The sequence below is a fragment of the Actinoplanes siamensis genome (assembly GCF_016862395.1).
GTDB lineage: Bacteria > Actinomycetota > Actinomycetes > Mycobacteriales > Micromonosporaceae > Actinoplanes > Actinoplanes siamensis.
This window is the reverse complement of sequence record NZ_BOMW01000006.1, coordinates 284,885-341,525: the sequence shown is the minus strand read 5'-3', so window position 1 is coordinate 341,525 and position 56,641 is coordinate 284,885. Positions and strand designations below refer to the sequence as shown.

Annotated in this window: 51 protein-coding genes, 1 tRNA gene and 3 pseudogenes (2 of these 55 cut by a window edge); 29 read left to right on the top strand and 26 right to left on the bottom strand. The window is 70.3% G+C overall.

The window, feature by feature from the left end; genetic code table 11:
- From lepB to dpgA, 12 genes and pseudogenes are all read right to left on the bottom strand, one after another.
- Positions 1–345 carry the 5' portion of a signal peptidase I gene (gene lepB, locus Asi03nite_RS03300; RefSeq protein WP_203676853.1) on the bottom strand. It extends 279 nt beyond the left edge of the window, so only the first 345 of its 624 coding nucleotides appear in the window; its start codon is at positions 343–345; its stop codon lies beyond the left edge, outside the window.
- Positions 346–503: 158 nt separating this feature from the next.
- Positions 504–956 (bottom strand): annotated as a pseudogene (locus tag Asi03nite_RS03295) (class I tRNA ligase family protein); the annotation flags it as partial.
- Between the two features lie 290 nt (positions 957–1,246).
- Positions 1,247–3,076: an asparagine synthase (glutamine-hydrolyzing) gene (gene asnB, locus Asi03nite_RS03290; protein WP_203676852.1), complete on the bottom strand. Its 1,830-nt coding sequence runs from the start codon at positions 3,074–3,076 to the stop codon at positions 1,247–1,249.
- 3 nt (positions 3,077–3,079) lie between these two features.
- Complete coding sequence (locus tag Asi03nite_RS03285) at positions 3,080–4,357, bottom strand: MFS transporter (RefSeq protein WP_203676851.1); 1,278 nt, start codon at positions 4,355–4,357, stop codon at positions 3,080–3,082.
- Positions 4,354–5,640, bottom strand: a complete 1,287-nt coding sequence (locus Asi03nite_RS03280; RefSeq protein ID WP_203676850.1) for a hypothetical protein — start codon at positions 5,638–5,640, stop codon at positions 4,354–4,356. Before Asi03nite_RS03280 ends, Asi03nite_RS03285 begins: the two co-directional genes overlap by 4 nt.
- The gene (locus Asi03nite_RS03275; RefSeq protein ID WP_203676849.1) at positions 5,637–6,671 is read right to left on the bottom strand and encodes a GNAT family N-acetyltransferase; all 1,035 of its coding nucleotides are present in this window, start codon (positions 6,669–6,671) and stop codon (positions 5,637–5,639) included. The genes Asi03nite_RS03280 and Asi03nite_RS03275 overlap by 4 nt, the downstream gene beginning before the upstream one ends.
- 166 nt (positions 6,672–6,837) lie before the next feature.
- Positions 6,838–7,029: a ferredoxin gene (locus tag Asi03nite_RS03270; RefSeq protein WP_239102333.1), complete on the bottom strand. Its 192-nt coding sequence runs from the start codon at positions 7,027–7,029 to the stop codon at positions 6,838–6,840.
- 17 nt (positions 7,030–7,046) lie between these two features.
- The gene (locus Asi03nite_RS03265; RefSeq protein ID WP_203676848.1) at positions 7,047–8,231 is read right to left on the bottom strand and encodes a cytochrome P450; all 1,185 of its coding nucleotides are present in this window, start codon (positions 8,229–8,231) and stop codon (positions 7,047–7,049) included.
- Entirely contained in the window at positions 8,228–9,532 is a 1,305-nt protein-coding gene (locus Asi03nite_RS03260) for an aminotransferase-like domain-containing protein (protein ID WP_239102332.1), read from the bottom strand. The genes Asi03nite_RS03265 and Asi03nite_RS03260 overlap by 4 nt, the downstream gene beginning before the upstream one ends.
- Complete coding sequence (gene dpgC / locus Asi03nite_RS03255) at positions 9,505–10,845, bottom strand: (3,5-dihydroxyphenyl)acetyl-CoA 1,2-dioxygenase DpgC (protein WP_203676847.1); 1,341 nt, start codon at positions 10,843–10,845, stop codon at positions 9,505–9,507. The genes Asi03nite_RS03260 and dpgC overlap by 28 nt, the downstream gene beginning before the upstream one ends.
- A complete protein-coding gene (gene dpgB / locus Asi03nite_RS03250) occupies positions 10,842–11,540 on the bottom strand; it encodes an enoyl-CoA-hydratase DpgB (protein ID WP_203676846.1) in 699 nt (232 codons plus the stop codon). Before dpgB ends, dpgC begins: the two co-directional genes overlap by 4 nt.
- Before the next feature lie 19 nt (positions 11,541–11,559).
- Positions 11,560–12,621, bottom strand: a complete 1,062-nt coding sequence (gene dpgA, locus Asi03nite_RS03245) for a 3,5-dihydroxyphenylacetyl-CoA synthase DpgA (protein WP_239102352.1) — start codon at positions 12,619–12,621, stop codon at positions 11,560–11,562.
- Between the two features lie 58 nt (positions 12,622–12,679).
- On the opposite strand from dpgA, the gene dpgD reads away from it, so the two are divergent.
- Positions 12,680–13,477 (top strand): enoyl-CoA-hydratase DpgD, encoded by a 798-nt coding sequence (dpgD, locus tag Asi03nite_RS03240; protein ID WP_203676844.1) that lies wholly within the window; start codon positions 12,680–12,682, stop codon positions 13,475–13,477.
- A gap of 8 nt (positions 13,478–13,485) precedes the next feature.
- On the opposite strand, the gene Asi03nite_RS03235 is transcribed toward dpgD, so the two are convergent.
- Positions 13,486–14,646 (bottom strand): glycine amidinotransferase, encoded by a 1,161-nt coding sequence (locus tag Asi03nite_RS03235; protein WP_203676903.1) that lies wholly within the window; start codon positions 14,644–14,646, stop codon positions 13,486–13,488.
- A gap of 843 nt (positions 14,647–15,489) precedes the next feature.
- Between Asi03nite_RS03235 and Asi03nite_RS03230 the strand changes: the two genes are divergently transcribed.
- The 6 genes and pseudogenes from Asi03nite_RS03230 to Asi03nite_RS38850 all read left to right on the top strand — a co-directional run.
- Positions 15,490–16,476 (top strand): methyltransferase, encoded by a 987-nt coding sequence (locus tag Asi03nite_RS03230; protein ID WP_203676843.1) that lies wholly within the window; start codon positions 15,490–15,492, stop codon positions 16,474–16,476.
- A gap of 38 nt (positions 16,477–16,514) precedes the next feature.
- Positions 16,515–17,852, top strand: a complete 1,338-nt coding sequence (locus tag Asi03nite_RS03225; protein WP_203676842.1) for a DUF6002 family protein — start codon at positions 16,515–16,517, stop codon at positions 17,850–17,852.
- 30 nt (positions 17,853–17,882) lie between these two features.
- Entirely contained in the window at positions 17,883–19,034 is a 1,152-nt protein-coding gene (locus Asi03nite_RS03220) for a glycine amidinotransferase (RefSeq protein WP_275409308.1), read from the top strand.
- A gap of 8 nt (positions 19,035–19,042) precedes the next feature.
- The gene (locus tag Asi03nite_RS03215) at positions 19,043–19,546 is read left to right on the top strand and encodes a thiamine pyrophosphate-binding protein (RefSeq protein WP_203676841.1); all 504 of its coding nucleotides are present in this window, start codon (positions 19,043–19,045) and stop codon (positions 19,544–19,546) included.
- Complete coding sequence (locus Asi03nite_RS03210; protein ID WP_203676840.1) at positions 19,543–20,112, top strand: thiamine pyrophosphate-dependent enzyme; 570 nt, start codon at positions 19,543–19,545, stop codon at positions 20,110–20,112. The genes Asi03nite_RS03215 and Asi03nite_RS03210 overlap by 4 nt, the downstream gene beginning before the upstream one ends.
- 290 nt (positions 20,113–20,402) lie before the next feature.
- Positions 20,403–20,612: pseudogene (locus tag Asi03nite_RS38850) on the top strand (histidine phosphatase family protein); the annotation flags it as partial.
- A gap of 96 nt (positions 20,613–20,708) precedes the next feature.
- Here the strand turns inward: Asi03nite_RS38850 and Asi03nite_RS38845 are convergent.
- Positions 20,709–20,993, bottom strand: a pseudogene (locus Asi03nite_RS38845) (transposase); the annotation flags it as partial.
- A gap of 900 nt (positions 20,994–21,893) precedes the next feature.
- Between Asi03nite_RS38845 and Asi03nite_RS03200 the strand changes: the two are divergent.
- Positions 21,894–22,283 (top strand): hypothetical protein, encoded by a 390-nt coding sequence (locus Asi03nite_RS03200; RefSeq protein ID WP_203676838.1) that lies wholly within the window; start codon positions 21,894–21,896, stop codon positions 22,281–22,283.
- A gap of 243 nt (positions 22,284–22,526) precedes the next feature.
- Here the strand turns inward: Asi03nite_RS03200 and Asi03nite_RS03195 are convergent.
- The 3 genes from Asi03nite_RS03195 to Asi03nite_RS03185 form a co-directional block, all read right to left on the bottom strand.
- Positions 22,527–22,598: transfer RNA gene (locus tag Asi03nite_RS03195), tRNA-Arg, on the bottom strand.
- A 99-nt stretch (positions 22,599–22,697) separates the two neighbouring features.
- Positions 22,698–23,357, bottom strand: coding sequence for a DUF305 domain-containing protein (locus tag Asi03nite_RS03190; RefSeq protein ID WP_203676837.1), 660 nt, complete (start codon positions 23,355–23,357; stop codon positions 22,698–22,700).
- Positions 23,357–24,151, bottom strand: a complete 795-nt coding sequence (locus tag Asi03nite_RS03185) for a thioredoxin-like domain-containing protein (protein ID WP_203676836.1) — start codon at positions 24,149–24,151, stop codon at positions 23,357–23,359. The genes Asi03nite_RS03190 and Asi03nite_RS03185 overlap by 1 nt, the downstream gene beginning before the upstream one ends.
- Positions 24,152–24,237: 86 nt before the next feature.
- Here Asi03nite_RS03185 and argS point away from each other — a divergent pair, with 86 nt between their 5' ends.
- The 5 genes from argS (at position 24,238) to thrC (ending at position 30,096) form a co-directional block, all read left to right on the top strand.
- On the top strand, positions 24,238–25,899 hold the full coding sequence (gene argS / locus Asi03nite_RS03180; protein ID WP_203676835.1) for an arginine--tRNA ligase: 1,662 nt from the start codon (positions 24,238–24,240) through the stop codon (positions 25,897–25,899).
- Positions 25,900–25,902: 3 nt separating this feature from the next.
- Entirely contained in the window at positions 25,903–27,288 is a 1,386-nt protein-coding gene (gene lysA / locus Asi03nite_RS03175; protein WP_203676834.1) for a diaminopimelate decarboxylase, read from the top strand.
- Positions 27,285–28,598 carry a homoserine dehydrogenase gene (locus Asi03nite_RS03170; RefSeq protein ID WP_203676833.1) on the top strand — a complete coding sequence of 438 codons (1,314 nt, stop codon included), beginning with the start codon at positions 27,285–27,287 and terminating at the stop codon, positions 28,596–28,598. Before lysA ends, Asi03nite_RS03170 begins: the two co-directional genes overlap by 4 nt.
- On the top strand, positions 28,598–28,969 hold the full coding sequence (locus Asi03nite_RS03165; RefSeq protein WP_203676832.1) for a VOC family protein: 372 nt from the start codon (positions 28,598–28,600) through the stop codon (positions 28,967–28,969). The genes Asi03nite_RS03170 and Asi03nite_RS03165 overlap by 1 nt, the downstream gene beginning before the upstream one ends.
- 77 nt (positions 28,970–29,046) lie before the next feature.
- Positions 29,047–30,096, top strand: coding sequence for a threonine synthase (thrC, locus tag Asi03nite_RS03160; protein WP_203676831.1), 1,050 nt, complete (start codon positions 29,047–29,049; stop codon positions 30,094–30,096).
- Here thrC and Asi03nite_RS03155 read toward each other — a convergent pair.
- The gene (locus tag Asi03nite_RS03155; RefSeq protein ID WP_239102325.1) at positions 30,082–30,492 is read right to left on the bottom strand and encodes a MarR family transcriptional regulator; all 411 of its coding nucleotides are present in this window, start codon (positions 30,490–30,492) and stop codon (positions 30,082–30,084) included. The two genes, thrC and Asi03nite_RS03155, sit on opposite strands and share 15 nt — an antisense overlap.
- 173 nt (positions 30,493–30,665) lie before the next feature.
- Between Asi03nite_RS03155 and Asi03nite_RS03150 the strand changes: the two genes are divergently transcribed.
- The 5 genes from Asi03nite_RS03150 to Asi03nite_RS03130 all read left to right on the top strand — a co-directional run bounded on the left by Asi03nite_RS03150 (position 30,666) and on the right by Asi03nite_RS03130 (position 39,884).
- Complete coding sequence (locus Asi03nite_RS03150; protein WP_203676829.1) at positions 30,666–33,926, top strand: efflux RND transporter permease subunit; 3,261 nt, start codon at positions 30,666–30,668, stop codon at positions 33,924–33,926.
- A gap of 98 nt (positions 33,927–34,024) precedes the next feature.
- Positions 34,025–35,275 carry an MFS transporter gene (locus Asi03nite_RS03145; protein WP_203676828.1) on the top strand — a complete coding sequence of 417 codons (1,251 nt, stop codon included), beginning with the start codon at positions 34,025–34,027 and terminating at the stop codon, positions 35,273–35,275.
- A gap of 25 nt (positions 35,276–35,300) precedes the next feature.
- Entirely contained in the window at positions 35,301–36,245 is a 945-nt protein-coding gene (gene thrB, locus Asi03nite_RS03140) for a homoserine kinase (protein WP_203676827.1), read from the top strand.
- 296 nt (positions 36,246–36,541) lie between these two features.
- Positions 36,542–38,584: a transcription termination factor Rho gene (rho, locus tag Asi03nite_RS03135; RefSeq protein ID WP_203676826.1), complete on the top strand. Its 2,043-nt coding sequence runs from the start codon at positions 36,542–36,544 to the stop codon at positions 38,582–38,584.
- 133 nt (positions 38,585–38,717) lie between these two features.
- Positions 38,718–39,884, top strand: coding sequence for a nitric oxide synthase oxygenase (locus Asi03nite_RS03130; RefSeq protein WP_203676825.1), 1,167 nt, complete (start codon positions 38,718–38,720; stop codon positions 39,882–39,884).
- 211 nt (positions 39,885–40,095) lie between these two features.
- Here Asi03nite_RS03130 and Asi03nite_RS03125 read toward each other — a convergent pair whose 3' ends face one another.
- The 3 genes from Asi03nite_RS03125 to Asi03nite_RS03115 are packed head-to-tail and all read right to left on the bottom strand — an operon-like array spanning position 40,096 to position 42,686.
- Positions 40,096–40,716, bottom strand: coding sequence for an RNA ligase family protein (locus Asi03nite_RS03125; protein WP_203676824.1), 621 nt, complete (start codon positions 40,714–40,716; stop codon positions 40,096–40,098).
- 12 nt (positions 40,717–40,728) lie between these two features.
- Positions 40,729–41,625 carry a phosphatase domain-containing protein gene (locus Asi03nite_RS03120; RefSeq protein WP_203676823.1) on the bottom strand — a complete coding sequence of 299 codons (897 nt, stop codon included), beginning with the start codon at positions 41,623–41,625 and terminating at the stop codon, positions 40,729–40,731.
- A complete protein-coding gene (locus Asi03nite_RS03115) occupies positions 41,622–42,686 on the bottom strand; it encodes an RNA ligase (protein WP_203676822.1) in 1,065 nt (354 codons plus the stop codon). The genes Asi03nite_RS03120 and Asi03nite_RS03115 overlap by 4 nt, the downstream gene beginning before the upstream one ends.
- Positions 42,687–42,883: 197 nt before the next feature.
- Between Asi03nite_RS03115 and rpmE the strand changes: the two genes are divergently transcribed.
- Both rpmE and prfA read left to right on the top strand, forming a co-directional pair.
- The gene (rpmE, locus tag Asi03nite_RS03110; RefSeq protein WP_133874661.1) at positions 42,884–43,108 is read left to right on the top strand and encodes a 50S ribosomal protein L31; all 225 of its coding nucleotides are present in this window, start codon (positions 42,884–42,886) and stop codon (positions 43,106–43,108) included.
- A gap of 79 nt (positions 43,109–43,187) precedes the next feature.
- The gene (prfA, locus tag Asi03nite_RS03105) at positions 43,188–44,279 is read left to right on the top strand and encodes a peptide chain release factor 1 (RefSeq protein ID WP_203676821.1); all 1,092 of its coding nucleotides are present in this window, start codon (positions 43,188–43,190) and stop codon (positions 44,277–44,279) included.
- Here the strand turns inward: prfA and Asi03nite_RS03100 are convergent.
- From Asi03nite_RS03100 to Asi03nite_RS03090, 3 genes are read right to left on the bottom strand one after another with little or no spacing between them, the layout of a single operon-like run.
- Positions 44,263–45,558: a PQQ-binding-like beta-propeller repeat protein gene (locus tag Asi03nite_RS03100; RefSeq protein WP_203676820.1), complete on the bottom strand. Its 1,296-nt coding sequence runs from the start codon at positions 45,556–45,558 to the stop codon at positions 44,263–44,265. The two genes, prfA and Asi03nite_RS03100, sit on opposite strands and share 17 nt — an antisense overlap.
- 13 nt (positions 45,559–45,571) lie before the next feature.
- Positions 45,572–46,828: an outer membrane protein assembly factor BamB family protein gene (locus Asi03nite_RS03095; RefSeq protein WP_203676819.1), complete on the bottom strand. Its 1,257-nt coding sequence runs from the start codon at positions 46,826–46,828 to the stop codon at positions 45,572–45,574.
- Positions 46,829–46,853: 25 nt separating this feature from the next.
- A complete protein-coding gene (locus Asi03nite_RS03090; RefSeq protein ID WP_203676818.1) occupies positions 46,854–48,350 on the bottom strand; it encodes a GGDEF domain-containing protein in 1,497 nt (498 codons plus the stop codon).
- An 82-nt stretch (positions 48,351–48,432) separates the two neighbouring features.
- Between Asi03nite_RS03090 and prmC the strand changes: the two genes are divergently transcribed.
- Genes prmC through Asi03nite_RS03070 form a run of 4 tightly spaced genes read left to right on the top strand, consistent with a single transcriptional unit; the run spans position 48,433 to position 51,528 of the window.
- Positions 48,433–49,305 carry a peptide chain release factor N(5)-glutamine methyltransferase gene (gene prmC / locus Asi03nite_RS03085; protein WP_203676817.1) on the top strand — a complete coding sequence of 291 codons (873 nt, stop codon included), beginning with the start codon at positions 48,433–48,435 and terminating at the stop codon, positions 49,303–49,305.
- A gap of 24 nt (positions 49,306–49,329) precedes the next feature.
- Positions 49,330–49,974 carry an L-threonylcarbamoyladenylate synthase gene (locus Asi03nite_RS03080; RefSeq protein WP_203676901.1) on the top strand — a complete coding sequence of 215 codons (645 nt, stop codon included), beginning with the start codon at positions 49,330–49,332 and terminating at the stop codon, positions 49,972–49,974.
- A 1-nt stretch (position 49,975) separates the two neighbouring features.
- Positions 49,976–50,572 (top strand): arsenate reductase/protein-tyrosine-phosphatase family protein, encoded by a 597-nt coding sequence (locus Asi03nite_RS03075; protein WP_203676816.1) that lies wholly within the window; start codon positions 49,976–49,978, stop codon positions 50,570–50,572.
- A complete protein-coding gene (locus Asi03nite_RS03070; RefSeq protein WP_203676815.1) occupies positions 50,569–51,528 on the top strand; it encodes an L-threonylcarbamoyladenylate synthase in 960 nt (319 codons plus the stop codon). The genes Asi03nite_RS03075 and Asi03nite_RS03070 overlap by 4 nt, the downstream gene beginning before the upstream one ends.
- 42 nt (positions 51,529–51,570) lie before the next feature.
- Here Asi03nite_RS03070 and Asi03nite_RS03065 read toward each other — a convergent pair whose 3' ends face one another.
- Both Asi03nite_RS03065 and Asi03nite_RS03060 read right to left on the bottom strand, forming a co-directional pair.
- Complete coding sequence (locus Asi03nite_RS03065) at positions 51,571–51,963, bottom strand: RidA family protein (RefSeq protein ID WP_203676814.1); 393 nt, start codon at positions 51,961–51,963, stop codon at positions 51,571–51,573.
- 66 nt (positions 51,964–52,029) lie between these two features.
- Positions 52,030–53,484: an SDR family oxidoreductase gene (locus Asi03nite_RS03060; protein WP_203676813.1), complete on the bottom strand. Its 1,455-nt coding sequence runs from the start codon at positions 53,482–53,484 to the stop codon at positions 52,030–52,032.
- 82 nt (positions 53,485–53,566) lie between these two features.
- On the opposite strand from Asi03nite_RS03060, the gene glyA reads away from it, so the two are divergent.
- The 5 genes from glyA to Asi03nite_RS03035 form a co-directional block, all read left to right on the top strand.
- On the top strand, positions 53,567–54,856 hold the full coding sequence (glyA, locus tag Asi03nite_RS03055) for a serine hydroxymethyltransferase (protein ID WP_203676812.1): 1,290 nt from the start codon (positions 53,567–53,569) through the stop codon (positions 54,854–54,856).
- Entirely contained in the window at positions 54,853–55,308 is a 456-nt protein-coding gene (locus tag Asi03nite_RS03050; RefSeq protein ID WP_203676811.1) for a hypothetical protein, read from the top strand. The genes glyA and Asi03nite_RS03050 overlap by 4 nt, the downstream gene beginning before the upstream one ends.
- 281 nt (positions 55,309–55,589) lie before the next feature.
- Positions 55,590–55,751 (top strand): AtpZ/AtpI family protein, encoded by a 162-nt coding sequence (locus Asi03nite_RS03045; RefSeq protein ID WP_239102324.1) that lies wholly within the window; start codon positions 55,590–55,592, stop codon positions 55,749–55,751.
- 12 nt (positions 55,752–55,763) lie between these two features.
- Positions 55,764–56,555, top strand: a complete 792-nt coding sequence (gene atpB / locus Asi03nite_RS03040; RefSeq protein ID WP_373872079.1) for a F0F1 ATP synthase subunit A — start codon at positions 55,764–55,766, stop codon at positions 56,553–56,555.
- Positions 56,556–56,635: 80 nt separating this feature from the next.
- Positions 56,636–56,641, top strand: partial view of an ATP synthase F0 subunit C gene (locus Asi03nite_RS03035; RefSeq protein ID WP_203676809.1) — the start only. 219 nt of this gene lie beyond the right edge of the window; only the first 6 of its 225 coding nucleotides appear in the window; the start codon lies at positions 56,636–56,638; its stop codon lies off the right edge, out of view.

Here is a 56,641-nt window from a genome sequence, read left to right as displayed (position 1 = left end):
CGGGTCGCAGCAGATCACGTGATCGCCGCCCACGCCGATGATGCGCTTGATGTACTCCTGCTCGCCGGGCCCGGCCCCCCACGACGCCGGCGGCTCGAAGACCACCACCTCGCCGCGGTGCGGGTCCCGGAACCGGTAGAGCACCTTGTTCACCAGCACCTTGTCATTGAGCAGCAGAGTGTTCTCCATCGACCCGGACGGGATGTAGAACGTCTGCAGCAGGTACGCCCGCACGCCGGCGGCGACGACCACCCCCACCACGATGAGGACCAGGAGCTCGAAGCCCTTGGAACGGTAAAAGGGACGACCAGTGATCTTGTCCTCGGACACGGCCGGAGCGTACATCAATCGTCACAGCCCGGCAGGAAACAGCGGGAGGGAATAGCTCTGCGGGACGCGGAGCGGAAGGCCGGGGCCGACCGCGGGACAGCGGAGCGGCGACCCGGGGCGACCGCGCGGAGCGCAGCGGCGACCCCGGGACAGCCGCGGGCGACCGTGCTGGATCAGGTGAGCTCGACCGACGCGCTGAGCGGGCCGTCGGCCGCCGAGACGCTCACCTCCCGGATCGCCCCGGCCGCCAGCACGTCCCGGCCGACCAGCTCGAAGGCCTCCGCCGGACCGCTCAGCACCAGACGCGCCACCTCGCTGCGCATCGACTGCCTCGCCTCCGACTTGGCCTTGCGGACCAGCCCCAGCACGGTGCCGGCCAGCGTCAGCAGGCCGTCCGGGAGGGTCGGGTCCAACGCCGGCGCGAACTCGCCCGCCGCCGGCCACGGGGCCCGGTGCACCGAGCCCTCCCGCCACCAGGACCAGGCTTCCTCGGTGACGAACGGGAGCATCGGCGCGAACAACCGCAGCAGCGTGTGCAGGGCGATCGCCAGCGCGGCGTGCGCGGACCGGGTGGCCGGGTCGGCCGCGTCCCGGTACGCCCGCTCCTTGACCAGCTCCAGGTAGTCCGCCCCAGCCGCCTGCTCGACTGGGCGAAGAACAAGAGGCTGGGCTTCGTCCGGTTGTGGTGGGTGAACCGGGACACCGGCGCCTGCGGCAACGGCACGATGGCCCGGACCGCAGCGGCATCGCGCAGACCACCTACCAGTTCACCGGCCAGTTCCACGATTTCGCGGATTGACGCGGCCGGCACGCGCGCGCCAATCGCGCGTGCCGGCCGCGGACGACCCGCGGCGCCTCGCCGACCACGCCGCCCCGGGCGCGCTTCCCACCCGTAGTCGCGCCAGGCGTGGCGTGGTCAGCCCCGGATGACCTCGATGTCGTACGCGCGCATCCACGCGTCGATCTCCAGCAGGGGCAGCACCAGGTGCGCCGCATTGACATGCGTCATGGTGCGGTTGCCGGACCCGATCAGCGTGTGCACGCGGTCGGCGTCGACGAGCCCGTACAACGGCGAGGTCTCGTCGACGACGAGCTTGTTCACCGCGTTCAGCACCGTGGCGTCGTGCGCGGGATCGTGCATCGCCGGATAGGCGCTCTTCCTCCGCCGCAGGATCTCCGCCGGCACGAGGTCGCCGACGGCCATCCGCAGCAGGCTCTTCTCCCGGCCGTCCGCGTTCTTCATCGACCACGGGGTGTTCCACACGTACTGGAGCAGACGATGGTCGCAGAACGGGACACGCACCTCCAAGCCAGAGGCCATGCTCAGCCGATCCTTACGCTCCAGCAACACCGCCAGCGGACCCTGCAGACTCAGGTACAGAGCCTCTCGCCGGCGCGCCTGCGCCGGATCCTCGCCCGGCAGGCGGGGGACGGCCGCACGAAGCTGCGCGTAGTGGTCGCGTTCCACGTCGCCGGGACGAATCCGCTTGATCACGTCGGCGGACAGGCAGTCCCACAACCGGGGGGCGTTGCCCAGCCACGGGAAGGTGTCCGCGTTCAGCGCCGCGGCGTCGTGGAACCACGGGTATCCGCCGAAGACCTCATCGGCCGCCTCACCGGAGAGCAGGACACGAGCGTCGCTTCTCTCCCGCACGCCGGCGAAGAGCAGGTACATCGAGGCGTCGAACTGTCCGCTGATCGGCGCGTCCATGGCCTGCATCGCGCGCGAGCGCGCCGCCGCGACGGCCGGGGCCGACAGCGCGATCGTGGAATGGCGCGTGCCGATCCGCTCGGCGGCGAGCGACGCGTAGGGCGCGTCCCGTTCCGGGCGCAGGACGGTCGGGCGGAACGTCGCCGCGTCCTCGGGGAAGTCGACCGAGAAGGTGGAGAGCGGGCCCGCGCCGGCGGCCTCGACGGCTCGCGCGGCGATCGCGGTGGTCGCCGTGGAGTCCAGGCCGCCGGAGAGCAGCGTGGCGATCGGCACGTCCGCGACCAGCTGCTGGTGGACCACCTCGTGCAGCAGCGCCCGTACATTGGTCACGGTCGTGGGCAGGTCGTCCGGGTGCGGGTCGGTGGTCAGCCGCCAGTAGGCCGACTGCCGCAGACCGGCACGAGTCACCGTGAGCACATGTCCCGGTTTCACCTCGTGCAGGCCGCGTACCGGCGTCTGCCCCGGCAGGGCGAGCCGCCGGTTGAGCAGAACCGGCAGCATCGACTCGTCGACAGCCGGACGGAACTCCGGATTGGCGAAGATGCCCTTCGGCTCGGAGGCGAAGAGCACGCCGTGCGGAGTCGGCGCGTAGTAGAGCGGCTTGATGCCGAGCCGGTCCCGGACGAGGACCAACTCCTGCTTCCGCGCGTCCCACACGGCGAACGCGAACATGCCGATCAGGCGTTCGGCGCAGGCCGCTCCCCATTCGCGATACGCGTGCAGCACCACCTCGGTGTCGGATCGCTCGGTGAAGACGTGTCCGCGCCCCTGCAGCTCGGTTCGCAACTCTTTGTAGTTGTAGACCTCGCCGCTGTAGACGAGAACGGTGGCGCCGTCCGTCGCCACCATCGGCTGGTGACCACCGACGAGGTCGATGATCGCCAGCCGGCGATGTCCCAGGGCGACGTGCCGGTCCAGCCATACGCCGTGATCATCCGGACCACGCAGCCGCATGGTTTCGGTCATCGCCTCAATGACGTCGCCGTGGTCACTCAGATCGCGAGAGAAGTCCAGCCAACCAACGATTCCGCACATGTGTCATCTCCCCGTAGGTAACGCGGTCTCGGGCCGGGTGAGTCGCTTCGCCCGGCGCATGGGCGTGCTCAGTGACGGGATGAGGCAGAGGCTGGTGACCAGCACCGCGGTGACCATCGCGGCACGCAGGCCGAAGTGGTCACCGATGAGCCCGGCGACGACCGCGCCCACCGGCATGACGCCCCAGGTGACGAACCGGTGAACCGCGGTGGCCCGGGTGGACATGTCGTCCGGGGTGACGATGTGGCGGATGGTCAGCGCGTTCGTCTTGAAGGCGCCGGAGCCCATGCCGTACAGGAAAGTGCCGACGCTGATCATCACGGCCGCGTAGCGGTCGAAGGAGCTGACCACGATCACCAGTCCCGCGACGATCGGGAAACTCGCTATCCCGAGGGTGGGCCCGATGCCGAATCGCCGGGTGAGCCACCGGGCAAGCAGGGTGCCTACCGGGAAACCGGCGCCGCCCAGGCCGGTCGCGAGGCCCAGGACCGCCGGCGGCAGGTGAAGATATTGCACCGCGAAGATCGTGATCATCGCCATGTACATCGCGATGCCCAGGTTGTACACCAGGCCGGATGCCATGATCAGGCGCAGTAACGGCTGCCTGAGCACGAACCGGATCCCGTCGGCCACCTCCCGGAGAACCGGTTGACGATCGGCCACCGGGACCGGAGCGTCGTGATGCCGGATCATCAGCAGCGTGCTCATGCTGACCAGGAAGCTGGTGGCGTCGGCCAGCATGGCCCGCACCGCGCCGGTCAGCCCGACCAGGAAGCCGGCCAGTCCCGGCCCCAGCAGCAACGCCATCGACTCGGAGAAGGTGAGTTTGGTGTTGGCCGAGTGCAGGCCGTCGCTGTCCGCGATCAGCAGCGGCGCGAACGACTGATAGGCGATCTGGAAGAAGACGCTGCAGACGCCGGTCACCAAAGCCACCACCAGCAGCTGGGCGTAGGTCAGCACGCCGGCGAAGCCGGCCAGCGGCACGGAGAGCACGGCCAGACCGCGGACGGCGTCCGCGCACACCATCGACCGGCGCAGGCCGAACCGGGCCACCCAGACTCCGGCGGGCAGACCGATCAACAGGTACGGCAGTGTCACGGCCGCCGCCAGCACGCCCACCTGGAACGCGCTGGCGCCCAGTGCCTGCGTCGCCGCCAACGGCAGCGCGAGGAGCAGAATCTGGTCACCGAGGAGGCTGACGCTCTGACCTCCCCACAGCCATTGAAAATCTCGCCAGCCCCTGGTGGCGGGCCGGGTCCGGCTGTCGGCTGAGGCACTCATCGAGTGGTGTCTCCCAACAGGCACCCCAGCATGGCGCCGGACTTGACGGTGACCGCGCCGGGCCCGGTCGCCGTGTCGAACCGCATCAGACAGCCGGTCGGCACCCCGCCCACGCAGAACGGGCTGATCACCGGGTTCGCGATGACGATGTCCGTCCGCCCGGACTCGTCCAGCATGACGGGCACGGGTCGCCGGACCGGTGTGACGAGTTCCTGCGCCACGTAGTACTCCGAGCCGACCGCGGCCTCCACGAGCTGCGCCCACTCCTCGGGCTCGGTGCTCGCGCCGAAGAACACCTCCCGCGACGACAGGCCGGCCGCACCCTTGAGCACGAAATGCTCGCGCTGCTCGACGAGCAGCCGCGGCAGTTCGTACGCGTCTCCCCGCCAGCTCACCAGCCGGTCACCCAGCACCCGGCTCCACGGCACGAAGCGCTGGACCAGGTCCCGGTCTTCCCGGGACATCCACGGCAGGCCCTCGGACATCCAGGCGAGCACCTTCTTCGAGTCCACCAGCCGAGTGCTCTCCGACGGCGCCGTGCGCAAGCCGTCCTTGATCGCCGTGAGCATGGGGGTGACGTCCCAGCCGAGCTGCGCCGCCTCGTCCTCACAGAACTGGATGATGCCGAGCCGGTCGCCGGGGCGGATCTCGTCGAGCAAACCCGGCAACTCGGCGAACCGGGCCGGCACACCGTGCTCGCCGAGCAACCTGATCTGAGTGTCGTTCACGGCGCCACCCATGCCGGGATCGTGCATGGTGCCGATCAGCAGCGCACCGACCGGCAGGCTCAGTTCCGCGCAGTACCGCTTGATCAGCTTGGCGAGCAGGCCGAAGAGATCCTCACCGTCGAGCGGTGGCAGGCCGGCCTCCAGGCGGACGCTCCGCCAGGCACGGCGCTGTTGCTCGAACTGCACCACGCCACCGATCCCGGCGCCCACGTTCAGCTCGATGAACCGTGGGCCGTCAGCCCCGATGACCACGTCGGCGCGGACCACGTCACCGGCGTGCCGTAGCTCGAATTCCTCGTCCGGACTCGTCCGCCGGTATTCGGACGGGTCGACCCGCAGCGCGGCCATCCGACCCGCCTGGTCCGGCGCCAGCCTGCGCACCACCTCGCAGGACAGCTCGGTCAGGCGCCGGGTGGCGGCCAGGAGCGCCCGGTACGCCTTCGAAGGCAGCACCATCGGCTCCGCCGCGGTGGGGAAGCGCCCCATCGGGATGTCCGCCAGGTGTCCGGCGAGGATCTCGGCCACCCGGGTCGGCGGCAGTCCGGTGATCGTCATGCGACGGTGCTCCTTAGTCGTTCTCGCGACACGGGCGCCAGGAATTCGTCGAGGTTGATCTGACGCGCTTCACGCACTCCCGGCGAATGCGAGGGATAGTCCAGCCGCGCGGGCCGTTCGCCGTCGTAGAAGTAGACAGCGTCCAGCTGACCTCCGCTCTCGGTCAGAAACGGGTTGGCCACCAGGAAGTCGCGCACCGCCGGGCGGTCCTGACGGACCTGCAACCACAGCCGCTTGCCGCCGAAGTGGTTCGGTGGCAGGACGACACGCGTGCCGGTGAGTCGTTTCGCCTGGTAGGTTCCCTTGCTCAGAAACGGCTCGGTGCCCTGATAGTCGATCTGCCGTACGCCGTTGGCCGCAGCCCACTCGATCAGCAGGAAGTTCATCGCCTTCATCGCACCGGTTGCGTAATGTTCCTCGGCCCCGTCGCGGACACCGGGCAGCCGCAGGGTCAACACGTTCGTCGTGGCGTCCCAGTGACACAGCTGCCCGGCGATCGGTTCCCCGTCCTTCGAGAGCACGAAGAGGTGGCCGGTGCGGAACATGCACTCGTAGGCCGCTTCCTTGGACTCGACGCGCTCGCGGGCGCCGTGCCGGTTACGCATGGTAGCCCGGTAATAGTCGTCGTAAAAGCGGTCGAACCACTCGATGTCGCGCACCATCTCGCCGGTCCATCGGAACTTGCGGGAGTTCTTGCGGAAGCTGCGCCTCTCGTCCTTGGATATCCGGCCGAGCACCGTTTCCAGATCGTCGTCGAGATCCAGCACGAAGTGCACTCGTATCGGCAGCACCAGCGACGCCGACCTGGGCAGGCGATGTGCCCGAGCGGCGCTGGTGCCGACGATCGTGATGTCGGCGTCCGGCAACCGGTTCACCACCGAGAGGTCCCGGCCTCGCAGCTGCGAGCGTTCACGCACAGCGGTCCGCTGTTCGTCCGCGCCCCGGCGCTGCTCGGTGAAGTCCAAGGTGTACGCGAGGCCTTCCGGAAGGCCCGAGTACGAGATCGACATGCCGCCGACCTCCGAGCGCACGGCCGGCAGCCTCGCCCAATCCCTGCTGTCCCACTCGACCCGGGCCCGGGCCACGAGCGCTCGTCCACTGTTGCGCCACTGGTACCCGGCGTGCAGACGCAACCTGCGCAGCGGAGAGACACGGGCCGGCGCCATCGTATTCGTCACTGATCTTGCTCGCTTCTTCTCAGTACGCCCTGATCGCTCCCACCGGACACCGGCTCGCCGCCTCGTGCACCGGGTCGTCGAACGCGGCGTCCGGCCGATCGTCCAGGAGAACGACCTTGCCGGCCAGATCGTCCTGGTCGAAGACTTCCGGCACGGTCATCGCGCACTGGCCGGAGCCGATGCACCGCTCACTGTCGATCTCGATGCGCACCAGTCGACTCCCCTCCCTCACCAGGTGACCATCAGCTCGTGAACGCCGTAGACGCTGACATTCGTCTTCAACGGCACCTCCTCCGGCGGCACGGCCAGTGCCAGACCGGGGAAACGCCGGAAGATCGCCGGGAGCGCCACCCGCATCTCCATGCGTACCAGATTCTGCCCCAGGCATTGATGGATCCCGTAGCCGAACGCCATGTGCCCAGCGGTCTTGCGCTCGAAGTCCAACCGGTCCGGGTCGGCGAACCAGCTTGGATCACGGTTCGCCGCCGGCAACGAGATCGTGATGGATTCCCCCGCTCGCAGCAGGTGACCCTCGAACTCCACGTCCTGCAGCGGAGTGCGCGGGACACCGAAGTGGAAGATCGTCAGGTAGCGGAGCAGCTCTTCCACCGCGTTGTCGATCAACCCGGGATCCGACCGCAGCCGCTCGAGGTGGTCCGGGTGCGACAGCAGGGTGAACGTGCTCAAACCCAGTGATCCCGCCGTGGACTCGTGGCCGGCGGTCAGCAGCAGCACCCCGATGCCGGCGATCTCCTCGGCGTCGAGCGTGCCGTCCGCCGCGAGCATGCTGAGCAGGCCGGCGGAGTTGCCGTCACGTTCCTTCGCGAGCTCGCGCATCAGCCCGTACAACTCGTCCATCGCCCTGGAGGCCTCCTCCGCGCTGGCCTCCAGGCTGAACAGCGTCGCGCTGTTGCGCTGGAACGCCGCCCGGTCACGGTAGGGCACGCCCAGCAGCTCGCAGATCGCCAGCGACGGCACGGGCAGCGCGAACAACGACACCAGGTCGGCCGGCTTTCCGTGCTCGGCCATCGCGGTGAGCTGGTCGTCCACGATCCGCTCCAGCAGCGGGCGCATGTCCTTCATCCGCCTGGCGGTGAACTTCCCGGCCAGTTGCAGCCGCAGCCGGGTGTGCTCGGGCGCGTCCATGTCGACCAGCCAGCCGGGCAGCGCCGGTGCGCCGAAGAAGGGGTCGGCGCTCGGCCGGGCCACCGGCGCCCGCTTGAACTCGGAGCGGGCGCTGAACCGCTGGTCGGACAGCATCTTGCGGGCCAGGCTGTGGCTGGTGACCAGCCACCCGACGTGTCCGTCCGGGTACACCATCCGGCGGATCGGATCGTGTTCCCGGTACTCGGCCAGCTCGACCGGCGGGTCGAACGGGGTGGGTCGTGCCGTGGGCAGCGGTTCCGTTGTCATATCCCCACTTCTTCCGTCAGGAACTCGGCGAGACGCCGGACTCCGGCATCGATCGCGTCAATGTCCAGATAGCTGCACGACAGCCGCAACTGCCGCTCACCGCCGCCGTCGAGATAGAACGGCGACATGGGCGTCCAGAGCACGCCGTACTTGCCGGCGGACCGCTCGAGCAGGTCCTCGTCCACCGGAACCGGCAGATGCATCCGCACGAAGAAACCGCCCTCGGGCCGGTTCCACCTGATCCGGCCGGAGCCGGCCGGGCCGAGGCTCGCGTCCAGCGCCCGGACGAGGTGACTCAGATTGCGCTGGTAGAGCGCCGACTTGTGTCTCGCGATCGCGCTCAAGGACCGCCCGTGCTCCAGCAGCATGCCCGCGATCACGCCCTGGCACAGTGGTGACGTGTTGACCGTGACCATCGTCTTGATCATGGCCAAGTCCTCGGCCAGGAGCCGGCCGCCCGCACCCACCGACTGATCCGCGACCACATAGCCGACCCGGGCGCCGGGGAAACACACCTTGGCGAACGTGCCGATGTGGATCACTCGACCCGCGGTGTCCAGCGCCTTGAGCGTCGGCAGTTCGGTGGCCGCGGTGAACGCGTAGGCACCGTCCTCCAGGACGTGGAAGTCCTCGCGTTCGGCCAGCGCCAGCAGTTCTAGGCGGGCGGCCACGGTCATCCGGCTGCCGCCCGGATTCGAGAAGTCCGGTGCGACGTAGCAGGCCCGCAGCCGTCCGCCGGCCTTCCGGGCCGTTCGGCAGGCGGCCGCCAGCGCCTCGAGGTCGATGCCGGACTCGGTCTCGCCTATCGCGACCCGGGTGATGTCCAGCAACCGGGCGGCCCCGGTCATCCCGACGAAGCACGGGTTCGCCACGGCGAGCACGTCCCCGGTGGACCGGAACAGTGCCCGCAGCACGAGCAGCATGGCCTCCTGCGCCCCCACGGTGATGACGATCCCGCGCGGATCGGCTTTGATCCCCTGGTCACGGTGCAGGGCCTCACCCACGAGGTCGTTGATGAGCCCCTGGGCCGGTCCGTACTCGTGGAGCATCCGCCATGCCTGCTCCGGGCTGCGGCCGTCAGCGCGCAGATGGTCCAGGAAGCGATCGAGGAAGCGCTGGGCGTCGATGTCGGCGAGGTAACTCGGGTGCGGCGCGCCCGGCGCGAACGAGATGGCGTCCGGGTACCGGCTCATCACCTCGTTGAGGAAGCCGAGCGAGCCCAGCAGAGGATCGGACAGCGACGGATGCAGGGACTCCCGGACGAGCACGCCGCTCACCGCCTTGCCTCCGACCGCTGCCACCGCTGTTCCACCTTGGCCAGGACGTCGTCGCTGTACGCCCGCACCGGCTGGACCCGGGCGAACTCGGCCAGATACTCCCGGAACACCTCCAGCGGCTCCTCCGCCAGCGTGAGCATGCGCCGGTTGGCGGCCACGGCGGGCGCGCCCAGTTCCCGTACGGCGCGGTCGATGGCGTCACGCATCTGGTCGGGCGCGACGACCTCGTCGCAGACCAGCCGCCCTTCCGGGGTCGCCGCGTCGAGCTTGCGCCCGCCGAGGATCACCTGCCTGGCCAGCCGCGCCCCGGTGAGCCGGGTGAGCCGGAGGTTGCCCAGCCCGGGCACGATGCCCTCCTCGGCCGCCGGCAGGCTGATGTACGCGCCCTCCTCGGCGATGACCCGGTCCAGCACGAGCAGCAGCTGCATGCCGCCGCCGATCGCGAACGAGTCCACGGCGCCGACCCACGGTTTCGCAACCGCGCGATCCGCCCAGGTACGCGCCGCGGGGTCCACGACCAGACCCCGGAACAGCTTGTGTACGTAGCCCAGTTCCCGGCCCATCAGGAACTCGACGAACGGGATGGCGCCGTTGCGCAGCTCCTTGAGGTTGATGCCGGCGCTGAACACCCGCCGGCCCCGGTACCGGGGGTGCTCCACCTCGCCGCCGCGCAGCACGCCGACGCGTACCTGATCGTCGAGCAGGGCCAGGTCGACCGCCGTCTCCAGATCACTGATCAGCCGGGCGTCCTCGGCGTTGAGGCAGTGCGCGTTGCGGAAGGTCAGCTCCGCCGCCCCGTTCCGGCGCTCGATCAGCACCGTGCCGAGGTCGGTCACGCCGGTGTGCCGGAATTCGGCGAGCAGCTGACGCGCCCGCCGAGTGGGGGTGAGCATCGTGTCGATCAGGTGCGTCCCGGCGGTGACCGAACCGAGCACCGCCGAGCAGAAGATGCCCTGGTCGATCTCCCGGCCTTCGCGGTCCGCCTGCCGTCGCCGCTGCTCGTCGGCCATCTGAACGTCGGACGGTGTCAGACCCGGGTACCGTTCGGCCGCGGCGGACACCAGCTCGGGCAGCCGCAGGCGACTGGTCCGGCCGTCGGTGAGTGTGTCGTACACGACGTCCACGTGCTGGGCGAGGAATTCCCGGCGAGCCCTGCGGCACGCGTCCAGCATCCCCTCGGCGATGCGCTGCTCCGCCGAGTCGCGTTCCGATTTCGGGGGCAGCACGGCCAGCGTGTCGTCGCCGGCACGGCAGAAGTCCGCCAGTGTCCGGGTGTCCTCCGCCAGCGCGCCGGTGAAGCGGAGGGCGGTCGCGTCCCCCGCCACCACCGCGGTCACGATTCGGCCGCGACGGTCAGCCGCCGCAGTTCCCGGTCGCAGGCGGCCAGGTGCACGCCCAGAGCGTCGTCGTACTCGGCGGCGGACGCTTCGAGCAGCAGCTGCCGGCGAACCGCGAGCTCCTTGTCGGACACCCGCCCCATCAGGACCACCGCGGTCTGCACGGCGTGGTCGAGATCCTCGCTCACCTGGTCGACCAGGCCGAGTTCGGAGGCCTTCGTCACGGAGATGTCCATGCCCCAGATCACGATCTGCCGGGCCCGCGCCACGCCGAGGTTCTGCACCAGCCGGTACACCGACATGCCGGGCCAGAAATGCCCGTCGTTCACCGGCAACACCAGCACCAGGTCAGGCGTGCCGATGCGGAAGTCGGCCGCCAGCAGGAGGTCCAACGCGGGACCGCCGCACGGGCCACTGGCGACGGCGACGTTCGCCGCCGGCAGCCGCTCCAGCCGGCGGACCGCCCGCTCCCACCGGTTGACGTCGCGGATGGTCACCTCACCCGGCCATCCTGGTCCCTGCACGTGCCCGCCGTCGAACTGCAGCACCACCACGGTCCGCCCGTCGCGCCTCTCGACTTCGTCGCAGACCGCGTTCACCGAAGCGGTGAGTTCGGGGAGCGGTCGCGTCCCATCGACGGCCAGCATGATTCCGAGCCCGTTGGACACATCCGTCAGATCGAGATTCGCGCTCATAGTGGCGTTTCCCCTCCCGTCACCAGGCCACCAGGGCCATTTCGATAGTTGAGCCGGGTCCCATCGTCATGAGGACGCCGTAATCGCCGGGTTCCGCCCGCCGCTCGGCCAGCAGACGCTGGTAGGAAAAGAGGAAGGAACCGCTCGACAGGTTCCCGTGGTCCCGCAGAACGCCGGTCGTGTGCCGGACGTCGTGCCGGGAGAGCCCCAGATTCGCCCGTACCGAATCGACTACCTTCTTACCGCCGGAATGAATGACCCAGTGCGATATGTCGGTGCGGCGCAACTGGCTTCCGTCGAGCAGTTTCTCCAGAGCGAGCCCGGCGTGCGCGCCGACCACGTACGGGACGTCCTGATCGAGATAGAAACTGAACTTCCCCTGGTCGTCGTCCCAGTCGTAACGCATCGCGTCGACCGCCTCGGGAATGATGCAGCTCGCGAAGCGAAGCAACCGGGGACCGGCGGGCGCGTCACCGCCCGACATGACGGCCACCGCCGCCGCGCCGTCGCCGAAGAGACTGTTGACCACCGACGAACGCATGGTGCCGTCGAAGACGTACGCCGCCGAGCAGGCCTCGATGCAGATCATCAGGGCCAGCTCGCCAGGCCGCGACGCGGCCCATCCCGAGACCGCGGTGAGGGCGTTCAGCCCGGCGTTGCAGCCCATGCCCACCACGTCCAGGCGTGAGCAGTGCACGCTGATACCGAGTTCCTTGATGAGCAGAGCGGAGAAGCCGGGCGTGATGAATCCGGTCGACGAGACACAGCAGAGATAGCGGACGTCGGACAGCGTGGCGCCGGCGTCCGCGAGGCACGCCTCGGCGGCACGCCGCCCCATGGCCAAGCCATTGGTGACGTGTTTGCGCAGCAGAGCGCCCTGGCTTTCGGTTTGCCGTATCCCGTCGGCGTCCAACGGCGGCAGGCTCAGACCCCGCCTTTCGATGGCGCTGTTGAGGAAGACGGACCTGATTCGTGGATCCGTGATTTTGAACTCGTCGAGCAGTTCACGCTGGCTGTACGAGGTCGTCGGCACCGCGGTGCCGACACCCCTGATACGAGGCGCGTGAACCCGTTCCTGCATGGCCAAGGGCACAGTTTTGTTCCTCCCCGCGAAGTCGATTCCGGCTAGACTTCCTGCCGTGTCGGACGTAGTGCGTTACACAAAGGACGGTCACGTCGCCGTGGTGACTCTCGACCGGCCACAAGTTCTCAACGCGATGAACCTGAGGATGCACGAGGAGCTGGCCCGCGTCTGGGACGATGTCCAGGCCGACGATGACGTCTGGGTTGCCGTGCTGACCGGCGCCGGTGACAAGGCGTTCTCCGTCGGCCAAGATTTGAAGGAGCTGGCGGAGCGCGTGCGGGCCGGTGTCGCCGGCACCGCCACCTTCGGCAGCCGCGGCAAACCCGGCTGGCCCCGGCTGACCGAGCGGTTCGATCTGACCAAGCCGGTGGTCGCCAAGGTTCGGGGCTACGCGATGGGCGGTGGGTTCGAGCTCGCGCTCGCCTGCGACATCATCGTCGCGTCGGAGGATGCCACCTTCGCGCTGCCCGAGGCGAAACTCGGTCTCATGGCCGGCGCGGGCGGCGTCTTCCGGCTGAGCAAGCAGCTGCCGTGGCGCACCGCGATGGGGCACCTGCTCACCGGCCGGCCGATGACCGCCCGCCGCGCCTTCGAACTGGGCCTGGTCAACGAGGTGGTTCCGGCCGCGGAGCTGGACACGTGCGTCGACGGGTGGGTGTCCGACATTCTGCGCTGCGCTCCGCTCTCCGTGCGGGCCATCAAGGAGGCCGCGACGAAGTCGGTCACCATGCCGCTGGAGACCGCCTTCTCCACTCGGTTCCCGGCGGAGGAGCAACGGATGCACAGCCGGGACGCCGTCGAGGGCCCGCTCGCCTTCGTCGACAAGAGGCAGCCGCGTTGGGAGGCTCGCTGACCGGTTCATCAGCCGAGGTAGTCTTCCGGGCCGCCGGCGCGGACGGTGTCCAGCGTGAAGCAGTGGAAGCCGCCACCGAACAGCCGCCGGTGACGGTGCCGGACCGGCACCACGGTGAAGCCGTGACGCTCCAAGGTGCGCACGAGCTCCGGGCAGGCCTCGTTGACAAGAACCGTTTCGGGATCGACGGACAGCACGTTGAGGTCGATGAACGGGCTGGTGAGAATCAGATCGTCGTCGTCGTACCGGGGAAAGTTGTCGCTCTCCGGCTCCGGGGCGACGATGTGGTCCCACCGCCGCAACGGCTCGGGCAGCCGGTCCATCACCTCGGCCGAGCGCACCAGCAGCATGCCTGGCCGCAGGGCCAGCACCATGCTGTCGATGTGGCTGTCGCTGAGCTGGTGCACCCGGTGGACGCGGAACCTTCCCTCCAGGTGACGTTCCAGCCAGTCGCAGGCGAGCGCATGGTTCGCCGTGGAGATGTTGGCGACGATGTCCCGGCCGAGCCGGAGGCACTGGGCTCCGTCGAACATCAGCTCGTAGCCCACGTCGTACGGTGAGGGCTGCGCGTCCTCGATCGGCTCGGTGGGGCCGCCCGCCGTGCCGCTCCGCACGTAGGACAGGTCGAACGAGGCGTCGGTCATCAGCGGCCGCGGCATGACGGTCCAGCGCGCTCCGCGGCGGAAGTACTCCGCGAAGATCGGCTTCAGCAGCTGGGTCTCGAAGTATCGCGAGCGGATCATGGGCGGCGTCTCGATGATCTCGTCACCGAGAATGAGCGTGTTGTCCCGCACGTTGAGCGGCGGCACCACGGTGGCCGACCAGGCCGGCGTCGTCACCTCGACGGTGGACGGGTCGAGGGTCACCGGCCGGTGGACCGTCACGGACAGCGACTCCAGCGCTTCGGCGATCCCCTCGAGATCTTCACATAGTTCGGCGATGTAACGCTGCTTGATCGGCACTCGTCCGGCGTCGCGTAGTGGTGCGGCGGCATCCCGGGCCGACAACCGAGGGTAGTACCACTCGGTTCGAAACGACCGGTTCTCACGGATGTTGTCATGGAAGAACAAGTCGAATGACAGCTCGCGCTCGTGCGACACGTAATTCTCGGCGGATCCGACGACGACTTCCCTCAACGCCGACCACTCATCATAACTGTTGAGCTGCACAAACTCCCCTGTCGCCACATCGTACGGCCTGCCGGCGGGGCCCCTGAACTGCGGGAACGTTCCGATCGCAAACGCGGATGAACGCGAAGATTGCCCCGTTAGGCCGTTACATCTTGACCATACCCCGAAGTGCGCTGTCAAGACCGTAAGACATTAATGGTTATGAATGGCTAATGCGGTTCGCCCTGACCTGGCGCAACGTCGATTACCGGTCTGAGCGCGGCGACTGCGACATGCGAGGCAGTGCAATCCCGTCAGCATTCTTCCAGATCTCGAGGGTGGCGATGTCCCCTCTGCGGCGAGCCGGCCCGAGCGGCGCCCGTCGCCCCGGCGCCCGTCGCGACCGCCGGCATATTAGCTGGTGAGAGCAGGTGCGGAGGCGATAGACCGGCCGCTTTTCAGCGATCCTCGCGCTTGCCGTCCAGTGCGCCGCGACCATGCGGCCGACCTGCGAAATCACGCCGACGAGGCATCATTGTTTGCCGTATCAATGACCGGCACTGTGATATGGGTCACATTCATGTTTATTGACACTCCAGGACCCTGCGATAGAGTTCCAAGCGTTCGCCGCCGCAACGGTTCACAATGAACCAAGCCGATGTGTACGGTTGGTCGAACGGAGTGTTAACGGGGGATTAACGGGGCTTTCGCTGTTTATCGCAGCCCCGCTCGGGCGGTTGGGGCCCAAACAATGATGATCCTGGCGCCGCTGGCGTTTCCCGTTCCGGGAGTCCCCCTTTCCAGATCCTGTCCAGGATTGTTGCTGCCTTCAGTAGGGAATCGGTAGGGGTAATGCGCGACGCAGACCAGGACGATGCCGTCTATGACCGCTTTCTATTCTTGATGAACGCCCCCGCGTTGTTCAACGCGGTGGCCACGTCGGCCGAGCTACGGATCTTCCGATTTCTTGCCGACCACGACGAGGCCACGTTCGATCAGATCCAGGAGTTCACCGACCTGCCGCGCCATCAATTGCGGGTGCTGCTGCAGGCGGTCTGCGCGACCGGCCTCCTCGTCAGGCGGGACGGCCGATACGCCAACTCCGCGACCGCGCTGGAGCTTCTCGCGTCGGACGACGACGACAGCTGGGCTCACATCATCATCGGCTGGAAAGAGGTCTACTACCCGGCTTTCGGGCAGATGACCAAGGCTCTCCGGGCGGGCACCAACACCGCGCTGGACGCGTATCCCGGCGACGAGCCGACTCTCTACCAGCGGCTCTCCCGGAATCCCGAACTCGAGGCGGTCTTTCACCGCGCGATGAGCGCCTTCACCCTTCGCTCGGTGGACGCGCTCGTCCACCGGCCCGAGTTCGCGGACGTCCGCCATCTGCTCGACGTCGGCGGCGGGGACGGCACGACGTCCATCCGGCTTGCCGCACGCCATCCCGAACTGAAGTCGACGGTCTTCGACATCCCCAGCGTGTCGAAGCTCGCCGGTGGCAAGACCACGTCCCTCGCCGACCGCGTCGACCTGTTGCCCGGCAACATGTTCACCGACGAATTCCCGCTCGGTCCCGACGCTGTTCTCTTCAGCCACGTGCTGGAGATCTTCTCCGGCGACCAGATCCTGGCGATGTTGCGGAAGGCGTACGACGTGCTCCCGGCCGGCGGCCGTGTGTTCCTCTACGGCTACAACGTGTCGGACGACGAGACCAGCGGGATCTTCTCGGCACGTCTCGGCCTCTACTTCAACGTGCTGGCCAGCGGGCAGGGCATGGCGTATCCGGCTAGCGACTACGAACGCTGGCTCGGGCAGGCGGGATTCCGCGACGTGACGACCGTCCGCGATCTGCCCTTCGAGCACGGCCTCAGCATGGGCACGAAATAGCACACCACCAGCGCGGAATCGTCGAAAGGTCGATCCACATGCTCATCGAGAGCGCTCTGGCACATTACTACCCACAGGTTCAGGAAGCGCTGCGAGAACTGTCAGGAAGCCATGGACCCGACGAGTTCGCGCCCGGCGCCGAGCTGCCCGAGCTCACGCCGGCGGTGCGTGAATACCTGTCCGCCTCCGAGCTGAGGCACACCCGGATGGGCGAATATCGCGGCAAGAAGCTGACGCTGCTCGACCTCACGCGCAATCCCGGCACGATGACGACCAAGACGTTCGCCTCGCTCACCATCGTGGCGCGTGCGGTCCGATACATTCAGCGCACCGGCGAGCGGGTGACCATCGTCACGCCGTCATCCGCCAACAAGGCGGTCGCCATGCGGGACGCGGTCCTGCGGGCGATAAACACCGGCCTGGTCAGCGCGGATCAGCTGAACGTGGTCGTCGTGGTGCCGGCCGCCTCAGTGCACAAGATCAGGTCGTCGGAGCTGCTCACCGACTCGCACCTGGCCCGGCGCAATCCGATCGCGGTGTACCGCGGTGAGGTCGCCGGAGACGTCAAGTCGATCGCCCGTCGAATGATGGACAACGATGGACGGGCACTGGAGCGGGACGCGAAGACCAACATCTGGTACACCCTCCAGCTCGAGAACTATCTCGCCGCGGACGTGGTGCGGTCGCTGGCCGAATCGGAGTTCTTCGCGCCCGCCGACGACGAGCCGAGGCTGCACGTGCATTCCGTGTCGAGCGCCTACGGCCTGCTCGGACACGCGTACGGCCGGGAGCGGTTCGGTGGCGCCGGTCTGCCCTCCCGATACTTCCTGGTCCAGCACCTCGGTGCGCCGGACATGGTGATCAGCCTCTACCACGATGGCGACTTCGACGAAGGTCATCGACCGGACTACTCCTACGAGGAGGAGTCGGGCCGCTACGTTCAGCATGCCGATCCACACTTTCCGGCGGTGACCTTCGACCCGCGAGAGACGCTGGATCCCACCTTCTACACCAGAAATCCGGTCACCTCACCGCGGATGAACTCACTGATCAACAGTCAGGGCGGCGGCGGAGTGGTCGTCTCGCTCGCCGAGTGCCTCGAACGTTACGGGTTGGTGCGATCACTGCTGGGCGCCGCCGGCGTACGTGTGCCGACGAATCCCACAGCGGTCCGCGAATGGTCGCTGATCATGGCAGTCACCGGGCTCCTGAACGGCATCGACCGCGGCCTGGTGCCGGAGAACGACATCGTCGTGCACGGCTCCGGCTGCTACTCCGTCGGCGACTTCGACGGGGTGACCCTCCGAGACATGCACGAGGTTCGCGCCGACGACGACTCGCTCACGAATGTGGTGCTCAGCGCTACCGCGATCTGACCCCCGTCGCCCCACGAGGAAGGCCCTCCATTGGCACACCTGAACAGTTATGACGACTTCTCGCCGCTCAAGGAGGTTGTCCTCGGCTCAGCGGCGAACTATGCCGAGCGGCTCCACGACCTCTCGTTCGACATGTTCATCAGCGACAACCTGACCGGCGCCAAAGGGTATTACCCGAGCATCACCGACTGGCACGACGCCGCCTCCCGCGCCGACCGGAACGAGCCGCGCCGGCTCGCGATGAAAAAGCGCTTCCTGGACGAGCTGATCGAGGATGTCGAGGGCATCGCGGCCACGCTGGAGTCGCTCTCGGTGAAGGTGCTGCGCCCGATGCCCTTGGATCCGGAGCCCGCCACCATGTCGACGCCGGCGTGGTCGGCGCCGATCACGCCGCCGCTGAACGTGCGGGACAACACGCTCATCCTCGGCGACGAGATCATTGAGACACCGCCGACCCTGCGAGCCCGGTACTTCGAGACCCAGTTCCTCAAGCCGATTTTCATGGACTACTTCCGGCAGGGCGCGCGCTGGACGACGATGCCCCGGCCGATGATGACCGACGCCTCGTTCGACCCGGAGAACGTCACGAACGCGGCGCCGAACATCGAAGTGCCGGTGAATCCGCAGCCGTCGCCGTACGACGTCGGTCCGGAAATCATGATCGACGGAGCGAACTGCCTCCGACTCGGCCGCGATCTCATCGTCAACATCTCCAACGCCAACCATGCGCTCGCCTGCGATTGGCTGGAACGGCATCTGGCCGGACGGTTCCGCGTTCACCGTATGCACAAGCTGACCCAGAGCCACATCGACAGCGTGGTCATCCCGCTGCGCCCCGGCACGCTGCTGATCCGGTCCGAGCGTGTGCTCGACTTCCTGCCGGAACAGCTGCGCTCGTGGGACCTGATCGTCTCCCCGGTTCCCGACGTCAGTGATTACCCGCAGTACGACAACGACGATCCCATTCCCGCCAGCCCGTACATCGACCTGAATCTGCTCTCGGTCGACGAGAACACGGTCCTGGTGAACGATGCCTGCAAGACGCTCATCCGGCTGCTGGAAGACAAGAAATTCACGGTGGTACCGGTGCGCCACCGGCATCGTCGCCTTTTCGGTGGCGGCTTCCATTGCTTCACGCTCGATACCGTCCGGACCGGCGGCGCCGAGAACTATCTCACCTAGGAGATCCCGTGGCCGTCCTCGATTGCGCGTCCACCCTGTCCGGCGCGCTTCTGGAGCGGAACTTCGCACCATTCTTCGGTACACCGTGCGGCATCCTGGCGCCGCTTTACAGGCGGCTCGAGGCAGCCGCCAACCTGTGGACCGTGTCCCGGGAGGACAACGCCATCGGTGTCGCCGCCGGCTCCGCCATGGCGGGTCACCGTCCCGTCGTACTGATGCAGAACTCCGGGCTCGGGCAGTCGGTGAACGCCATCGCCTCGCTCGTCGTGCCGTATCAGATCCCGATGTTGATGATCATCAGTATGCGCGGGGTAGCTCCCGATTCCACCACGGAGAACATCGTCATGGGCCGTCTGACCGAACCGCTGCTCGCCGAGGCCGGGATACCGACGGCCACGCTGGACGAGGACAATCTCCCGGCGCAGGCCGACTGGGCTGCCACCGAGGTCATCGGAGGCCGCCGGGCCGCGGCCCTGCTCGTTCCCCCCAACCTCTTCGGGTGGCAGGCATGAACAAGACGCAAGCCATCCGCACCGTCATCGAGGCCACCTCCGACGAGCCCGTCATCTTCACCACCGGCTACAGCAGCCGCATCGCCAGGCACGTCGCGGACCGGCCGAATCACTTCTACATGACCGGCAGCATGGGCCTCGCGGCGTCCATCGGCACCGGCATCGCGTTGTCGTCGGGGCGGCGCACCGTCGTCGTCGACGGCGACGGTGCCCTGGCCATGAACCCCGGCTGCCTTCTCACCGCCGGCACGTTCGCTGACCTCCCGCTTTTCCATCTCGTCCTCGACGACGGTCTCTACGAGTCCACCGGAGGCCAGAGCGTTCCGTCGCGGCGAGTCAGCTTCAGCGCGCTCGCCGAAGCCAGCGGGTACGCCGACGTCTGGCAGGTCGACGACCTGACCAAGTTCCAGGAGCTGTTGCGCAGCAAGCTGATCACGTGCAGGACGCCCACATTCGTGCACTGCTCGCTGACCGAACGGGAGGGGAGCGGGCCGCCGCCACGGGTGGAGGGCGAGCTCGCGTGGTACCAGTCCCGCTTCGCCGCACATCTCGCCACGCAGCGCTGAATGCGGGGCGCCGCCTGTTCCGGGCGGCGCCCCGCCCATTCCGGGCGACCACCCGATATCGCCGACAGCTCGCGCGGCTGCTGGCGCGCAGCGGTGCCTGCTCGGTACACGAACTGTTCGACAGCGACCGCCTGACCGAAACCACCACCAGCGTCAAGGGCGCACCGATCGATGCTCGGTACTTAGGAAAGCGTCGGACTCGGCGCGAACATCCAGGCAATCATGACTCCCGGACGGTCCCCCGATCCGGACCGCCGACGCTACGGCTGGTCATCAGCATGACCTGAACCGTGCCCGAGGAATCGGGTCACCGCCGCCCTGAACTGGGCAGCCACCGAACCGGACCTCCCCGCACCGGTCTCACGTCCACGGGTCGCCATCAAGTGGCCACCATCGCGCGGCGGCTGGCGACCGGCGGCGTGACCGCCGTCCACACGAGTCCCACCATGCGCGCCGCCCAAACGGGTCAGATCATCGCCGAGGTTCTGTACCCGCCTGTCACCACGGAACACGATCTGCGAGTACCTGATCCCGGCGATGCCGAAGGCCGCTGGGCAAAAAAGGCTTCTGCGCCACAGCCGGTTCATCTGCTCGAGGTGTTGGAACAGGTCGCGGGTGGCGCCGGCGCCGTCGATGCGGATCAGGATCTTGCGCCGATACGCGACGGGCAGCTGGCCGATCGCGTCGGCGAGGACCTGGATGTGATCAGCGACGGTGTTCGAGCCGGCGTTGCCCGGACGCAGCAGCGTGGCGAGGCTCTCGCCGGTGTTCGCGCACCAACCGCCGAGTGGGTGGAACCCGAACCCGCGTTCAAAGGTGGCGGCGGCGCCCTGTTTGGGCGAGTGAGCGGTGATGAGGGTGGCGTCCAGGTCGATGATCACCCACCCGGTCGGCAGTTTCCCGGCGACCGTCAGCCACGGAAACCCGGCCGGGCGGCGGGCGAGCAGGTCCCAGACCCGGGCCCGGACCTTGGCCCGCGCCTTGCTGATCTCTCTAAGCTCGGTATCGTTGGCTCCGATGAAGCATGGTGTTGAAGGGTACTTTGGTACTCCGGTACCGTGAGCCCTGAAAGGGGGCCGCACATGGCCGCTACGTCCGCTCCCATCAAGGTTGATGTTGGAACCGACCAGCTCATCTCCCACGCTGCTCACTTCCTGGGCAAGGCGAAGAAGGATGTTGTCGAGCTCGCCGTTCGTGAGTACATCGAGAGTCACCGCAGCGAGATCAACGAAGGTGTTCGCGCAGCTCTCAGTCAGCTAGACGGCTCGTCCGCGTCTGCGATTTCGCTGCTCGCTGACGTGCCAACCGATCGGCTGCAAGATTACGGTGGCATGCCTGCGGCCAGCGAGTAGCGGCATCTGGATACGGACGGGTTGGTTCTCTAAGCTCGCCCAATGAGCGGTGAGGCCATATCCGTCCGTCCTACGCGAACTGGCATGGTTGACCTTGGATTGTCAATCCCTCCATTCAATGAACCTCTTTACAAGATTGGCCATCCGCTAATCAGCGAGGTGCAACGACTGCCCGAAACGCACGCGGCCGGCGGTGTGGATCGGATTTTGTCGATCAAGGACCGCATCTGATTCAAGGTCAAGACTGGCCGCTGGCGAGGTGCGGCAACTCGTTTGCCACAAGCCGATGGTGCTGACGCGGACCCCCTGGTCCGTCAGGCGCCTTGGTGGCTTGGTGCTGGCGGATACCGGCGCGACGGTGATCCCAGTGACTTCTACGCCGCCCTCACGGCGGCTTGGGAGCGCGCTGGTGGAGATTCGGTCAGATGGATGCCGGCGGACTGGGACTGGACCCGCCTAAAACTTGAGCTGGCATACGAGTGGGAAGCGGACATTCGCAGGATCGTTCGCGGTTTGATCACTCGATCGCTTCGGAGCGGCCAGCCATATCAAGCCGAGTTCGAGCATTACAAGGTCACGGCTTGGACGCGTGCGAACGGTCAAGAGACTTATCTGGTTATCGGCACTGAAAACATTGCCGACCCTAGGGTGTTCGCGATCATCATCAACGCTATCCCTGGCATCGATCATGACAGTTGGCTGCCTGAGCCGTCGGGAGTTCCAGGTATACAGCCCGGTCCTGGCGAGGTCATCTGGTCGACCATCATGCCGACTTCGGTGGCGGCGCAACTTCTCGACGATCCGTCCGAGGACAGCTAGAGCCGTACGTCGTGTTCCAGGGCTTGGCTGTGTCTCTCACGCCGCCCGCGCGGTAGTCCTCACCTGAACTAGGGCCACGGGGCTGCCGCGCGGGAAGGAGTGAGCTTACCTGTGGCCTTCAGTACGTCCTCGGTACGGACTGTCGTAGAAAGCCGTTGACGGCCGGACGCAGCCGGACATACGAATTGGGCCACCAACAGCGTTTGTGCTGTTTGGTGGCCCAAAAGTCCTGGCGAACTTTTGTGCCCCCGGCAGGATTCGAACCTGCGCTTTCGCCTCCGGAGGGCGACGCTCTATCCCCTGAGCTACGGGGGCCCAGTGGTTCAGAAGCCTAGCAGGCTCCTGACGCCCACCGCCAACCGGTACCGGCTCGCCGGCGATCGGGTGGATCGTGCCTGGTGGAGCCGGCCGCGGTCAGCTTGCCCGGACCTGCTCGAGCAGGTCGTCGATGAGCTGGATCTCGCCCTGCTGGGCCGCCACCATGCTCCCCGCCAGCCAGTCCACGTCCTTGTTGTCGGACAGCTTCTCGGCTTCCTGGGCCATGTGGATGCCGCCGAGGTGGTGCGCCCGCATCAGGGTGAGGAACTGCACGTCCAGGTCCCTGCCGGTGGCCTTGCGGAGCGAGGCGAGCTGCTCCGGGGTGGCCATGCCGGGCATCAGGCCGTTGACGACCGAGCCGGCGGCGTCCGGCATCCAGGCCATCGGCTGGTCGCGGCCGGTCGGGTCGAGGCCCCAGTCGCGCAGCCAGGACTGCATGTAGCCGATCTGGGCCTGCTGGGTGGTGGCGATGTCGGCGGCCAGCGTGACGATGCCCGGGGTGTCCGAGCCGGCGTGGGCGATCATCGCCATCTCGACGGCCTGGGCGTGGTGGGTCGACATGTCGCGCAGGAAGCCCGCCTCGACCGAGTCCGTGCCGGGGGTGCGGAACCGCGGGACGAGCAGGCCGATCGCGGCGCCGAGCACGATGCCGGCGAGCAGCAGGGCGACCGCGGCGTACCCGAACCGGGAGCGGTTCGGGGCCGGCCCCTCCCCGGGCGCCGTGCCGGCGTCCGGGGAGGTCAGGTCGGAGATCATCAGCTGCCGGCGGGGTTCATGGTGGAGCCGTTGTTCGCCCCGGTGACCGGGCCGGTGGAGGTGTTGCCGCTGGAGCAGGCCGCGCCGGGCTCCATCGACGCCTTGACCCGGGCGGCCGCGATGAAGTCGTCGATCGCCTTGTCGTTCACGTCGTCGGTCTTGTACTGGTAGCCCCAGACCTGGACCGACACGTTCTTGTCGAGACCCGCGTACGGGGACATGAGCATGTAGTCCTTGCCCTCGACCTTCTTCTGCAGCACCGCCACCTGGTCGGCGGCCAGGCCCTGCTTGTAGGTCACCCAGACGGCGCCGTGCTCCAGGCTGTGCACCGCGTGCTCGTTGGCGACCGGCTGGGTGTAGACGTCGCCCATGCAGTTCTGCCAGGTCGCGTTGTGCGCGCCGCCGACCGGGGGGCTGGTCACGTAGGTGAGGGCGCCGTCCTTGTGGGTGCGGTCGTCGATCTGCGCGTTCTTCTGCGCGCGGTAGTTGACCACGCCGGAGATGTCGGCCAGCTTGTCGGTCCAGTCGCGGGAGCCCTGCACCGAGGCGAACACGCCGTAGCCGATGATGCCGGCGGCGACCACGAAGACCGCGGCGGCGACGGCGATGGGACCCCAGTTGCGGCCACCGCTCACCTTGACCGGAGCGACCGGCTTGCGGCCCTTCTTGCCGGTTTTCCCGGCGTTGGGCCGACTCGTCCCCGGCTTGTTGGCCGGCGGCTTACCCTGACCGGTGGTCTTGCCGACCTTCACGGTGGACGGGACCCGTTCGGGCCCCGGCGTGCTCATGCTCATCGCGCCTCGTCGATTCGTCATAAAGGGGAAAGGCGGGGCTCGGGTGGCCGCCGAACGCTGAAGTCTACCCCCGATAGCATGACCTGGTGACTCCCGCCAACCTTGCTGACACCGTTCTCTCAGCTGCTCGTGCCGTATTCGAGACGCGCGGCCTCGACCTCGCCGCGCTGCCCGCGACGACAGCGGTCGAGCGGCCCCGCAATCCCGAGCACGGCGACTACGCCTCGACGCTGGCCCTGCAGCTGGGCAAGAAGGTCGGCGTGGCGCCGCGCGAGCTGGCCGCGGCCCTGGCCGAGGAGCTGGGCCGGCGCGCCGGGATCAAGTCGGTGGAGATCGCCGGTCCGGGCTTCCTGAACATCCGGCTGGACGCCGCGGTCACCGGCACGATCGCCCGCACGGTCGTCGAGGCCGGCGCGGCGTACGGGCGGAACAGCAAGCTGGCCGGCCAGCGGATCAACCTGGAGTTCGTCTCGGCGAACCCGACCGGCCCGATCCACCTCGGGCACACCCGGTGGGCCGCGGTCGGCGACTCGCTGCGCCGGGTGCTCACCGCGGCCGGCGCCGAGGTCACCAGCGAGTACTACATCAACGACGCGGGCGCCCAGGTGGACCGGTTCGCCCGCTCGCTGTACGCGGCGGCGAACGGACAGCCGGCCCCGGACGACGGCTACGGCGGCGACTACATCGGCGAGATCGCCCAGCAGATCCTCGGCGAGGAGCCGGAGCTGGCCGGCCGGCCGGCGCAGGACGCGCTGCCGGTCTTCTGGGCGCGCGGTTACCAGCTGATGCTCTCCGAGATCCGGCAGAGCCTGGAGCGCTTCGGCGTGCACTTCGACGTCTGGTTCTCGGAGAAGGACCTGCACGACGGCGGCTCGGTCGAGCACGCCATCGACACGCTGCGTAAGCAGGGCCACATCTTCGAGCACGAGGGCGCGATCTGGCTGCGCACCACCGACTTCGGGGACGACAAGGACCGGGTGTTGATCCGGTCGAACGGGGAGAAGACGTACTTCGCGGCCGACGCGGCGTACTACATCAACAAGCGCGAGCGTGGCTTCGACCGGTGCGTCTACCTGCTCGGGGCGGACCACCACGGCTACATCGGCCGGCTCAAGGCGATCGCGGCGTGCGCCGGCGACGACCCGGGGCAGAACATCGAGATCCTGATCGGCCAGCTGGTGAACCTGGTCCGCGGCGGGCAGCCGGTGCGGCTGTCCAAGCGGGCCGGCAACATCATCACGCTGGACGAGCTGCTGGAGGCGGTCGGCGCGGACGCCGCCCGGTACTCGCTGGCCCGTTCCTCCACCGACTCCACGCTGACGCTGGACATCGAGGAGATCACCAGGCACTCCAGCGACAACCCGGTGTTCTACGTGCAGTACGCGCACGCCCGGATCGCCTCGCTGCTGCGCAACGCCGCCGAGAAGGGGATCGCCCGGGCCGGCGACTACGACCCCGCCCTGCTCTCCCACGAGCGGGAGAAGAACCTGCTCAAGACGCTCGGCGAGTTCCCGGCCGTGGTGGCCACCGCGGCCGAGCTGCGCGAGCCGCACCGGATCGCGGTCTACCTGGAGGAGCGGGTGGCCACCGACTACCACCGGTTCTACGACGCCTGCCAGGTGCTGCCCAGGGGCGACGAGGCGCCGACCGAGTTCACGCAGCCGCGCCTGTGGCTGGCCGAGGCCACCCGTACGGTGATCGCGAACGGTTTGGACCTGCTCGGCGTGTCCGCGCCGGAGAGGATGTAGGACATGCGCGCACACGAGGCCGGGGCGCTGCACGGCGACCTCGGCAACCGCGGGCCGGCCTGGTTGCGTACCCCGCAGGACGTGAACGCCCTGGTGCCGCAGCTCTGGCCGCGGACCGTGACCCGCACCGGGGCCGGCTCCCTGCAGGTGGGCGGCGTGAGCGTCGCGGACCTGGCGGCCGAGTACGGCACCCCGGCGTACTTCCTCGACGAGGAGGACCTGCGGGGCCGTTGCCGTGATTTCGCGGCGGCCTTCGCCGGCGCCGACGTGTACTACGCCGGCAAGTCGTTCCTCTGCAAGGCGGTGGTCCGGGTGGTCGAGGAGGAGGGTCTCTTCCTCGACGTGTGCTCGGGCGGCGAGCTGGCGGTCGCGCTGGCCGCTGGGTTCCCGCCGGAGCGGATCGGCTTCCACGGCAACAACAAGTCGCGTTCCGAGCTGCGGCGGGCGCTGGAGGCCGGAGTGGGCCGGATCGTCGTCGACTCGTTCGACGAGATCGCCCGGCTGACCGAGCTGGCGCGGGCGGCCGGCAAGCGGCCCGGCGTGCTGGTCCGGGTCACGGTCGGTGTCGAGGCGCACACCCACGAGTTCATCGCCACCGCCCACGAGGACCAGAAGTTCGGCTTCTCGCTGGCCGGCGGGGCGGCGTTCGAGGCCTGCGCGCAGATCCTCGACGAAGGTGTGCTGGACCTGCACGGGCTGCACTCGCACATCGGCTCGCAGATCTTCGACACCAGCGGGTTCGAGGTGGCCGCCCGGCGGATCGTGCAGCTGCAGGCGCAGATCCGCGACGCGCGCGGCGTGGAGCTGCCGGAGCTGGACCTGGGCGGCGGGTTCGGCATCGCGTACACCACGCAGGACGACCCGTCCACGCCGGCCGATCTGGCCAAGCGGATCAACAAGATCGTCGAGTCGGAGTGCGAGCTGGCGTCGCTGCGGGTGCCCCGGCTGTCCATCGAGCCGGGGCGGGCCGTCATCGGACCCGCGGTCTTCACGTTGTACGAGGTGGGCACGGTCAAGGACGTCGACGGCATCCGGACCTACGTGAGCGTGGACGGCGGGATGAGCGACAACATCCGGACCGCCCTCTACGACGCGTCCTACTCGGCCACCCTGGCGAACCGGCGCTCGGACGCGGAGCCGATCCTCGCCCGCGTTGTGGGAAAACATTGTGAGTCCGGGGACATCGTCGTGAAGGATGAATTCCTGCCCGCCGACGTGCACCCCGGAGATCTTGTTGCCGTTCCGGGCACCGGCGCCTACTGCCGGAGCATGGCCAGCAACTACAACCACGTTCCTCGGCCGCCTGTGGTGGCGGTGCGCGACGGCGCGGCCCGCGTCATCGTGCGGCGCGAGACCGAGGACGACCTGCTTGCATTGGATGTTGGATGAGCCAACCGAAACCGGTCCGTCTCGCCCTGCTGGGCTGCGGCACCGTCGGAACCGAAGTGATCCGGCTGTTGCACGAGCAGGCCGACGATCTGACCGCCCGGATCGGTGCCCCGCTGGAGCTGGCCGGCATCGCCGTGCGCCGGCTCGGCCGGGAGCGCGGCGACCTGCCGGTCGACCCGGCCCTGTTCACCTCGGACGCGCTCGCCCTGATCAAGCGTGACGACGTGGACGTGGTGATCGAGGTGGTCGGGGGCATCGAGCCGGCCCGGACCTGGCTGGTCGAGGCGCTGCGCGCGGGCAAGAGCGTGGTCACGGCGAACAAAGCGCTGCTCGCCGAGGATGGTGGCACCCTGCACGACGCGGCCGCCGACGGCAACGCGGACCTGTACTACGAGGCATCGGTGGCCGGCGCGATCCCGCTGCTGCGCCCGCTGCGCGAGTCCCTGCACGGGGACCGCGTCACCGCGGTCACCGGCATCGTGAACGGCACCACCAACTTCATCCTCTCCTCGATGGCGGCCACCGGCGCCGGCTTCAACGAGGCGCTGGAGGAGGCCACCGAGCTGGGGTACGCGGAGGCCGACCCGACCGCCGACGTGGAGGGTTTCGACGCCGCCGCCAAGGCCGCGATCCTCGCCTCGCTGGCCTTCCACACCCGGGTCACCGCCGCGGACGTGTTCCGTGAGGGCATGACCGGGGTGACCGCCGGCGACATGGCCAGCGCCAAGGAGATGGGCTGCACGATCAAGCTGCTGTGCATCGCGCAGCGCACCACGGGCCCCGACGGGTCGGAGAACGTGAGCGTGCGGGTGCACCCGGCGATGATCCCGCTGACCCACCCGCTGGCGAGCGTCGGCGACGCGTTCAACGCGGTCTTCGTCGAGGCCGAGGGCGCCGGCCCGCTGATGTTCTACGGCCGGGGCGCCGGCGGTCGGCCGACCGCGAGCGCGGTGCTCGGCGACATCGTCGCGGCGGCCCGCAACAAGCTCACCGGCACCCGGGCGCCGAGCGAGAGCAACTACGCCGAGCTGACCGTACGCCCGATCGGCGAGTCCCTGACGCGGTACCACATCAGCCTGGACGTGGCCGAGCGCCCGGGTGTGCTGGCCACCGTGGCCGGGGTGTTCGCCCAGCACGAGGTCTCGATCGCCACGGTCCGGCAGTCCGGCCGGGCGGACGACGCGAAACTGGTCATCGTCACCCACAGTGCCCCGGATGCCGCGCTTGCCGCTACGGTGGAGTCGCTGGCGCGGCTCGACATCGTCCGCTCGATCGCCAGCGTGCTGCGGGTCGAGGGGGGAGCCGGCTAGTGCTGGATCACGTGGGCTTCCAATGCACCGATCTGGCGGCGAGCGCCGCGTTCTACGACGCGGTGCTGGCCCCGCTGGGCGCCCGCCGGCTGGCGGACTTCCGGGTGGCGATCGGTTACGGCACCGGGGACCACGCCGACTTCTGGATCGGCGTGCTGAGCGAGGGTGACGGCTTCCGCGAGTCGCACATCGCCTTCTCGGCGTCCGGCCGGGCCGCTGTCGACGCGTTCTTCGCGGCCGCCACGCGGGCCGGCGCCGAGGTGCTGCACGAGCCGAAGCTGCACCCGGAGTACCACGAGCACTATTACGGTGCTTTCGTGCGCGACCCGGACGGCAACAACGTCGAGGCCGTGAGCCACCGTCCTGAATAATGGGCATCCGGTCCCAAAGATCGGATGTGTGGGGCACGCTGTGCGCGATTGCCCGGCTCGAGTGAGGAGTGACGGCCATGTGGCGGGGTTTGATCGAGGCGTACCGGGACCGGCTCCCGGTGACCGAGGCCACCCCGGTGGTCACGTTGCACGAGGGCGACACGCCGCTGGTGCCGGCGCCGGTGCTGTCCCAGCGGGTCGGCGCGGACGTCCACCTCAAGGTGGAGGGCGCCAACCCGACCGGTTCGTTCAAGGACCGCGGCATGACCATGGCGGTCTCCAAGGCGGTCGAGGAGGGCGCGAAGACGATCATCTGCGCGTCCACCGGCAACACCTCGGCCTCCGCCGCGGCGTACGCGGCCCGTGCCGGGATCGGCTGCGCCGTGCTGGTGCCGCAGGGCAAGATCGCGCTGGGCAAGCTGTCCCAGGCCCTGGTGCACGGGGCCCGGCTGCTCCAGGTCGAGGGCAACTTCGACGACTGCCTGTCGCTGGCCTCGAAACTGTCCCAGGACTTCCCGGTGGCGCTGGTCAACTCGGTGAACATCTTCCGCCTGCACGGGCAGAAGACCGCGGCCTTCGAGATCGTCGAGGCGCTCGGCGACGCGCCGGACATCCACTGCCTGCCGGTCGGCAACGCCGGCAACATCTCCGCCTACTGGATGGGCTACCAGGAGGACCGGGAGGCCGGCAACAGCACCCGGCTGCCGAGGATGTTCGGGTTCCAGGCGGCCGGCGCGGCACCGATCGTGACCGGCAAGGTGGTCGAGCAGCCCTCCACCATCGCCACGGCGATCCGCATCGGCAACCCGGCGAGCTGGACCAAGGCGCTCGACGCGCGCGACTCGTCGGGCGGCCTGATCTCCGCGGTCACCGACCGGGACATCCTCAACGCGTACCGGCTGCTCGCCCGTGAGGTCGGCGTCTTCGTCGAGTTGGGCAGCGCGGCGAGCGTGGCCGGCCTGCTCCAGCAGGCGGCGGCCGGCCGGATCCCGGCCGGGTCGCGGGTGGTGTGCACGGTGACCGGGCACGGCCTGAAGGACCCGGAGTGGGCGATCTCCACCGCGCCGTCGCCGACAGTGGTGGCCAACGACGCGCTGGTCGCGGCGAGGGCGCTAGATCTCGCCTGAGCCGGCCTCCCGGACCAGGATCCCCATCGCCTGAGACACCACCGCGAGCTCCTCGGCTGTGAGCCGGCTGAGGAGCTTGCGCTGTTTCTCGGCTCCCGCGGTGATGATGCCGTCGATGAGCTCGTCACCCGCCTTCGTGAGGCCGATCCGCCGGACCCGCCGGTCGTTGAGGTCTTCCGTGCGGGTGACCAGATCCTGCACCACGAGCCGGTCGATCATGCCGCTCAGGGCGGCGGCGCCCACGCCCATCAGGCGGGCCAGTTCGCCGCCGGCCAGCGTGCCCCGCCGGGACAGCAGAATCAGGATCTTGAGCTGCGACATCGTCAGATGCGACGCGAACAGCGGCTGGGACCGATCGTCGGCAAACAACTGCTCCAGGCGGATCTGTGCGCCCATGATGTCTGCGATGAGCTGTTCTTTCTCGCTCAGCGCCCGCTCCTTCGTGACGTGCTGATGGCCGTCGTGGGTCCATCTGTCGACAGACCGTACCAACGGACCCCCATCGAAAACCATTTGTTCGCGTCAGGCAAACTATCAGTGTCGGACGAAATTATCTCGGGGGAGTGCCCATGTCAGCTCTGACACGGCTCAGCCTTGCCAACCGAGGTCTGGTCGCCCTGATCGCGATTGTGATCAGCGGCTTCGGCCTCTTCGCGATTCCGTCCTTGAAACAGCAGCTGTTCCCGTCGATCGAGCTGCCCGCCGCGTTCGTCAGCGCGGTGCTGCCCGGCGCCTCGCCGGAGACGGTCGAGGAACAGGTCACCAAGCCGGTCGAGGACGCGGTCAAGGGCATCGACGGCATCGACTCGGTCACCTCGACCTCGCGCGAGAACGTGTCGAGCGTCGTGGTGCTGTTCGAGTTCGGTACGGACATCGAGTCCGCCGTCAACCAGGTCACCACCTCGATCAACCGGATCCAGTCGCAGCTGCCGGACGACGTCGACCCGCAGGTCTTCGCCGGCGGCACCGACGACATCCCGGCGATCGTGCTCGCCGCCTCCGGCGGGACCGACGAGAGCGACCTGCTCAACAAGCTGAACGAGACAGTGGTCCCGGAGCTGAACAGCATCACCGGGGTGCGCGACACCCAGATCACCGGCGCCCGCGGCAAGCAGGTCGTGATCACGCCGGACCTGGCGAAGATGGGCGCGGCCGGGATCGCCCCCACCTCGCTGCCCACCGTGCTGCAGGCCAACGGCGTCTCGATCCCGGCCGGCGCGGTCACCGACGGCACCAAGTCGCTGACCGTGCAGGTGGGCACCCCGATCACCACTGTGCAGCAGCTGGAGGACGTGTACCTGACCGGCTCCCGGGCGCCGGTGCGCCTCGGTGACGTGGCCAAGGTGGAGAGCAAGCTGCCCGCGGCCGAGTCGTACACGCGCACCGACGGTGTGGACAGCCTCGGCATCGCGGTCACCGCGCGGCCGGACGGCAACCCGGTGGAGATCTCGCACCAGGTCCGCGACAAGCTCGCCGACCTGGAGAAGGACTCCGGCGCCAAGCTCACCGTGATCACCGACCAGGCGCCGTTCGTGGAGCGCTCGATCAAGAGCCTGACCACCGAGGGCCTGCTCGGCCTGGCGATGGCCGTGGTGGTCATCCTGATCTTCCTGCTCAGCGTCCGCTCGACGCTGGTCACCGCGGTCTCCATCCCGCTCTCCGTGCTGATCGCGCTGATCGCGCTCTGGGTCGGCGACTACACGCTGAACCTGCTCACCCTCGGCGCGCTGACGATCGCGGTGGGCCGGGTGGTGGACGACTCGATCGTCGTCCTGGAGAACATCAAACGCCATCTCGAGTACGGCGAGGAGAAGGTCCACGCCATTCTCGCCGCGGTCCGCGAGGTGTCCGGCGCGGTCACCGCCTCGACGCTCACCACGGTCGCCGTCTTCGCCCCGATCGCCCTGGTCGGCGGTCTGGTCGGGCAGATCTTCTCGTCCTTCGCGGTCACCGTCACGGTGGCGCTGCTGGCCTCGCTGTTCGTGGCGCTGACCGTGGTGCCGGTGCTGGCGTACTGGTTCCTCCGCCCGCCGAAGGGCGACGCGGACACCGAGGCGATCCGCCGGGCCGCCGAGGAGAAGGAGCTGCGCAGCCCGCTGCAGCGCGGCTACCTGCCGGTCATCCGGTTCGCGACCACCCGCCGCTGGACCACGGTGCTGATCGGCATCGTGGTGCTGATCGGCACGTTCGCGCTCTCCACCCGCCTGGAGACGAACTTCCTGGACGAGTCCGGCCAGGACAGCATCACCGTCACCCAGGAGCTGCCGGTCGGCACCAGCCTGGCGGCCACCGACGAGGCGGCCAGGAAGGTCGAGGCGATCGTCGCCAACCGCACCGATGTGTCGACCTACCAGGTCACCGTCGGCGGCAACGCGTCGAACCCGTTCGCCGGGGGCGGCGGCGCCGGCACCGCGACCTTCAACGTGGGCCTGGACGAGGACGCCGACGCCGAGCAGGTCTCCGACCAGCTCCGCGCCGAGTTCGCGAAGCTGACCGGCGCCGGTGAGATCAAGATCGGTCAGGAGAGCTCGGGGCTGGGCAGCAGCCAGCTCTCGGTCGAGGTGACCGCCGCCGACAACGAGGTGCTGGCCGCCGCGACCGAGCAGGTCCGGGGCGTGATGGCCGGGCTCGGCGGGGTCGCCGACGTGGACACCACGCTGGCGGCCAGCGTGCCGCGCCTGGACGTGGTGGTGGACCGCAAGGCCGCCGCGACCGCCGGGCTCACCGAGGCGCAGGTCGGCCAGACCGTGGCCGGCATGTTCCGGTCCGTCCCGGCCGGTCAGATCAGCATCGACGGCCAGAGCCAGGACGTGGTGATCTCGTTCGGCTCCGCGCCCGCCAGCCCGGCCGCCCTCGCGGCGCTGCCGCTGACCACCGCCAAGGGCCCGGTGCCGCTGGGTCAGGTGGCCGAGATCAAGCAGGTGAACGGCCCGGAGCAGGTGACCCGGACGGACGGCGACCGCACCGCCACGGTCACCGGCACGGTCACCGGCTCGAACCTGAGCAAGGTCACCCAGGATCTGAACAAGAAGCTGGACGCGCTGACCCTGCCGGCCGGCGCCTCGACCACTGTCGGTGGCGTCAGCGCCGACCAGGCGGAGGCGTTCAAGCAGCTCGGCCTCGCCGTCCTGGCGGCCATCGCGATCGTCTTCATCATCATGGTGGCGACGTTCCGCAGCATCGTGCAGCCGATCATCCTGCTGGTCTCCATCCCGTTCGCGGCGACCGGCGCGATCGGTCTGCTGCTGGCCACCGGCACCCCGCTCGGCGTGCCGGCCCTGATCGGCGTGCTGATGCTGGTGGGCATCGTGGTCACCAACGCGATCGTGCTGATGGACCTGATCAACCACTACCGGGCGGCCGGCATGGGCGTCCAGGAAGCGGTGGTCGAGGGCGGGCGGCACCGGCTGCGGCCGATCCTGATGACCGCCATCGCGACGATCTTCGCGCTCATCCCGATGGCGCTCGGCCTGACCGGCGAGGGCGGGTTCATCTCCCAGCCGCTGGCGATCGTGGTGATCGGTGGTCTGGTCAGCTCGACGCTGCTGACCCTGGTGCTGGTGCCGACGCTCTACACGATGGTGGAGAGCCGCAAGGAGCGGCGGCGGGCCAAGCGCGAGGCCAGGCGGGCCCGCCGGGCCGGTCAGCCGGAGACCCCGGCGCCGGCGGCGGCCGAGCCGGTCACGGTGCCCGGCGGCGCCGCGGTGGAGCCCGGGGAGACCGAGCCGGCCGAGCCCGCCGCGAGCGGGGCGCTGCGCGGGTACACCGACCAGTTCGAGGTGCTGAAGATGCCGAAGGGCCCGAACAAGCCGCAGCCGGACCAGGGCTAGGTCCGTACCGGAAAAAAATAAGAAAGAAATAACCATCCGATGCCCGGCCGGTGCGGCCGGGCATCGGCGCTTTCCGCGGCACGGCTAGATTCCGGTACGTGCCAGCAACGCTCACGGTCCTTACCCGCAATCGCGACTTCCGCCGCCTGTTCGGCGCTGAGCTGGTGGTCTTCGGAGCGGACTGGTTCGTCATGGTGCCGCTGCTGGTGCTGCTGCCGGAGCTGACCGGGCACGGCTTCTGGGGCGGTCTGGTGCTGGCCGTGGACACCGGGATCAACGCGCTGCTGCTGCCGTACACCGGGACCCTCGCCGACCGCGTCGACCGGCGGAAGATCCTGATCGCCGCGAACCTCGCCTCGTTCGCCGCGGTGCTGGTGCTGTTCGCGGTCCGGTCGGCGGCCACCGCGCCGCTGGCCCTGGTGGCGATCGGGGCGATGGCCGTGGCCAAGGCGTTCTACCAGCCGGCCAGCTCGGCCGCGCTGCCGAACGTGGTGGATCCGGCCGACCTGCCGGCCGCCAACGCGATCGCCGGCTCGGCCTGGGGAACGATGACGGTGCTCGGCGCGTCGCTGGGCGGCGTGGTGAGCAACGCGTTCGGGCCGTACACCTGTTTCTCGGTCACCGCTGCCTGCCTGCTGGCCGGCAGCGTGCTCACCGGCCTGGTCCAGCGCCCGCTGCAGGCCGGCGGCGCCGGCCCGGACGGGCATCCGCACCCGATGCGCGCGCTGCGCGAGGCGTTCGGTTACATCGCCGCGCGGCCCCGGATCCGGGCGCTGGTCACCGTCAAGTCGGCGGTCGGCCTCGGCAACGGCGTGCTGACCGTCTTCCCGCTGATCGCCGCGGCGCACGGGGCCGGCGCGCTCGGCGCCGGCCTGCTCTTCGCGGTCCGCGGCGCGGGCGCTCTGTTCGGCCCGTTCCTGATGCGCCGGGTGCTGAACCGCCGCGCCTGGCTGCTGCCCGGCCTGGCGTTGTCGATGGCGTTGTACGGGGCCGGCTACCTCGGCGTCGCGTTCAGCCCGTGGTTCCCGCTCGTGCTGCTGCTGGTGTTCGTCGCGCACTTCGCCGGCGGCACCAACTGGATCCTGTCCAACTTCGTGCTCCAGGCCGAGGTCCCGGACCGGCTCCGCGGCCGGGTCTTCGCCACCGACCTGATGCTCGCCACGCTCGCCATCGCGATCAGCCAGCTCGGCGCGAGCGCCGTCGTCGACCACGTCGACCAGCGGGTCGTGCTGATCGGGTGTGGCCTGGTCACGACGGTCTACGCGGCCGCCTGGTGGCTGGCCGCGCGCCGGCTCGGGCCGGCGTCCGAGACCGGAAGTGAGATTCCCGGAGCGCGGCCGTCACCCTGAGATGATCACGTCCTAGCATATGGCGATGGGCCTGACCTTCGTCACCGATGCGGTTACCGTCAGCACCCCGGCGACCAGCGCCAACCTGGGCCCGGGCTTCGACGCGCTGGGCCTCGCGCTGGCCCTTTACGACGATCTGACCGCCCGGGTGACCGCCGGCGGCTGCCACGTCGAGATCAGCGGGCAGGGCGAGGGTGAGCTGCCCGCCGGCGAGGACCACCTGGTGGTGCGCGCGATGCTGGCCACCTTCGACGAGCTCGGCGAGCGTCCGCCCGGGCTGGCCGTGCGGTGCGTCAACCGGATCCCGCAGGCTCGTGGCCTGGGCAGCTCCTCGGCGGCCATCGTCGGCGGCGTGCAGCTGGCGCGCGGCCTGGTCGAGGGCGGTGCGGAACGGATCGACGACGCGGCCGCGCTGCGCGTCGCCGCGAGGATCGAGGGGCACCCGGACAACGTGGCGCCGTGCCTGCTCGGCGGGTTCACCGTGGCCTGGACCGAGGGGACAGGCGCGCGTGCCGTGCGGTTGGACCCGGCGGAGGGCGTACGGCCGATGGTCTTCGTCCCCGCGGAGCGGGGTTACACCGCCTCCGCCCGCGCCGCGCTGCCGCCGCAGGTCCCGCACCGCGACGCCGCGTTCAACGCGGGCCGAGCCGCCCTGCTCACGCACGCGCTCACGAGCGATCCGGGGCTGCTGTTCGCGGCCACCGAGGACCGGCTGCACCAGAGCTACCGCGCTGCGGGGATGCCGGGGTCGGCGTCCCTGATGTCCGCTCTGCGATCGGTCGGCGTGGCCGCCGTGATCAGCGGGGCCGGCCCGACCGTACTCGCATTGACCGAGGTCCCGGGCGATTTCCACCCGGGCACGCAGTGGCGCGGCGAAGTGCTGGGCGTGGACAGCGCCGGTGCAGTTGTGAAAGGGGGTATGGTGGAACACGCCGAGCGGGGTCCTGTTGCCGCAGGTCGCAAGAGTTGATTACGCTCTAGACCTAGCACAGCCGCGAAGCAAGCGATCTCTGCGGTTCGGCGCACCCCCGAGATTTCTGGGCCGTCCTGGCTTGTCTCACTTCTCAGCAAGGCATACGCCGGGCAGCAGTTCCTAGATCGCTGCACTCGCCGAGACCTACCCGTCAAGGTATGACGGGCAGGGAAACCGTCGAGCTGCCGTGCTGTACGAAAACCCCGCTCAGCTGCTGCGAAGCGGGTTCCGAGGGCACCCGGCCCAGGCTGCGGTTCCGGGTGGACTCGGGTTTTTCCGACGGAAGGAATCCATTGAGCGACACCACCGACGTGACGTCGGGTGTTTCTGACGTCGCTGACGGCGCCGGCACCACCGCGACCGCCACGAAGCGCCGCCGAGGCGGCACCGGGCTGTCCGCGATGCTGCTGCCCGAGTTGCAGAGCCTCGCCGCTTCCCTGGGCATCTCCGGCACCGCCCGGATGCGCAAGGGCGAGCTGATCACCGCGATCACCGAGCGGCAGAGCGGTGGCCCGGCCGCCGCCGAGTCGGCCCCACGCCCGCGGACCGAGGCGGTCGCCCCGGTCCAGGCCCCGCCGGCTCGGACGGCTCCGGCCCGGACGGCTCCGGCCGAGTCGCCGCAAACCGCAGCCGCCCCGGCCGAGACCACCCCGGCCGCCGAGGCCGCCCCGGCCTCCGAGGCCGCCCCGGCCGCGGAGCGCCCGTCCCGGCGCAGCCGCGAGCGGGCCGCCCGCGACTCGGCGCCGCGCGCGACCGAGACCGCCGCCCCGGTGCAGGCCGAGGCCGCCGTTCCGGCGGCGACCGAGACCGCGCCCGCGCCGGCCGACACCACCGAGCGTGGTGAGCGTCCGGAGCGCGGCGAGCGCACCCGCGACCGGCAGCGCAACCAGCGTGACGGCGAGCGTGCCGAACGGGGCGAGCGTGCCGAGCGCGGCGACCGTGCCGAGCGCGGCGACCGCAACGACCGTGGCGACCGCAACGACCGTGGCCCGCGGGACGACCGTGGCCAGCGGGACAACGACCGGTCCGGGGACCGGGGCCCGCGCGCCGACCAGGGACACGACGACGACGAGAACGACGGCGAGGGTGGCCGCCGGAGCCGGCGCAGCCGCTTCCGGGACCGCCGCCGGGGCCGCGACCGTGACGACAGCCCGCGCGACGACAGCCGTCGTGAGGGCCGGGAGCCGCACGTCACCGAGGACGAGGTGCTCGTCCCGGTGGCCGGCATCCTGGACGTGCTCGACAACTACGCGTTCGTCCGGACCACCGGCTATCTCTCCGGGCCGAACGACGTCTATGTGTCGATGTCGCAGGTCAAGAAGTACGGCCTGCGCCGCGGCGACGCGGTCACCGGTGCGGTCCGCTCCGCCCCGCGCGACGGCGAGCAGCGGCGGGACAAGTACAACCCGCTGGTCCGCCTGGACACCATCAACGGGATGGAGCCCGACGAGGCTCGCCGGCGTCCCGAGTTCTACAAGCTCACGCCGCTCTACCCGCAGGAGCGCCTGCGGCTGGAGACCGAGCCGCACATCCTCACCACCCGCATCATCGACCTGGTGATGCCGATCGGCAAGGGCCAGCGCGCGCTCATCGTCTCCCCGCCGAAGGCCGGTAAGACGATGGTCCTGCAGGCCCTGGCCAACGCGATCACCCGCAACAACCCCGAGTGCCACCTGATGGTCGTGCTCGTGGACGAGCGGCCCGAAGAGGTCACCGACATGCAGCGCACGGTGAAGGGCGAGGTCATCGCGGCCACGTTCGACCGTCCGCCGCAGGACCACACCACCGTCGCGGAGCTCGCCATCGAGCGGGCCAAGCGGCTGGTCGAGCTGGGCCACGACGTGGTGGTGCTGCTCGACTCGGTGACGCGCCTGGGCCGGTCGTACAACCTGGCGGCGCCGGCCTCCGGCCGGATCATGTCGGGTGGTATCGACTCGACGGCGCTCTACCCGCCGAAGCGGTTCCTCGGCGCGGCGCGCAACATCGAGAACGGTGGCTCGCTCACCATCCTCGCGACCGCGCTCGTCGAGACCGGGTCGATGATGGACACGGTGATCTTCGAGGAGTTCAAGGGCACCGGCAACGCCGAGCTCAAGCTGGACCGGAAGATCGCCGACAAGCGCGTCTTCCCGGCCGTGGACGTCTCCGCCTCCAGCACCCGCAAGGAAGAGATCCTGCTGGGCAAGGAGGAACTGGCGATCATCCACAAGCTCCGCAAGGTGCTCGCCTCGCTGGAGTCCGGCGCGGCTCTGGACCTGCTGATGGACCGGCTCAAGCAGACCCGGACCAACATCGAGTTCCTGATGCAGATCGCCAAGTCCACGCCTGGCGAGTAAACGCAGAAAAGCCGCGAGCCCCACCCGATCGGGTGGGGCTCGCGGTGTTTGTCGCACAGATAGTCTGATTCGCCCCGTACGGCATCGTGCGAACCTCCGGTATCCCCATCCCTCGATCCGCCGGAGGCCATCGATGATCGTGCCGGGTTACCGGGACCATCCCACCGAGCCCTGGGACCCGGACGCACCCGTCGACCCGGGCGAGGCCGAGGACTTCCTGCGCCGCTGCTACACCGAGAACCCCCGCCTCGGGCCGGTCGAGCCGCGCCTGGCCATCGTCCGCGCGCAGATCGCCGCCACCGGCACCTACGTGCACACCCCGGACGAGCTGACCCACGGCGCCCGGATGGCCTGGCGCAACGCGAGCCGCTGCATCGGCCGGCTGTACTGGCGCAGCCTGCTGGTGCTGGACCGGCGCCGGGCGCGGACCGCCGACGAGATCTACTCGCTGCTCGTGCAGCATCTGCGGACCGCCGGGGACGGCCAGATCCGCCCGGTGATCAGCGTCTTCGCGCCGGCTCAGCCCGGCCGGCCGTACGCCCGGGTGTGGAACGAGCAGTTGATCAGATACGCGGGGTACCGCACCGAGGACGGTCACGAGGTCGGCGACCGGCGGCTGCGGGACTTCACCACGGCGGTGCGCGCCTTCGGCTGGCAGGGCAAGGGCGAGGCGTTCGACGTGCTGCCCCTGGTCGTCGAGACCCCGGCGGACGGCATCCGGCTGTACGAGCTGCCCGAACGCGCCATCCGCGAGGTGCCGATCAGCCACCCCGAGTACGCCTGGTTCACCGAGCTGGGCCTGCGCTGGCACGCCGTGCCGGCGATCGCCAACATGCGGCTCACCATCGGCGGGGTGCACTACCCGCTCGCCCCGTTCAACGGCTGGTACCTGGGCACCGAGATCGGCGCCCGCAACTTCGCCGACACCGACCGCTACGACCTGATCCCGCGGGTCGCGGCCCGGCTCGGCCTGGACACCAGCCGGGAGTCGACGCTCTGGCGGGACCGCGCGCTGGTCGAGCTGAACCGGGCGGTACTGCACAGCTTCGAGCTGGCCGGGGTGAGGATGAGCGATCACCACACCGAGGCGCGGCGCTTCGTCACGCACATCGACAACGAGGCGAAGGCGGGGCGGCCGGTGCCGGCGGACTGGTCGTGGATCGTGCCGCCGATGTCCGGGGCGCTCACCCCGGTCTTTCACCGCTACTACCCGGAGATGGATCTGCGGCCGGCCTTCTACCTGGACGAGGAGGCGGCGGCGCTGGCCCGGGAGGGGCGGCGCCGCTGCCCGCACCGGTGACAATCCCAGGCATCCCGGAAAGCCGGCCACCGGTGCCGGCCGACCCCCGGGGAGTCTCTCGCCGGGCCGGCGGGACCATGAGCGCCGGCCGCCAACGCCGGGCCGGCTCCCAGAGGTCTCTCGTCGGCCCGCAGAGACCGCTGAGTGCCAGCCGCCAGCGTTCGGCTGGCGGTGCGAGGTTCCTCGCCGCTTCTCCTGGCGCGGCCGGGGGTCAGGCGAACTCGTTGACGGGGAAGTCGTCGCGGTGCCGCCACGCCGCGTCCGTGCGGACGTGCTCGGCGCGCACCCACTTCAGCACCTTGAGCGGGAACTCGGCCACCGGGATGCGGCCGGCCGCGCGCACCACGTACCCCTCGGAGGTCTCCGCGTCGCGCTGAGCCGCCCAGGCGGACCGGGCCTCGGACAGGCTGCCGCCGCGGTAGAGCACCGGAACCACCGGAAGCTCCAGCCGGCGCGCCCAGTCCACGGTGTCGTCCCAGCCCAGCAGCGTGTCCGTCTCGTCCCAGATGCCGAAGACCAGGAACACGCCGGGCAGCTCGGTGTACGCGACGCTGCGGCGCGCCCACATGGACTCGCCGCAGACCCGCCACTCGTCCGGGATCTTGTACGCCGTCATGGCCCACAACGCCTTCGCCGGCCGGTCCCACGGGTGGGTGCCGGAGTCGGGGGAGCGCGCGTACATCGCGTCCCGGGTGAAGGTGAGGTTCCCGCCGTCCATCTTCTCGGTCACCACGAGCTCACCGTCCAGCCACGACAGATCCGGCTGGATCCGGTCGTCGGCGGACGCGCCCGGGGAATCGGGCAGATGGAACGTACGCGGGTACTTCACCATCTCCGCAGCACCTCAGAAGTCTCCCTCCGCGACCTGGAACACGGTCAGGCCGAGCGCACGCCACATGCGTACCACCTGCTGACGGTCGTCGAACACCCCCACGATCCGCCAGCGGTCGCGGATCCGCGTGTCGAAGATCTCGCGCTTGACCACCGCATCCTTGCGGCTGTCGCCGGCCGGGCGCATGAACAGGGCCTCGTACGGCACGCCGGTGAACAGTTCCAGCCACGCCTCGGTCTCCGCCCGGCACACCTCGTCGCGCCCGGAGCAGAAGACGATCGCGTGACCTGCCGCGTGCATGGCCCGCACCGCCGCGATCACCGCGGGATTCGGCGCGTCCTCACCGACCCGGTCCCACTCGTACGGGCTGCGCCCGGCCATCAGCGCGACCGTACCGTCGATGTCGACCAGCACCGCCGGCGGCAGCTCCGGATCCGGCCGGTAGACCACCCCGGGCCCGCCCGGTTCCACGAACGGCACCGGCAGCGGCAGCCGCTTCCCGGCCAGGAAGCGCTCGTGCATCCGGCGGATCGGGTCCTCGCCGACCCGGTCGTCCGCGGACCGCTCGGCGTCCCGCCGGAGGCATTCCTCCAGCGGGACGTCGGTGAAGTCGTGCACCTCGAACGACGCGCCGAACCGGGCGGCCAGCCCGGCCCACTCCCGCACGGTCTTCGCCCGCAGGTTGGTGTCGTCGACGATCACCGAGGCCCCGGCGCGCAGCAGCGCCTCCACCGCGGCCCGCTGCGCGTGCGTGACCTGCGCCTCGGCCCACTGCGTGAACAGCCGCTGCCCGTGCAGCATCCGCCGCAGGTCGTCGCGGTTGACCCGGACCACGCCCGGCTGCAGCTTGCGCGCGAACGTGGTCTTCCCGGACGCGGGCAGGCCCCGCGTGATCAGCAGTCGTGTCACTCCGCGCCTCCCTGAGCCTTCTCCGCCGACGGGCGCACCCGCTGCCACAGGCCGGGACGGTAGTCGTGACCGTCCAGACGCTGGAACAGTTCCCCGCGGTCCGGGCTGCGCATCGCGGCCAGCGCGAACTCCTTGCGGCCCCAGCCCGCCGGCAGCCCGGCGACGATCCCGGCGTAGGCCGCCTCGACCGCCGCAGCCCGCCGGTCGACCTCGGTGATCAGTTCCGTGGCGACGCCGCGGGCCCAGACGTGGAACTCGTCGGGCAGCGGTGCGAGCAACACGTCCAGGTCGCCGCCGCCGACCAGGACCTCCCACACGGTACGGGGAGTGAGGCCGGTCACCAGGCGGTGCAGCCGTACGTAGTCCGTGTATTTGATCTTCACGCGCTGATCGGCGTCGGTGAAGTGCACGACCAGCCCCTCCCGCCCGGGGCGCGGTGGAGCGGCGAGCGCCTCGGCCAGCGTCGTGTACCCGAACGTCTCGACCACCGGACCCGGCCAGCCCGGCACCGCGGCCGGCCCGTGCGAGCGGCCGGTCGCGATCTCCACGGCGCCGAGCAGCACCAGGTCGTCCAGCCCCTGGTAGTCCACGACGATCCGGTTGTCCGGGTAGATGATCTCCACGAGCACGGTCAGGCCGTCCGGCGGGACGAACGACGCGTACCTCGTACGCAGTATCTCGGTGGCGTGGATCGCCTGGTCGGAGGCGAAGGATCCGCGGGTGGCGACGGCGAAGCCCGAGCCGTCGTGGTAGATGATGCCGAGGCTGCCGTCCGCCTTGTCGGTCACCGTGACCGCCGCGCCCGGGTCCAGGCTCGGCGCCTGCGGCTCCGAGTGGTTGAAGAACTTGGACAGCGGCCGCGCGGCGATCCGCCCCGCGCCGTCCACGATCAGGCCACGGCAGGCCAGCGTGACCGGCGACCAGGCGCCGGAGTACTGGCAGTGCTCGGTGTAGTTGTAGATCGTGAACGGCAGGCTCGGGTGGCGCTGTGTCCGGATCAGCCCGGAATCGAGCGCTTCGGTGAGCTTGACCGGATCGAAGACGTCGTGCAGCAGCGTCATGGCGGGGGTCCTCGTGAGCGGGAATTACCGAAGGGGCGCTCACGTTATCCACCACGAAACCAGTTGCACCTCCTGATTTCCGGCCGGTACGGGCGGCATGGCAGACTGGTACATCGGCCAGCAAGGGTTCCGGTTCCCGCTCTCCTTCATCACAGGGCGACCCGGCGACCCGCATCATCGAGAGGGACCGAGAAGACATGAAGAGCGGCATCCACCCGGAGTACACGACCACCGAGGTCATCTGCTCCTGCGGCAGCACCTTCACCACCCGCAGCACCGCCAAGGGCGGCGAGATCCGCGTCGAGACCTGCAGCGCCTGCCACCCGTTCTACACCGGCAAGCAGCGCGTCCTCGACACCGCGGGCCGGGTCGCGAAGTTCCAGGCGAAGTACGCCAAGGTCAACGCCGCGAAGAAGAAGTAACTGCTTCAACGGCGCCCGTCCCGGGAAACCGGGACGGGCGCCGTTCGCGTGTGCCGCTTTCCACGTCCGGGGAGATCTGATGAGCAACGACCGTCTGAGCACGCTTCTCGCCGAGTACGCGGACCTGGAGAAGCGGATGGAGGACCCGAGCATCCACGCCGACCAGGCGCTGGTGCGCAGGGTCGGCAGGCGCTTCGCCGAGCTGGCCCCGGTCTACGCCGCGCACGCGGAACTGGAGGCGGCCCGCGAGGACCTGGCCGCCGCCCGGGAACTGGCCGCCGAGGACCCGGCGTTCGCCGGTGAGGTGGAGGCGGTCGCCGCCACGCTGCCGGCGCTGGAGGAGAAGCTCGGCGAGATGCTGATCCCGCGCGACCCGAGCGACGCCAAGGACGTGATCATCGAGATCAAGGCGGGCGAGGGCGGCCAGGAGTCCGCGCTGTTCGCCGGCGATCTGCTGCGGATGTACACGCGGTACGCGGAGCGCCGTGGCTGGGTGGTCGAGGTGATCGACTCGCAGGAGTCGGACCTCGGCGGGATCAAGGACATCTCGGTGGCGGTGAAGACGAAGGGCGTGCCGGACGGCGGCCACGGCGTCTGGTCCCGGATGAAGTGGGAGGGCGGCGTGCACCGGGTGCAGCGCGTCCCGGTCACCGAGTCGCAGGGCCGGATCCACACCTCGGCGGCCGGCGTGCTGGTGCTGCCCGAGGCGGAGGACGTCGACGTCCAGATCGAGCCGGGCGACCTGCGCATCGACGTGTACCGCTCGTCCGGGCCGGGCGGCCAGTCGGTCAACACCACCGACTCCGCGGTACGGATCACGCACCTGCCCACCGGCACCGTGGTGAGCTGCCAGAACGAGAAGAGCCAGCTGCAGAACAAGGAGTCGGCGATGCGCATCCTGCGGTCCCGGCTGCTGGCGCAGGCCCAGGAGGCGGCGGACGCGGCGGCCGGCGACGCGCGCAAGGCCCAGGTGCGCACGGTGGACCGCTCGGAGCGGGTACGCACGTACAACTTCCCGCAGAACCGGATCACCGACCACCGCATCGGCTACACGGCGTACAACCTCGATCTGGTCCTCGGCGGCGAGCTCGACGGGGTGCTGGACGCGCTGGCGGCGGCGGACCGGGAGGCCCGCCTGGCCGGTGACACGGAGCTCAGCCGACGTCAGTGACGCCGAGGTGGCCGGCCACGTGACAGATCAGCCGGCGGCCGGCGGGCTGGCAGGCGTCGGCCCGGCCGGGGACCGCTCCGAGCAGGGCCGTCCGGCCGCTCACCGGATCCCACCGGGAGATCGAGACGAGGTACGGCGGTCCGGGCACGTCCCGTAGCGCCAGCAGGCCCCCGCCGTCGACCAGGAGGATCGTGCTGCCCCGCGGCGCGGCGCCGAGCACCCGGCCGGTCGACGCGTCCACCACCGTCCGGTCGGCCGTCTGGTCGCGGCCGGTCAGCAGCAGCCGCCCGCCGCCGAGCGGGGTCAGGTCGGCGGCTGGCAGCCGCCATCGTGCGGCGCCGGTGGCCGGGTCCACCCCGGTGGCCTGGTACAGGTCGTTGACGCACAGCACCGGGCCGCAGTCCTGCACGTACACGTCGCCGGCCGTGGTGGTGAACCGCCACGCCTGCGCCAGGGTGTCGACCCGGTACGCGGTGACAGCGGTCGCCGACGCCCCGCCCCGCACGTCGAAGAACATGCCGTTCAGGATCTGCGGCACCCAGCGCGGTTCGGCGGGCGGTCCGGGCAGGCGGCGGGTGGCCAGCCGGGCGCCGTCGGCGTAGCGCAGCGTGGTCAGCTCGCCGGCCTCGGTGACGTAGACGATCCGCGCGGTGTCCGCCGGCTCGTCGGAGACCGCCACCCTCGGCGAGACCGGGATCGGCCGGTCCCAGACCGGGCCGCCGTCGCCGGCCCGGACCAGGTGCAGCGCGCTGATCCGGCCCTGCTCGTCGCGGTCGCCGAGCAGCACCTCGCCGGCGGTGGCGGCCAGTTCGTCGCCGTCGCGGCGCCAGAGCATCCGACCGGTCGCCGCGTCGAACGTCTGGGTGTCCGTGCCGAACATGATCGTGGCGTTGGGCAGCTGGGCCGTGCGGGTGCGCCGCGGGGCGTACAGCTGACCGCTCTCCGGATCCGGGTTGAGCCAGCCCTGGTCCGACGATCTCCAGCGCACCTCGCCGGTGGCCAGGTCGAGCACGGTCATCGCGGACGCGCCGTCCGGGGTGCTGTGGTTGAGCAGCACGGCGTCGCGGAACGGGAACGGGTAGTCGTCGACGCCGGTCGCCGCGGACCAGCTCTCCACGAGTCCGGGCGGGGCGGGCCGCCCGGAGCCGGCCAGGCAGAGCGCCGCGGCGGCGGCCGCGAGCAGCCGGAGCCGCCGCCGGTGACGGCGCGGGGCGGGGCCCGGGTCCGGCCCGGCCGGGAAGTCCGGCGCGCTCACGTCGCCCAGCTCGATGATGCCCATGATGCGGCCAATCCTAGGCGGCGCGGTCACCGAGCGCGGTGACCACGATTCCGTCCGGCCGGCGGCAGACAAGATAGTGGCCGCTGCCGTCGCAGCGCACGCCCACGATCGACGCGACCGTGCCGATCGTGGTGATCCGGCCGCTGGCCAGGTCGATCCGGCTGACGACGGTACGGGTCGGGTCGCCGGCGCTGACCCGGAACAGGATGCCCGGATCGGCCGCCGCGCCCGCCGGCATCGGCCAGCCGGCGCCGCCGTCCCCGAGCACCCGGCCGGTCGCCGCGTCGACCAGGGCCTGAGTGGGCTGTTCGTCATTGCTGTACGCCAGCAGCCGCCCGGGTCCGGCGACGCTGACACCGCCCCGGCCGGGCAGCAGCCAGCGCGGCTCGCCGGTCGCCGGGTCCAGGCCGGCCACCTCGGCGCCGCGGGACAGGCAGAGCACCGGGCCGCAGTCGACCAGGTACGCCGCCCGGAGCGTGCGCTGGCGCCAGAGCCGGGTCAGGTCGTCCAGCCGGTACGCGGTCACCGTGGCGCCGCGCGGGTCGGTCCGGGTCACGAACAGCCGCTCGCCGCTGACCAGGGCGACCGTGTTGAGCCCGGCGCCGCCGGACTCCACCCGGCGGCTGGTCACCGGGGCACCGTCGGCGTACCGGTAGACGGCGACGTCGCCGTCCGCGGTGAGGGTGACGATCCGGGACGAGCCGACCTGCGCGTCCAGCACGTGAGTCAGCGGCCGTTCCCAGCGCAGCCCGCCGTCGCGCGCGCCGACCAGCCGCAGCGCGCGCAGCGCGCCGTGCGGGTCACGGTCGCCGAGCAGCACCGCGTCCGCCGTGGACTGCTTCACCTCGCCGGGCCGGCGCCAGCGCAACGAGCCGGTGGCCGCGTCCAGCACGGTCACCTCGGCGGGGAACACCATCTGGCCGCCGTCCGGCGTGGCGCCCCAGACGCGCGGGCCGGCCAGCCGCACCATGCCGTCGGAGACGACCATCGACACCAGCTGGTCGGCGTCCCAGGGGGACCCGCGGCTCCACCGGACGGCGCCGGTGGCCAGGTCGTACGCGGTCAGGGTGGTCTGCCGGGCGACGTAGACGGCGTCGCCGGCCAGGGCCAGGCCGTCCTGCTGCAGCACGTCGGCGGTCCACAGCTGGCGTACCAGGGGGACCGGCGGGGTGGCCGCCGCGCTCAGGGTCAGCGCGCAGGCCAGCGCGACGGCGACGGGTGCGCGCCGCCGTCCGGGGCGGGTGGGGCGTGGAGCGGGTCGCGCTGTCACGTCGCCCAACTCGATCACCGGCATCTCAGGTCGGCTTCCGGCTCGCCGCCGCCGCGGCCAGGGCGGCGCTCAGCCCGCGCCCGTTGGCGCCCACCTCGGACCAGCCGGCGGCCAGCCCGATCGGTGTGCCCGGGACCAGGATCTGCCAGTTCTCCGCGTCCGCGGCGGCGCTGATCCGCCGGGACACCTCGGCCGCGTGGTGCGGGCCGGCGCCCGGTAGCACCAGCACGAACTCGTCGCCGGCGAAGCGGGCCACGAAGTCGCCGCGGCGCATCACCCGGGCCAGCACGCCGGCGATCCGCTGCAGCACCAGGTCGCCGCAGTGCCGGCCGTGCCGCATGTTGACAGTGGTGAAGCCGACGATGTCGCAGACCCCGACCGCGGCCCGCTCGCCCCGGGCCAGCAGGGCGTCCACGTAGTGCTCCAGTTGGCGGCGGTTGGGCAGGCCGGTGAGCGGGTCGGTGAGCGTCTCGTCGCCGTACCGGTGCGGATCGCGCTGGGTCTCCTGGGCGTCCAGGCGGGCCGCGACGCCGTCCAGGTAGCCGTCGCGCAGCCGGTCGATGCGCTGGGCGGCGAGGCGGAACGCGTACCGGTCGGCGGCGTGCGCGGCGGCGTGGTCACCCGCGCTGGCGTGGCAGATGCTGCGCAACCGGGCCGGCTCCGGGGCGCCGAGCACCTCTGCCGAGACCGGAACCGCCTCCAGCATGGTCAGCGCCCGTTCCGGCTTGCCGGCCGCGATGGTCAGGCAGACCGCGCCGAGATGCTGCAGGTCGCGGGTCCGCACGCTGTCGCCGCCGCCGGTCAGCCAGGTGGCGGCGCTCTCCTCGGTGGGCTCGCCCAGGGCGGCGCGGCGGGCCAGCGCGTAGCCGTAGACCGCGCGGCTGCCCGGCCGCAGCTGGTCGGTGGCGAGGTAGCGGGACAGCTCGGCGTCGATGTCGCGGAGCACCCGCAGGCAGCCGTCGGTGTCCCCCTGGTGGTCGAGGGAGACCGCGTTGCGCAGCCGGATGCCGGGCGCCGCGAACACCTCGGGGGCCAGGCCGGCGCTCGCGCCGACCTCCCGGGCCTGCTCTATCGCGGTCAGCGCCTGGCCGTGGAAGCCCAGGTAGGAGTAGGCCATCGCCAGGTCGTGCCAGCCCCAGGCGGTCTCCTCGTCGTGCTCGGGCACCGCGGCCAGCGCCCGGGAGGCCTGTACCAGGTGGGTCACCCCACGGTCCAGATTGCTCTGCAGGTGGGCGCCGAGAGCCGCGAAGGCGTGCATCTGGCCGCGCAGATAGGGGTCGGGCACCTCGCGGACCGCCTCGGACGCGGCCGCCATCGCGGCGGCCAGCTCGGCCGCCCGGCCCAGGTTGATCAGGGCGCCGAAGCGCTGGATCAAGGCGTACGCCCGGGTGGTGGGGTCGGTGCTGGCCGCCAGCACGGAGTCCAGGATCGGCAGGGCCTGCGCCGAGCGGCCGTTCTGCTGCAGTCGCCCGGCCCGGCGCAGATCCTCGACATGCTCCGCGAGCTGGTCCAACCAACCCACCAGGCGCCTCCCCGGGCTCCGGCGCGGCGCTGGGCGACCCGGTCGACCCTCAGCGTGCGCGACGTCTCATGATTATGCCGTGATGGCGCGTGACGAACACCCCCGAGAGGGCACGGACCGGACCCGTCTGGCGCCCGAGCTGGCATCGGCGTCCGCCGAACTGTCCGCGGCCGGTGTGCCGTCGCCGCGCGTCGATGCCGAGCTGCTGGCCGCGTACGTGCTGGACGTGCCCCGGAGCCGGCTCGTGCTGATCGACACCATGCGGGCCGCCGAGCGCGACCGGTTCCGCGAGCTGGTCGCCGCCCGCGCCGAGCGGGTTCCCCTGCAGCACCTGGTCGGCACGGCCGCGTTCCGCCATGTGGAACTCGCGGTGGGCGACGGCGTCTTCGTGCCCCGCCCGGAGACCGAGCTGCTGGCCGGCTGGGGCATCGAGCGGACCGCGCCCGGCGCGACAGTGGTCGACCTGTGCAGCGGCAGCGGCGCGATAGCGGTGTCGGTCGCCGACGAGTCCCGGGCGAGCCGGGTGCTCGCGGTGGAACGGTCCCCGGCCGCGCTGCCGTGGCTGCGGCGCAACGCCGCCGGGTTCCCGGCGGTGACCGTCGTCGAGGGCGATGTGAACGATCCTGACCTGCTGTCCGATCTGCACGGTCAGGTGGACGTGCTGCTCTGCAACCCGCCGTACGTGCCGGACGGCACCGTCGTCCCGCCCGAGGTGTCCGATCACGATCCGGCCGAGGCGGTCTTCGGCGGCGCCGACGGGCTGAGCGTGATCCGGCCGGTGATCGAGCTCGCCGCGGCGCTGCTCAAGCCGGGCGGCTGGGTCGGTGTCGAGCACGACGACGTGCACGGCGCCGCCGTCCCGGAGCTGTTCCGTGCCGACGGCCGGTTCGCCGGGGTGACCGCGCACGAGGATCTCACCGGCCGCCCCCGATACGCGACCGCCCGTCGCCGGTAGAGGCATGGCAGACTGCACGACGTGATGCTCTACGACTGCGCCGCCGTCGCCGATCGTGATCGCGGCATCGCCGCGGCCGTCGAGGCGGCCAAGAGCGGTGAGCTGGTGGTGATGCCCACCGACACGGTCTACGGCGTGGGCGCGGACGCCTTCACCCCGCACGCGATCACCCAGCTGCACCACGCCCGCGGCTCGGACCGCCGGGTGCCGCCGCCGGTGCTGGTCGGCTCCCGGCACACCCTGGACGGCCTGGTCTACTCGCTGCCCAAGGCCGCCCGGGACCTGGCCGACGCGTTCTGGCCGGGCGCGCTGACCATCATCGTGGAGCACTCCCCGAGCCTGCAGTGGGACCTCGGCGACACCGGCGGCGTGATCGCGGTCCGAATGCCGCTGCACCCGGTCGCCCTCGAGGTGCTGCGCGAGGTCGGCCCGATGGCGGTGACCACGGCCAACAAGTTCGGCTCGCCGTCGCCGCTGACCGCCGAGGAGGCCCGCGACCAGCTGGAGTACTCGGTGCGCGTCTATCTGGAGGCCGGCCCGGCGGTCGACCCCTGGCCGAGCACCGTGGTGGACGTGACCGGCGACGTGCCGCGGGTGCTGCGCACCGGCTCGATCCCGGTGGAGAAACTGCGCGACGTGGTTCCGGAGATCGTCGAGGGGCAGGCCTGAGGTGGCGCCGTTCACCGTCCTGCACGTCTGCATGGGCAACATCTGCCGGTCCCCGATGGCCGAGCGCCTGTTCGCCCGCGCGGTCCGGGACCGGGCCGGAGCCTCCACCGAGGAGCCGCTGGTCCGCAGCGTCAGCGCCGGCACCGGCGGCTGGCACGAGGGCGAGGAGATGAACCCGCCGGCGGCCCGGCAGGTCCGCGCCCGGCGCGCCTCCGACGACGGCTTCCAGGCCCGCAAGCTGCGCGGTGACTTCATCGACGAGGCCGACCTGATCCTCACGGCCACCGCCGACCAGTACGACTACGTGGTCGCCCTGCGCCCGGAGGCCGCCGGGCGCACGTTCGTTCTCGGCGAGTTCGGCCGCCTGCTCAGCGCCGTGGACCGGGCCGCGCTGCCCCCGGCCGAGCCGAAGCCGGCGGCCGTGCACCAGCGCGGCACGGCGATCGTCGCGGCCGCGCACCGCCTGCGCGCCGGCGAGACCCCCCTGCTCACCGACGACCTGGACGACCCGTGGGGCCGCGGCGACCAGACGTTCCAGCGTGTCGCCGACGAGATCGAGGACACCACGGTCCCGCTCGCCGCGTTGTTGTTCCCATGAGCAAGGTTGTTCTCCCGGACGCCGACGGGCTGCGCCGGGCGGTCGAGATCCTGCGCGCCGACTCGGTCGTCGCCTTCCCCACCGAGACCGTCTACGGCCTCGGCGCCAACGCCTTCTCCGAGCGGGCCGTCGGCGAGGTCTACCGCCTGAAGAGCCGGCCCTCCTGGAATCCGTTGATCGTGCACGTCGCCTCGGTCGCCGCGGCCCGCGAGCTGGCCGCGGAGTGGCCCGAGGTGGCCGACCGGCTGGCCGCCGCGTTCTGGCCGGGCCCGCTGACCCTGGTGGTGCGCCGCGCCCCGGAGCTGGCCGGCGTCGGCGCGGACAACGACACCATCGCGATCCGGATCCCCGCGCACCGGGTCGCGCTGCGCCTGCTGGAGGAGTCCGGCTTGCCGCTCGCCGCGCCCAGCGCGAACCGCTCCGAGTCGATCTCACCGACCACGGCGGAGCATGTGGTGCGCAGCCTGCCGGACGTCCCGCTGGTCCTGGACGGCGGCCCGTGCTCGTGGGGCATCGAGTCCACCGTGCTGGATCTGACCACCCCGGTGCCCACGCTGCTGCGTCCCGGCGCGCTGCCGTTGCGCGTGCTGCGGGACGTGACAGGCGCGATCGCGCTGCGGGACGAGGTCGTGGACGGCGCGGCCCGCTCGTCACCGGGCATGAGTCGGCGGCATTACGCGCCGCGCGCGAGGACCGTCCTGATGCGTGACGTGCGCGAGGCGGATCCGTCCGGCTTCCCGGCGCCTGCGGCGGTTCTGACGTACGAGGGGAGAGCCGTTCCGTCGTACGACATCGTCGAAGTCCTCTCCGCGGACCCTCGCGAGTACGCGGCGGACCTGTACGCCGCCCTGCACCGTCTCGACGACGCCGGAGCCGGCACCATCCTGGTCCAGGAACCGCCGCACACGGAGGACTGGCTCGCGGTCCGGAACCGGCTCTCCCGCGCCGCCGCCTAGAACGCGCCGCGACCCCGCGTGATCCGCGAGACGGGCCCTGCCTCAGCCCCGGGACGGGCGGCGGGCGTCCACCTCGATCTCGATGCGCATGCGGTCGTCGAGGAGCCCGACGACCATCATGGTGGCGGCCGGGCGGGACTCGCCGAACGCCGCGCGCAGGACCGGGCCGCACGCCGGGAAGTCGGCCGGGTCGCGGAGCAGGTAGCGGACCCGGACCACGTCGGCCAGCGTGCAGCCGGCGTCGGCCAGGGCGGCGGCGATGTTGCGCAGGCACTGGGCGTTCTGTTCGGCGACACCGTCCGCGATGGTCATCGCGCGATAATCGAAACCGGTCGTCCCGGAGACGTGGACGTCGTCGCCCACGACCACGGCCCGGGCGTAGGCGTACTCCTCCTCGAAGGTCGAACCGCTGACAATCACGCGTCGCTCGGTCATCGGGTCAAACTAGCGCCCGCCTCGTGGATCACGCGAGTGCGGGGCGAGGTCCGGGCGGTCCACGCGTCAGGCGCCGGTCTCCGCGCCGCGGGCGATGTTGCGGGCCATGCCGTTGAAGACGATGCCGTGGAACGGCCGGACCGACGCCCAGTAGAGGTGCCCGGCCAGACCACGTGGCAGGAACACCGCGCGCTGGCGGTAGACCGAGCCGCCCGCGCCGTCCGGTTCGGCGCGCATCTCCAGCCAGGCCCGGCCGGGGACGCGCATCTCGGCGCGCAGCCGCAGCAGCGATCCGGGCACGATCTCCTCGACCCGCCACCAGTCCAGTGCCTCGCCGACCCGCAGGTGGTGCCGGTCGCGCCGGCCCCGGCGCAGGCCGACGCCGCCGACCAGCCGGTCCAGCCAGCCGCGCACCGACCAGGCGAGCGGGAACGAGTACCACCCGTTGTCCCCGCCGACGCCCTCGATCACCCGCCACAGCCGGTCCGCCGGGGCGTGCACCGGGCGGCGTCGCTCGTCGGTGTAGACGGTGCCGCCGGACCAGTCCGGGTCACTGGGCAGCGGCTCGGCGGCGGCGTCCCGGCCGGACGCGCTGGACCAGCGGGTCTCCACGTTGGCGTCGCGAACCTTGGCGAGCGCCAGCCGGACCGCCTCGTCGAAGCCCAGGGGAGCGGGGCCGGGCAGCAGCCGGGCCAGGTCGTCCTCCCGCGCCACCGCCTCGTGCACCAGGCTGGCCACCAGCGGGCGGGCGATCGAGTTGGGCACCGGTGTGACCAGGCCCACCCAGTGCGCGGAGAGCCACGGGCTGAGCACCCGGGTGGGCACGATGATCCGGCGGGGCAGGCCGGCGACGTGGGCGTAGCGGCGCATCATGTCGGCGTAGCCGAGCACGTCGGCGCCGCCGATGTCGAAGCCGCGGTGCACGTCCGGGGGCAGGGTGGCCGCGCCGATCAGGTAGCGGAGCACGTCGCGGACCGCGATCGGCTGGATCCGGTTGGCCACCCAGCGCGGGGTGACCATGACCGGCAGCCGTTCGGTGAGGTAGCGGAGCATCTCGAAGGAGGCCGAGCCGGATCCGATGATCACCGGGGCCCGCAGCACCGCGGTGGGCACGCCGCAGGCCAGCAGGATCCGGGCCACCTCGGCACGCGAACGCAGGTGCGGGGAGGGACGGTCGCCGGGCGGAGGCTCCGGGCCGCCCAGGTAGACGATCCGGCGTACCCCGGCGGCCTTGGCCGCGGCGGCGAAGTTCGCCGCGGCCTCCCGGTCGCGGTGCTCGAAGTCCTTCTGGCCGAGCGAGTGCATCAGGAAGTAGGCCACCTCGACGCCCTCGAAGGCGGCCGGCAGGGTGGCCGGGTCGGACAGGTCGGCCTCGACGATCTCGACCTGGCCGGCCCAGGGGACGTCGCGCAGGCGGCCGGCGCTGCGCGACAGACAGCGGACGCGGTGACCGGCCTCGACCAGCCGGGGCGCCAGCCGGCCGCCGATGTATCCCGTCGCTCCCGTGACAAGGCAGTGCACAAACCCAGACTGTGCCCCAAATAGTGGTGATTCAGCCATATGCTCTTTCCAGGCCGCGTTCACCGAGCTCGGGGAGGCCCAGGTGAGCACCTTCTGGGGTCCGGACTTCGCCGCGCTTCAGCGCGACGACCCGGAGATCGCCGACGTGCTTCTCGACGAGCTGGGCCGCCAGCGTGACACGCTCACGCTGGTCGCCAGTGAGAGCTTCACCTCACCGGCCGTGCTGGCCGCGCTCGGCTCCACGCTGGCCAACAAGTACGCCGAGGGCTATCCCGGCCACCGCTACTACGGCGGGTGCGGGCTCGTCGACCGGGCCGAGGAACTGGCCGTCGCCCGCGCGCGGGAGCTGTTCGGCGCCGATCACGCGAACGTGCAGCCGCATTCCGGGGCGTCGGCGAACCTGGCGGCGTACGCGGCGCTGGCCGAGCCGGGCGATCCGGTGCTGGCCATGGGGCTGCCGCACGGCGGGCACCTGACCCACGGGAGCCGGGCCAACTTCTCCGGCAAGTGGTTCCACCCGATCGCCTACCGGGTCCACCCGGCCACCGAGCTGATCGACTACGACGAGGTGCGCGACCTGGCCCTGGCGCACCGGCCCAAGCTGATCATCTGCGGCGCGACGTCGTACCCCCGGCTGATCGACTTCGCCCGGTTCCGCGAGATCGCCGACGAGGTGGGCGCCTACCTCCTGGTCGACGCGGCGCACTTCATCGGGCTGGTGGCCGGCCGGGCGATCCCGTCCCCGGTGCCGTACGCGGACGTGGTCACCTGCACCACCCACAAGGCGTTGCGCGGCCCGCGGGGCGGCATGATCCTCTGCCGGGCGGACCTGGCGCGGCGGGTGGACAAGGCGGTCTTCCCGTTCGCGCAGGGCGGCCCGATGATGCACGCGGTGGCGGCCAAGGCGGTGGCGCTGCGCGAGGCGGACTCCGCGGCCTTCCGGAGGTACGCTTCGCAGACCGTGCGCAACGCGCAGGCGCTGGCCTCCTGGCTGACCGCCGAGGGGATGCGCCCGGTGACCGGTGGCACCGACACCCATCTCGCCGTGCTGGATCTGCGCGAGCTGGAGGTCAGCGGCCGGGAGGCGGAGGCGCGCTGCGCCGCCGCCGGGATCGCTGTCAACAAGAACGCCATCCCGTACGACCCGGAGAAACCCGCCGTGGCGTCCGGGATCCGCGTCGGCGCGCCCGCGGTCAGCTCCCAGGGGATGGGGGAGACCGAGATGCGCCGGATCGCGGAGCTGATCGGGCTGGCGGTGCGCTGCGATCCGCAGACGGCCACCGGGATGTCCCGGCTGGCCGCCGTCGGCGAGGAGGTGACCGACCTGGTGCGGCGCTTCCCGTACTACACACCGCAGGAGGTTCTGGCTTGAGCGGCGTCGCCCCCGCACCGGAGAAAGAGGACGACCTCCCGCTGCCGGACCTGCCGCCCCTGCCGAAGGACCCGCGCTGGAAGGTCGAACACCTCGGCTTCCTCACCGCGGTGTCGTTCGCGCTGCTCACCTGCGCCGCCTCGGTGGGCTTCCTGGCCGACGGCCCGACCGCGGCGCTGGCCGCGGCCGGCGGCGTGCTGATCGTGACGGTCAGCCACACGCTGACGACGCTGGTGGTCGCGTGGGCGGACACGGTGCGCCCGGCGCTGGTCATGCCGCTGGGAATGTTGACGTATGTCGTCAAATATTCTTTGCTCGGGATTATTCTGGCGTTTGGCGTCTCGTCCGATTGGTCGGGAAAGACGGCTCTGGGGCTCGGGGTGGTCGCCGGGGTCGTGGTGTGGACCGGCGTGCAGGCTTGGTGGATCACCCGCAGGACTCGCCGTCAGTGATCTGACGCCTGAGCTTTCCCCAGCTCAGCCGAGGTTTGACCGCCCGACTGCCACGAACCGGTGATGTGTCCGGTCGTGCCTTGTTCCGTTCTGGCGCGACAGGAGTACCGTGTCCTTCCAGTTGCGAGACCCCTGACGCCTGGACAACTGCGGTTGTGCGGGGGGTCCCGCTCATCCTTGTATTTCCTGCTGATATCGTTCGGGCCGTCATGACCGGCCAAGAACCCCCCCACGACGACCGCGGTGACGAAGGCCCTCCCCCGCCCGATACCGGAGCGGGCATGACGGCAGTCACCTACCTCATCGCGGGCATGTTGGTGTGGGGCGGGATCGGTTGGCTGGTCGACCACTACGTCGGAACCCCGGGCATCTTCACCGGCATCGGCTCGGTGCTCGGGATCGCCGGTGGTGTGTACCTCATCGTGCGCCGGCTCGGCGCCTGACAGGAAAGGGCCATGGTGATCGCTCAGTCGGTGGTCCTCGCGGCGGAGTTCCCGCCCAGCGTCGAGGACTTCTACCTGCCCAGCATCCTGCCGTGGGGCGTCCACGACAATTACTGGTTCACCAAGATCACGTTCCTGGTGTGGGTGGCGGTCGCGGCGATTATCATCTTCTTCCTGGTCGCGTACCGGAAGCCGGAACTCGTCCCGACCAAGAAGCAGTGGATCGCCGAGAGCATCTACGGCTTCGTGCGGAACAACATCGCGGTCGACATGATCGGCCCGCAGGGCGTCCGCTTCGCGCCGTACCTGACCACGCTTTTCATGTTCATCCTGCTGAACAACTTCTTCGGCATCGTGCCGTTCGTGCAGCTCTCGCCGAACTCGCACATCGCGTTCCCGGCGATCCTCGCGGTCATCAGCTACGTGATGTTCATCTATGTCGGTGTGCGCAAGCACGGCTTCTTCAAGTACCTCAAGCACGCGCTGATCCCGCCGGCGCCGGTGTTCATCCTGCCGCTGCTGATCCCGATCGAGTTCTTCTCGAACTTCCTGGTCCGGCCGTTCTCGCTGGCCGTCCGTCTGTTCGCCAACATGTTCGCCGGCCACATCCTGCTGCTGGTGTTCACGCTCGGCGGCTTCGCCATGATCAGCGCCAACCCGCTGCTCGCCCCGGTGTCCGTCCTGTCCTGGGTGCTGAGCGTCGCGCTGACCTTCCTCGAGTTCCTGGTGATCTGTCTCCAGGCCTACGTCTTCACGGTGCTCACCGCGAGCTACGTCCAGGGCGCGCTCGCCGACGAGCACTGATGTGCTCCATCAGCACCACCCGGTAACACCCCGTTTGTCGTCCCGCGTGACAGTCACGCGAGATTCCAGGAGGAACTGAAATGCCA

What these genes read in the sequence shown, in the direction of transcription:
- Asi03nite_RS03190 (WP_203676837.1), bottom strand. Translation starts at nt 23,357, where the DNA reads ATGATCTCCGACCTGACCTCCCCGGACGCCGGCACGGCGCCCGGGGAG.
- Asi03nite_RS03280 (WP_203676850.1), bottom strand. Translation starts at nt 5,640, where the DNA reads ATGACGATCACCGGACTGCCGCCGACCCGGGTGGCCGAGATCCTCGCC.
- Asi03nite_RS03080 (WP_203676901.1), top strand. Translation starts at nt 49,330, where the DNA reads ATGCTCTACGACTGCGCCGCCGTCGCCGATCGTGATCGCGGCATCGCC.
- Asi03nite_RS03070 (WP_203676815.1), top strand. Translation starts at nt 50,569, where the DNA reads ATGAGCAAGGTTGTTCTCCCGGACGCCGACGGGCTGCGCCGGGCGGTC.
- Asi03nite_RS03065 (WP_203676814.1), bottom strand. Translation starts at nt 51,963, where the DNA reads ATGACCGAGCGACGCGTGATTGTCAGCGGTTCGACCTTCGAGGAGGAG.
- Asi03nite_RS03225 (WP_203676842.1), top strand. Translation starts at nt 16,515, where the DNA reads ATGCTCATCGAGAGCGCTCTGGCACATTACTACCCACAGGTTCAGGAA.
- Asi03nite_RS03185 (WP_203676836.1), bottom strand. Translation starts at nt 24,151, where the DNA reads ATGAGCATGAGCACGCCGGGGCCCGAACGGGTCCCGTCCACCGTGAAG.
- asnB (WP_203676852.1), bottom strand. Translation starts at nt 3,076, where the DNA reads ATGTGCGGAATCGTTGGTTGGCTGGACTTCTCTCGCGATCTGAGTGAC.
- Asi03nite_RS03155 (WP_239102325.1), bottom strand. Translation starts at nt 30,492, where the DNA reads ATGGGCGCACAGATCCGCCTGGAGCAGTTGTTTGCCGACGATCGGTCC.
- Asi03nite_RS03170 (WP_203676833.1), top strand. Translation starts at nt 27,285, where the DNA reads ATGAGCCAACCGAAACCGGTCCGTCTCGCCCTGCTGGGCTGCGGCACC.
- atpB (WP_373872079.1), top strand. Translation starts at nt 55,764, where the DNA reads ATGGTGATCGCTCAGTCGGTGGTCCTCGCGGCGGAGTTCCCGCCCAGC.
- Asi03nite_RS03150 (WP_203676829.1), top strand. Translation starts at nt 30,666, where the DNA reads ATGTCAGCTCTGACACGGCTCAGCCTTGCCAACCGAGGTCTGGTCGCC.
- lysA (WP_203676834.1), top strand. Translation starts at nt 25,903, where the DNA reads ATGCGCGCACACGAGGCCGGGGCGCTGCACGGCGACCTCGGCAACCGC.
- Asi03nite_RS03285 (WP_203676851.1), bottom strand. Translation starts at nt 4,357, where the DNA reads ATGAGTGCCTCAGCCGACAGCCGGACCCGGCCCGCCACCAGGGGCTGG.
- Asi03nite_RS03200 (WP_203676838.1), top strand. Translation starts at nt 21,894, where the DNA reads ATGCCGGCGGACTGGGACTGGACCCGCCTAAAACTTGAGCTGGCATAC.
- thrC (WP_203676831.1), top strand. Translation starts at nt 29,047, where the DNA reads ATGTGGCGGGGTTTGATCGAGGCGTACCGGGACCGGCTCCCGGTGACC.
- Asi03nite_RS03045 (WP_239102324.1), top strand. Translation starts at nt 55,590, where the DNA reads ATGACGGCAGTCACCTACCTCATCGCGGGCATGTTGGTGTGGGGCGGG.
- dpgA (WP_239102352.1), bottom strand. Translation starts at nt 12,621, where the DNA reads ATGCAGGAACGGGTTCACGCGCCTCGTATCAGGGGTGTCGGCACCGCG.
- Asi03nite_RS03210 (WP_203676840.1), top strand. Translation starts at nt 19,543, where the DNA reads ATGAACAAGACGCAAGCCATCCGCACCGTCATCGAGGCCACCTCCGAC.
- Asi03nite_RS03125 (WP_203676824.1), bottom strand. Translation starts at nt 40,716, where the DNA reads ATGGTGAAGTACCCGCGTACGTTCCATCTGCCCGATTCCCCGGGCGCG.
- Asi03nite_RS03115 (WP_203676822.1), bottom strand. Translation starts at nt 42,686, where the DNA reads ATGACGCTGCTGCACGACGTCTTCGATCCGGTCAAGCTCACCGAAGCG.
- dpgB (WP_203676846.1), bottom strand. Translation starts at nt 11,540, where the DNA reads ATGAGCGCGAATCTCGATCTGACGGATGTGTCCAACGGGCTCGGAATC.
- rpmE (WP_133874661.1), top strand. Translation starts at nt 42,884, where the DNA reads ATGAAGAGCGGCATCCACCCGGAGTACACGACCACCGAGGTCATCTGC.
- Asi03nite_RS03130 (WP_203676825.1), top strand. Translation starts at nt 38,718, where the DNA reads ATGATCGTGCCGGGTTACCGGGACCATCCCACCGAGCCCTGGGACCCG.
- prmC (WP_203676817.1), top strand. Translation starts at nt 48,433, where the DNA reads ATGGCGCGTGACGAACACCCCCGAGAGGGCACGGACCGGACCCGTCTG.
- Asi03nite_RS03230 (WP_203676843.1), top strand. Translation starts at nt 15,490, where the DNA reads ATGAACGCCCCCGCGTTGTTCAACGCGGTGGCCACGTCGGCCGAGCTA.
- Asi03nite_RS03265 (WP_203676848.1), bottom strand. Translation starts at nt 8,231, where the DNA reads ATGACAACGGAACCGCTGCCCACGGCACGACCCACCCCGTTCGACCCG.
- prfA (WP_203676821.1), top strand. Translation starts at nt 43,188, where the DNA reads ATGAGCAACGACCGTCTGAGCACGCTTCTCGCCGAGTACGCGGACCTG.
- Asi03nite_RS03100 (WP_203676820.1), bottom strand. Translation starts at nt 45,558, where the DNA reads ATGGGCATCATCGAGCTGGGCGACGTGAGCGCGCCGGACTTCCCGGCC.
- thrB (WP_203676827.1), top strand. Translation starts at nt 35,301, where the DNA reads ATGGGCCTGACCTTCGTCACCGATGCGGTTACCGTCAGCACCCCGGCG.